Origin of the sequence: Celeribacter sp., from assembly GCF_048259695.1 — a bacterium.
Taxonomy (GTDB): Bacteria; Pseudomonadota; Alphaproteobacteria; order Rhodobacterales; family Rhodobacteraceae; genus Celeribacter.
This window is the reverse complement of record NZ_JBLXHL010000001.1, coordinates 678,723-721,522: the sequence shown is the minus strand read 5'-3', so window position 1 is coordinate 721,522 and position 42,800 is coordinate 678,723. Positions and strand designations below refer to the sequence as shown.

The window sequence follows — 42,800 nt, the reverse complement described above, 5'->3', positions numbered from 1 at the left end:
GGGCGTCATCCAGTCGAGCGTCTTGCCCATCTCGCCCCAAAACCCCACAGGATCAGACACAGACCGCGCGTACATCTCGTCATACGCCGCACGATCAATATGGGCAGACGCCGTAAATGCGGCCGTGGGGGGTGTCATGAGGGTCTCGTCGGACATTGGAAGCTCCCTGAATAGTCTCTCTGTAGGGTCCGCCGGTCACGGACCTCCTCCTGAGGCTAGGTTTAACGAAGTATTTGTCAAAAAGCGTCTAAGTTACTACTGACGCTACGTTTTTTTGTAAACAAATTCACCAAACGGGAGCGAGTTTTGTAAATTATTGCGAATATTCTGAAAACTTCGCGTGTTTGCAGATGGTTAGCGGAGGGCGAACCGCACCGGTTTGGCGGTGAAGGCCGGTGGCGGATATGGTGCAGGAATTATGTGGGCGCTAACACTGTCGGGGAGCGACAGTGGCAGGGTGCATGTTGTTACCTTTCGGGCGCGACTCACCCGGGCGGTGTCACAGCGGGATGTCCCAAATCCGGGCGGCGTTAAGGGCATAGAGGCGTGCGCGCTCATCTTCCGATGCGCCTGCGGTGAGGGCATGGGTGGTTTCGACCCACCGTTCGAGTGAGGCATTCAATGTGCATACGGGGCTATCGGAGCCCCAGACCACGCGGTCCCATCCAAAGGCCTCGATCACGTGCTCAACGTAGGGGCGCAATGTGTCGAGGGTCCAGTCGGGTGTGGCGTAAGCCGTGATCCCGGAAATTTTGGCGTTCACATGGGGGCGCTGCGCAAGGTCGCTGATCGCCACGGCCCAATCGTCATAGTGGTCCCCTGCGATGTCAGGCACGCCGCAATGGTCGAGGACAAATTCGGTGCTGTCGCAGGCATCGGCAAGTTCGATCGCGATGTCGAGTTGGCGGGCGAGTACACATATATCGAATGGCAGGCCCTGCTCCCCGAGTTTGCGGACATTGGCGCGAAAGGTCTCCGAGCGGGACAGGTCGTCGGGCATGACATGCAGCACGCGCCGCACGCCTTTCACAACGGTCAGGTCGAGTGCGTCAAGGAAGGCGTCAAAGCCTGCGTCCTCGGGGCGGGCGGATGAAATGGCGCCACGCATGAGGGTATCGTCCGTGTCCATGATCTCGCCGATCCATGCGGTTTCGCCCGCGATGTCGGCGGGATCTACGTCCACTTCCATATGGAGCGCCCCCGTGATCCCGAGGCGGGCGGCGGTCTGTGCATAATCCTCATAGCTCCAGTCAGCATTCAGGGCGGGGGCCTGTGCGAGCCAGGGGTAGGACAGGCGGCTGCGGTCAACGAGGTGAAGGTGCGTGTCGATGAGCATGTGAGGTTCCTTATCGGAGGACGGGTGTATGGGCAGTCTAGCGGAATTCTTTTTCGAGTTCACCTTGACTCACTTTCAGAGTCAAGTTTAGATATGAAACAGGCTTCCGAATATGAAATTTGCCAAATGGGAGGGCGAATGGGTTGGGAAGCGGGATCCAGCGTCGCAAATGCGGTGTTGTATAATTGGGAGGACTAAAATGAAATCTTTTGTAGGTGGTGTTTCTGCCGCTGCACTGATGCTCGGGGTCGCCGTTTCGGCGCAGGCCGGTGAGTTTGATGGTGTCACGATCGAAGCCAAGCTGATCGGTGGTCAGCAATACGAGGCGCTCTATGCGCGCATTCCCGAGTGGGAAGCGGCCACAGGGGCGACTGTCAAAATCATCTCGAAAAAGAACCACTTCGAGCTTGATAAAGAATTTAAATCCGACATCGCGGCGGGGACAACCGATTGGTGCGTGGGCTCCAACCACTCGTCTTTTGCCTCGCAGTATCCTGTCCTTTACACGGATCTGACAGGGCTGATCCCCGCCGAAACCGTGGCCGAGTTTGTTCAGGCCAATATCGCGGCGGCGACCCTTGAGGGGCGGCTTGTTATGTTGCCACGGGCGCAATTTGATGTCTCCGCGCTCTACTACCAAAAAGATCTCTATGAGGATGCCGACAAGGCCGCCGCATTCGAGGCGGAATATGGTTATGCTCTGGCTGTGCCTGAGACTTGGGAGCAGTTGAAAGATCAGGCGATCTTCTTCTCCGATCCCCCCAACTTCTATGGCACGCAATATGCGGGCAAAGACGAGGCCATCGTCGGTCGCTATTACGAGATGATCGTGGCGGATGGCGGCAAGCTGTTCAATGACGACTTCTCGCCTGCGTTCAACTCGGATGCCGGTAAAGAAGCGCTTCAGTGGTTTGTCGATCTCTATGAGGCCAGTGCGGTTCCTGCGGGGACCACGAACTATCTGTGGGACGATCTGGGTAACGGCTTTGCCTCCGGCACCATCGGCCTCAACCTCGACTGGCCCGGATGGGCGGGGTTCTTTAACGACCCTGAAGCGTCCAAGGTTGCGGGCAATGTCGGTGTCGCCCCTGCGCCCAAAGGCTCCGCGGGTGTTCGTACAGGGTGGTCCGGATTCCACGGGTTCTCCGTGACCGAAAGCTGTGCAACGAAAGAGGCCGCGGCATCTTTGGTGAACTTCCTGACCAACGAAGACAGCCAGAAACTTGAAAGTGCGGCCGGACCATTGCCGTCCCGTACCGCTGTTTGGGATTATGTCTCCGAGCAGGCGTCTGATGACCCCTATCGTTCGGAAGTTCTCGCCGCGTTCAAGGAAACGGCTGCGACCGCCTTTGCCGTGCCGCCGACCTCGCTTTGGATCGAGGCAACAAACCTCATTTATCCCGAGCTGCAGGCGGCCATTCTTGGCGATAAGACCGTGGACGAAGCTTTGGCAGATGCCGAAAGTGCCGTCGATGATCTGATGCGCGAAGAGGGCGTCTACTAAGCCTTTCGCACCTCTTGGTGGCGCGGCGGTCCCTCACCGCGCCACCCTTTTCTAGACGCGGCATGTCACATCGTGCCGATCCTCGGGATAACCCAATGAAACGTATGAAACTGCCCCCATGGCTGGCCCTGTTGATGCCAGCCATCATCATTCTATCCGCTGTCGTTCTGGTCCCTTTGGTGCTGTCGCTCTATTCGAGTTTCACCGCGTATAAATTGACCAAGCCCGAAACCCTGTATCGGTGGATCGGCACGTTCAACTATGAAAAAGCGGTTGGGGATGCAAAATTCTGGGCCGCGTTCGGGCGCACGGTCTTGCTGTTGACCCTCGCGCTGAACCTCGAAATGATGTTGGGGTTGGGCCTTGCGCTTATGGTGTCAAAGGTCACGCGCGGGCAACGGATGTTACGCACGGCGATGATGTTCCCAATGATGTTCTCGCCCATTCTCGTCGGGTTCCAGTTCAAGTTTATTTTCAATGATAACGTGGGTTTGGTGAATAATGCGCTGCAATCATTGGGGATTACGGAACGCGCAATCCCGTGGTTGGTCGATGGCAAGCTCGCCATGTTTTCCATCATTTTTGCGGAAGTCTGGACCGCCACCTCTGTCTTTGCGATCCTGATCCTTGCGGGGCTGTTTGCCATTCCGCAAGATCCGCTCGAGGCGGCGAAAGTCGACGGGTGTACGCCGTTCCAAACGTTCAAATACGTCACTTTGCCGTTCTTGATGCCGTTCATCTATATCGCCATGGCGATCCGCTCGCTCGATGTGGCGCGGGCCTATGACATTGTGCAGATCATGACCAACGGGGGACCTGCGCGACGCACGGAACTGATTTGGACCCTGATAGGACGAACGGGATATGTGGACGCCAAAATGGGCTACGCCAATGCCATGGGCTATATCTCGATCTTCCTCGCTATCTTCTTCACCGTCTACTTTTTCAAAAAACTGACCTCGGCGCGGGCCGAGCTTGGGATGGGGGTGTAAATCATGGCGAGCAATCTGACCCACCGCAATCGCAAGCGTGCGCTCAAGGCGCTGCATCTCTTTGGCCTGTTCATGGCGATGATGGTGCTGTGTGTGCCGGGCCTCTGGATCGTGCTGAACTCGTTTCGCCCGACTGTCGAGATCATGGCCAAACCGCCCGTCTGGATCCCCAATGAGTTGAACCTCGATCATTACCGCGCCATGTTTGGCGGCGCGGGTGAGGGCGGCGTGCCGGTGCTGACCTATTTCCGCAACTCCTTTGTGATCTCGGTGACTTCGACCGTCATCGCGATCCTTGTGGGGATGAGCGGCGGCTATGCCTTTGCCCGTTACAAGTTTAAATTCAAAGGTGCGATTTTTGTCGGCTTGATGGTGACGCGGGCGGTTCCCGGGGTTGCCCTGTCGCTGCCGTTGTTCATCATTTTCGCGCGGATCGGGATTATTGACACCCACTTTGGCATGATCCTTGCCTATGTCGCTATGAACGTGCCGTTCACGATCTGGCTGATTGACGGTTTCTTTCGCCAGGTGCCGCCCGAACTGGCCGAGGCCGCCGAGATTGACGGCTGTACGCGGTGGCAGGCATTCTGGCGGGTCGAGTTTCCCGTGGCCAAATCGGGAATTGCGTCGGCGGGTATCTTTGCCTTTTTGACCTCGTGGAACGAATACGCATTGGCCTCACAGCTCACGCGCTCCACCACGTCGAAAACCATGCCTGTTGGCCTTCTGGATTTCACATCCGAATTCACACTCAATTGGGGCGGCATGTGTGCGCTGGCGGTTTTGATGATCATTCCCGCGCTCATCCTCACGTTCCTCGTCCAAAAACACCTCATTGCCGGCCTCACTTTTGGCGGCGTGAAAGGATAATACTATGGCTCAAGTTCACCTGCGTGATGTGGTCAAAAAATATGGCAACCTCGAAGTTGTCCATTCCATCAATCTCGACATCGAGGATAACGAGTTCGTTGTTCTGGTTGGTCCGTCCGGCTGTGGTAAATCCACGACATTGCGGATGATTGCTGGGTTGGAGGACATTTCGGGCGGCGAAATCCTGATCGGGGATCAGGTGGTCAATGACCTGCCGCCGCGCGATCGCAATATCTCGATGGTGTTTCAGAACTACGCGCTCTACCCGCATATGACGGTCCGTGAGAACCTCGGTTTCTCGCTCAAGATTGCCAAGCGCCCACAGGCTGAAATCGATGTTGCGGTGGATGAGGCCGCGGAAATTTTGTCGCTCACGCCGTTGCTTGATCGCAAGCCCGGTGCGCTGTCGGGGGGGCAACGCCAACGGGTCGCGATGGGGCGCGCAATTGTGCGCCACCCTGAGGTCTTTCTGTTTGATGAACCGTTGTCGAATCTGGACGCCAAATTGCGCACCCAGATGCGGGTGGAGATCAAAAAGCTGCACCAGAAAGTGACATCGACCATCGTCTACGTGACCCATGATCAGGTCGAGGCGATGACGCTTGCCGACCGGATTGTCATCATGCGCGATGGCTATATCGAACAAATCGGCACGCCGTTGGATGTGTTTGAAAACCCGCGGAACACCTTTGTCGCGACCTTTATCGGGTCGCCGCCGATGAACCTGCTCGACGGTGTGGTGAAGGGCGGGAATGTCGTTTTGACGGATGGAACCACGTTGCCTATTCCGCCGCTTTATACCGCGTCGGAGGGCCAGGACGTGCAATTCGGAGTGCGCGCCGACAACATTATGCCCGTCGGTCACGCCCTGCCGCCGAGCGCGCATATGTGCGAGATGGAAATGGCCGTGAACCTCACGGAACCGCTTGGCACCGAGACGGTTTTGTATGCCGAACTCGCGGGCAAGGAAGTCCAGGCCAAGATGCTGAACCCGCGCCCTGTCGCGATGGGTGAGCGGATGATGTTCCAGATCACACTGGACAAATGTCACCTCTTTGACGCCGGCACGGGCGTTGCATTGAAAGGCTAGGTTATGGCGAAGATCACCCATGCGCGCGCTTTTATGGTGGACCTTGAACCCAAGGTTCTGCGCACCGACGCAATCCAGTCGTTCAAATCCCAGGAGACGATTTTTGTCGAGCTTCGGGACGGTGATGGCGCCCGTGGTATGGGCTATTCCTATACCATCGGGGATGGCGGTCCGTCCGTACTTGCACTGTTGCGTCACACGCTTTTGCCGCGTTTGATGGGGCAGGATGCCGACACCATCGAGGCCATTTGGCGCGACCTGTTGTTTTGCTCACATGCCACGGCTGTCGGCCCGATCATGTCGCTTGCACTGGCCGCGATCGACACAGCGCTTTGGGATATGCGCGGTGTCAGAACAGGGCTGCCGTTGCACCGGTTGGCGGGCGGGGCAAAGGCGTCTGTGCCGATGTACACGACCGAGGGCGGGTGGTTGCACATCTCGCCCGAAGCGCTCGCAGAGGATGCTCTTGCCGCCCGCGAACAGGGATTTAGGGGCTCGAAAGTCAAAATCGGAACCCCCACAGTTGCGGGTGATGCGGCGCGGCTCGGGGCGGTGCGTGATGCCCTTGGTCCCGAATACGAGATTATGACAGACGCCAATCAATCCCTGACCGCCGCCGAGGCGTTGCGCCGCGTGCCGATGTTGGAGGGGCTCGGGATCGCGTGGTTCGAGGAACCGTTGCTTTCTGACGATATTGCGGGTCATGCCCGTTTACAGGCGAGGTCCTGCGTGCCGGTGGCGGTGGGCGAAAGCCTGTATTCCGCAGGGCAGTTTGCGGACTACATCGCGCAGGGGGCGTGCGGGATTGTTCAGGCCGATGTGGCGCGGGTCGGTGGTATCACGCCGTGGCTCAAAATCGCGCATCTGGCCGAGGCACATAATATGGCGATTTGCCCGCACTTCCTGATGGAATTGCATGTCAGCCTTGTCTGTGCCGTGCCAAATGCGCCGTGGTTGGAATTCATCCCGCAGCTCGACGATGTGGCCGCTCCGATGGTGCGTGCGGGTGGCATGGCGATTGCGCCGACGGCGGCGGGGCTTGGCATTGATTGGGATCACGACAAGCTCGCGGCACTGACAAGTGCGGGTAGCGCGTTCGAGATCAAGGAGGGCTGACATGCAACGCCACGGACAGGTAATCGGCATCGGCGCAGAGGCGGTGGCCGAATACAAAAGGCTCCACGCGGATGTCTGGCCACAGGTGCTTGAAATGATCAGCGCCTGCAACATCCGCAATTATTCCATTTTTCTGCGTGAGCCGGAAAATGTGATGTTTGCCTATTTCGAATATGTCGGCACGGATTTTGCCGCAGATATGGCGAAAATGGCTGCCGATCCCGTGACACAGAAATGGTGGGATGTCTGTATGCCGCTCCAGCGCCCTTTGGAAACACGCGCCGAGGGTGAATGGTGGGCCGAGATGGAAGAGGTCTTTCACCATGACTGATCTTGCCGCCTTGCGTCAAACCGTCGAGATGCCCGATACGCCTGTTCCTGTTGTGATTTTCGGTGCGGGGTCGATTGTGAGCGATGCGCATCTACCCGCGTACCGCGATCTTGGTGTGCCGATTGCGGGGATTTATGATCCTGATTTTGCCAAAGCTGACGCCCTCGCGGCCGCGTGGGACACACAAGCCTTTGCAACGCTTGAGGCGGCGGTGGATGCAGGGCGCGTGATCTATGATCTGGCCGTTCCGCCCGTGGCCATTCCGGCGTTGCTTGAGGCGCTGCCCGATGGCGCGACTGCGATCATTCAAAAACCGCTGGGCTCGGATCTACAACAGGCGGATGCAATCATGCGGATATTGAACCGCAAGGGCATCCATGCCGCCGTGAATTTCCAGTTACGTTTTGCACCGATGAGCCTCGCGCTCAAGGATGCAATGGCGCAAGGGGTGCTTGGCGATCTGGTGGATTTCGACGCCACACTCGCGTTGGATACCCCGTGGCATCTTTGGGCGTTTCTGGCGGATTTGCCGCGGGTCGAGATTTTGTTGCATTCGATCCACTACCTTGATTTCGTGCGTGACATTCTGGGCAATCCGTCGGGCATTCATGCCAAAACGATGGGGCATCCGTCCTCAACGGTTTCCAATACCCGCACGTCGATGATGCTCGACTACGGCGACACTGTGCGCTGTGCCTTGTCGATCAACCACAATCACGGGTTCGGGCGCAAATTCCAGGCCTGCGAATTTCGCATCTGCGGCACCAAAGGCGCGGCCTATATGAAGCTCGGCGTGAATCTCGATTACCCCAATGGCGAGCCTGACGAGTTGTGGCTGAACACGGACGGGGCGTGGCGACAGGTGCCGCTTGTCGGTGATTGGTTCATCGCCGCGTTTCACGGACGGTTTGCACAGGTGCAGCGGTTCGCGGCGGGGCTTGATCCGGAATTGACCGGTTCGGCACGCGATGCGTGGCACACGATGGCGCTCGTTGAGGCCGCCTATGAAAGTTCACAAAACCCCATGCACGCGATCAAGGAGGCTCCTGATGCTTGAGCAGGTCAAATATTATGAAGACTACGAGATCGGCGAAGCCCGCGACACGGTAGGGCGCACGATCACCGAGACAGATTTCGTGGTTCACGCTGGCCATTCGGGCGACTTTTTTCCGCATCACCTTGATGAGGAATTTTGCAAGACGCTGCCGTTCGGCCAACGCATCGCGCACGGCACGATGGTGTTCACCATCGGCGTCGGATTGACCGCGACACTGATCAACCCCGTGGCCTTTTCCTATGGCTATGACCGCTTGCGATTTGTGAAGCCCGTGTTCATTGGCGACACGATCAAAAGCCGCGTTGAGATCACCGCCAAAGAGGTGATGGAAAAACGTCCCGGATATGGGCGCGTGATCGAACGGTTGACGGTGACAAAGCAAACGGGCGAGACGGCTTTGGTCGCGGACCACATTTACATGGTGGAGATGAAATCGTGACGGGACCGTTTCTTTTGCTCAATGAGCACGACAATGTTCTGGTGGCGCGTCAGGCCGCGCCGGAGGGGGCGTCGATCACGTTAGAGGCCGGTGAGGTTCAGCTCGCGCGGGCTATCCCTCTGGCGCACAAGGTCGCACGCCACGATATTGCGGAGGGTATGAAAATCCTGAAATACGGAATGCCGATCGGGATCGCGACCCGCAACATTGCGGCGGGCGAACACGTTCATATTCATAACATCCGTTCAGCCTATACGCCGACCCATGCGCTACAAGATGGCGATGGCGTGAGTGCGGGGGTGTCGCAATGACCGTGCCCGTTATCCACGGCTATCCCCGCGCCGACGGGCGCAAGGGCATCCGCAACACGGTCCTCGTGGCCTATCTCGTGGAGTGTGCGCATTTTGTGGCCTCCAAAGTGGTCGCGGGCTTTCCCGATGACGATGTGCAATTGATCGGGTTTCCGGGGTGTTTTCCCAATGAATACGCCGCGCAAATGATGGAAAAGCTGTGTGCCCATCCTAACGTTGGCGCGGTGCTGTTCGTGTCGTTGGGCTGTGAGAGCTTTGACAAGGTTCGCGCATCGGATGCGGTCGCGGCCTCGGGGCGACCCGTCAAAACACTGGTGATCCAAAAGGCGGGTGGAACCGCCTCGACCGTGGCGGCGGGGCGCGACTGGGTGCGCGGTGCCTTGGACACGGTGGGCCAAATCGAACGCGTTCCGATGGGCGTGGACGAATTGGTCATCGGCACGATCTGTGGTGGTTCTGACGGGACCTCGGGCATTTCGGGCAATCCCGCGGCGGGCAAGGCGTTCGATTTGCTTGTGGGCGAGGGGGCGGCCTGTATCTTCGAGGAAACGGGTGAGTTGATCGGCTGTGAGGACATCATGGCGGAGCGGGCCGTGACGCCCGAATTGGGTCAGGAATTGCGCGAAAGCGTTCAAAAGGCGGAGCGCTATTACGCCACGCTTGGCTATGGTTCATTTGCCGCCGGAAACGCCGCAGGCGGGTTGTCGACGATCGAGGAGAAGTCGCTCGGGGCCTATGTGAAATCGGGTGACAGTCCGATTGCGGGGTTGATTAAACCCGGTGATGTGCCGCCCACGGGCGGGCTGTATCTTATGGATGTGGTCCCGGACGGGGAGGTCCGGTTCGGCTTTCCCAATATTTCCGACAACGCCGAAATCGTCGAGATGATCGCAAGTGGTGCGCATTTGACGCTGTTCGTGACGGGGCGTGGCTCGGTCGTCGGGTCCGCCATTTCCCCGGTGATCAAGATTTGCGCAAACCCCGATACGTACCGCGCCCTTGCCGGAGACATGGATGTGAATGCGGGCGATATTATCGAGGGGCGGCGCACAATCGAACAGGTGGGCCGCGAAATTCGCGATCTGGTCATTTCGATTTCAAATGGTATACCATCCGCGTCGGAAGCACTCGGGCATCGCGAGTTCATTTTGACTTACAAGACTTTCGAGCCCATCGGTCCGGCCTGTTTGCCGAGCCGGATATGAGGAGGGAATAATGAAGAGACTGGCGAATAAAACCTGCGTCGTGACGGCGGCGGGGCAAGGGATCGGACGCGCCTCTGCGGAGCGATTGGCGTCCGAGGGCGCGCGGGTGATCGCGACCGACATCAACGAGACCGCATTGGCCGAACTGGCACAGGCCGACGGGATCGAGGCGCATTACCTCAACGTTCTGGATGGCGATGCAATCACCGCATTCGCGGCAAAGATCGGCACGGCGGACGTGTTGTTCAACTGCGCGGGCATCGTGCATGGCGGCACCATTCTCGAGGCGTCCGAGGACGATTGGGATCTGGCCTTTGACCTGAATGCCAAGGCACAGTTCCGGATGATTCGTGCGTTCTTGCCCGCGATGTTGGAACAGGGCAAAGGATCGATCATCAATATGTCCTCCGTCGCCGGCCCCGTTACCGGCCCGGTGAACCGTCTGATCTATTCGGCGTCAAAGGCGGCTGTTGCGGGCATGACCAAAGCCATCGCCAACGATTATGTGACCAAGGGCGTGCGCTGTAACGCCATCGCGCCCGGCACGGTTGATAGCCCCTCGTTGCACCAACGTCTGCGTGACACGGGTGACTATGAGGGGGCTATGGCTGCGTTTATTGCGCGTCAACCGATGGGACGCATCGGGCAACCCGAAGAAATCGCCGCCCTCGTGGCCTATCTCGCCGCTGACGAGAGCAGCTTCACCACGGGCCAAGTACATGTTATCGACGGCGGCTGGACCGCTTAAGTCGTCAAGGAAAAGGAAATAGGTATATGAAACTCGCACGTTATGGCGAACGCGGCGCAGAAAAGCCCGCATTGGTAGACAACGACGGCAATCTGCGCGACCTCTCGGCCCATGTGGCCGATATTGCGGGGGACGTCCTCGTCAACCTGTCGGCGCTCAAGGACATCGATCCGGCGTCCTTGCCCCTCGTTGAGGGCAATCCGCGTCTGGGCTCTTGTGTTGGCGGTACGCGCAAATTCATCTGCATCGGTTTGAACTATGCCGATCACGCGGCTGAATCGGGTCTCGAAGTTCCGCCAGAGCCCGTCATCTTTGCCAAATTCACCTCCGCGATCTGTGGTCCGAATGATCCGATCATCATCCCGCGCAATTCGGTTAAAACCGACTGGGAGGTCGAACTTGGTTTCGTGATTGGCAAGACCGCGAAATACGTGTCCGAAGAGGACGCTATGGATCACGTTGCCGGTTTTTGCCTGATCAACGATGTGTCCGAGCGCGAGTTTCAGGCGGAGCGGGCCGGCCAGTGGGTCAAAGGGAAGTCGTCGGACAACTTTGGCCCGACCGGTCCATGGCTTGTGACGCCTGACGAGGTTGGCGATTTTGACAATCTGGGCATGTGGCTTGAGGTCAATGGCGAGCGTGTGCAGGACGGGTCCTCGGCGACGATGGTCTACCGTGTGCCGTTCCTCGTCTCCTACCTGTCACAGTTCTTTACGCTTGAGCCGGGCGACATCGTGTCCACGGGAACCCCTCCCGGTGTGGGGCTCGGGTTCAAACCGCCCCGCTATTTGAAAGTGGGCGACAAGGTCGAGCTTGGCATTGAAAAGCTCGGGACACAGAGTCAGGTCTGCGTCGCAGATATCTAAGCCGTCAGGCCCGGACGAGAATTGGAAAAGCCCGTAGGAGACTGCGGGCTTTTTGTTTGGGGGCGGGGAGGCAGAGTGAGTGTGGCGTGCCTACCACCCATCTGCGAGCAAGGCGTTGGCATCGCCAAGCTCGGGGGCCGCCCGTGGTGACGCAGGGCGCGCGCCGTCAATGCGCAGCGGAAGTTTCGTTGTTTTCATCGCCACATCCCCGCGTGAAATATCCTGAACCATATCAAGCGTGTCCAACACGCCGCTTTGCACCACGCCATCCCAATCCATCACGGGGGCGGCCCAAATGTCGGCGGCGACGAATTTCGCCATCCATACGTCTGTGGGCGCAGTTGAAAGGCGTTGGGCCAATCCGGCCTTGATCGCATCGCGCTGTGTAAAGGCGTCGAGCGTGGCGGTGGCGGTGTCCAACCCTGTGATTTCGGCCAACAGGTCGAGTTTTCCCATAGCGATGGCCACATGCCCGTCTGCGGTCGCATAGACCCCGTAAGGGGCCGCGAGATAGGCGTGGGCGGGATTGTTGGCGGACCGTTTCGGGGTGCGCCCGCCGTCATTGAACCATGTTGTCAAAAGTTCGAACTGCAGATCGGCGAGAACCTCGATCAGGGATGTTTCGACCCGTCCGCCGATGCCCTGTGTCGCGCGGCGGTACAACAGTGCGAGGATGCCGTGGGTGAGCGAGGCGCCCGCCAGGACATCGGCAATGGGCAGGCCCATGGCCACGGGGCCATCGTCACAACCGCCCGAAAGCCACATGACACCGGAGCGGGCCTGAGCGAGCAAATCCTGACCGGGTAAATCGACCCACGGGCCGTTCGACCCATAGCCGGTAACCGTGCCGTAGACCACGGTGGGGTTGAGGGCCTTGACCGCCTCATACCCGAACCCCAAGCGGTCCATCACGCCGGGGCGAAAGTTTTGCAGCACCACATCGGCGTCTTTGATCAGCGCCCGCAAGGCGTCTTTGTCGCTCTCGGATTTGAGATCCACGGCCACCGAGCGTTTGTTGCGGTTGATGGCGTGGAAAATGGTGCTTTCACCCGCAATTTTGGTGTCGGTCAAATAGAGGTAGCGCGACAGGTCGCCCATGCCCGCACGCTCCACCTTGACCACATCCGCGCCAAGGTCGGCGAGTTTGAGGGCGCAATACGGCCCCGCCAGAAATTGCGAGAAATCGAGAACTTTGAGGCCTTTAAGGGGGAGGGCGTCGGTCATGTCGGAAAGCTTTCATCAAAGCGGGTTTGAAGGGCATCAAGCGCGGTATCGGGGGCTGTTTTTCCGGCGAGCGCATCGAGAAGGATAAGTGATCCGTCTTCTTGAAATCCCATGTATCCGGCGTGGCGCGGGCGCAGCCATGCGGCTTCATGGGTCATGCGGGTGTTGGCGTAGGCATTGCCGACGGCGGCATTCACATCCGTATCGCCCCACGCCACCGCATTGCCCGGCTGTCCGTTGTTTTGCGCATACAGGCCGCGTTGGACCGTATCGGAGGCGACCCACAGGGCGAACGCGCTGCACAGCTCAGGGTGCGCCGTGCGGGACGAAATGGCGATGCCTGTGCCCCCGAGGGCGGAGCCAAGCGGGCCGGAGCGGCCGAGGGTTGGCATGTCGTGAAAGGCGATCGGGTGGGTGCGGTATCCGTGCGCCGCGTAGGGGGCGTAGAGGTAGGTGAGCGGGCAAAGCGCAAAGCGGTTGCCCTCGGCCAAGGCGTCCAGTGCCGCGATGGGATCCATCTCCCGACACGCCGGATCGACCGCGTCATAGAGCGCCTGCATGGTCGCCAGTGCGGTGCGCCCCGCCGCGCGGTTGATCTGTGCGCCACGTGTTACGGGAAAGGATGCGCCGAGGTTGGCGGTGAGCGTGTAGAGCGCCATCAGAACGTGCGGTGGGCGCAGGGGCCAGACAACGCCGCCCGCCCGTGCGAGTTCAAGAACCTGCGCATAGGTTGTGAGCGGGCGCGGGATGAGGTCGGGGCGGATGGCCTGTACCTGACAGGCGGCATCAACGGGCAACGCCCATTGGTGGCCACCGTAGAAATAGCTGTGGAAACTCTTGCCGACGGTTTGCGCCTCAAGGCGTTTGAGCGCCTCGGGGTCGCCGTGCATGTCGATGGGCAGGAGACAGTCCTCATCGACGATGGCGCCGACGTGCGGGTGGTCGATGATCATCAGGTCATAGTCCCGCGCGAGGGTCTCGACCGGGGTGCTCTCGAACCCTTGCAGGGAGCGTTTGTCCCATGTGAGTTCAACATCCGGATGGCGTTGTGCAAAGGCCGCGCTGGCGGCAATCAACGGATCGTACCCGCGCGGGTCCGACCATGTCATTCCTCGAAGTGTTCGTTTTTCGACCATATTGTCCTCCCGCTTTTCAGGTAGGTTAGCGCAAGGTATTCACAAGTAAAAGAGTATTTTATATTTAAATTTGACTGTGCGTCCGACTTCCCGTGTTGCTACTGTTTTGCGGGTGAGGCATACATTCTATAGATAAAACACCGCCAAGGGCGCCCGAGGACACATGACGAGCAAGTTTGACGAGCAGAATGACGACGAGAAATACCGCGCCCCGGCTTTGTCAAAGGGCTTGGATATTCTCGAACTATTGGCCTCTGACGCCGAAGGGTTGTCACAGGTCGACATCGCCAAGCAACTCGGGCGAACCACGTCCGAGATTTTCCGGATGCTGATGGTCCTTGTCCAACGCGGCTATGTCGAGCAGCGCACGGAGGACGAGCGCTATTCGCTCACCACCAAAATGTTCGAAGTGGCCCACCGCCACCCGCCGATCAAACGTCTGACGTCCATTGCGGGCGAGGCGATGCAGCGGCTTGCCGATCAGGTCAACCAGTCGATGCATCTGAGCATTATCCATTCGGGGCGGGTGTTGGTCATCGCGCAGGTGGATTGCCCGGACAACAATGTCACGTCCGTGCGTCTGGGTGCGCATATTCCGCTCTATGATACGGCATCGGGGCGGGTGTTGGCCGCGTGGATGGACGGCGAGGCGCGGGACCGGTTGCTTGCGGAGGCGGGCTATGAACCGGTCGACAAATATGAGGCGTTTACCGCCGATCTGGCCCAAGTGCGCGACGCAGGGTTTTGCGAAAGCCCGTCGTTGACCATCGCGGGGGTCCACAATATTTCGGCGCCGGTGTTTGATTTCTCGGGTCATGTCGTGGCGGCCGTCACCATCCCGTTTATCCAACGGATTTCAGGCACGTCGATTATTTCGTCGCGCGATTGCTGCACGGCTCTGGTCGCCATGGCGAAAGATATTTCGCGGCAATTGGGTGCGGGCGCACGGTGACGGGGTATCATCGCGCAGCGGGATGCGCGGTGTGCCTGTCACAGGGAGAACCGACGTCACGGCGCATCAAGTGCCCCGACCAAACGCATCGGGTCGCGCATTTATTTGCCAAGGTGTTCGAAACGGATCGGGAGGTGAGGTTTTGGTGGAGCCTAGCGGGATCGAACCGCTGACCTCCTGCATGCCATGCAGGCGCTCTCCCAGCTGAGCTAAGGCCCCAAAAACCAAGTGGGTAACAACCTTTCGGGCTGTTGTGCGGGGGGCGTTGTCCGCCCGCCCGCGCTATCTATTTTGACTCGCAATCGAGTGCAAGTACAAAAATCACATAGACGAATTAATCGTCGTCGTCGGCAGCAACATCGGCGATTTCGTCGAGCGACACGTTGTCGTCTTCGTCGTCGTCCAACAGATCGTCATCGAGATCGATGTCGTCATCGTCGTCAACCAACAGATCATCTTCGTCGTCTTCGACGTCTTCCGGTGCGGGTTTCGTCTTTTCGACGGCAACGTGTGTTTTGTTGTTGGCGTCAAACGTCACGGTTTCACCCGTGTAGGGCGACACGATCGGGTCTTTGTTCAGGTCGTAAAACCGTTTACCCGTGGTCGGGCAGACGCGCTTTATACCCCATTCCTCGTTGGGCATTGCAATCCCTTTCGTAAAGTCATGTCCATTATTGGAGATTTCACGGGCCATGCCATATCACGGGCAGGGTGTCAAAGGCTTTTGGGTTGATTTTGCGTGAACGTGGTGGCTCTCGGGCGGCGCACAGGCTATGCCTGCAAGCCTCTGGGTCGATATTGCGGATCTCTCATGGCTGAATTCATTTTGGAGGGGGCGCCCCCCGTGCGGGTTGCTTTGCGCCGTTCGGCTCAGGCACGGCGGTTGTCGTTGCGCGTGTCGCGACTGGATGGGCGGGTGACGTTGACCATGCCGCGCCATGTTCCCGAACGCGAGGCGGTGGCCTTTGTGCGTGAAAAGGAAATGTGGCTGCGGCGGCAACTGGATTGTCAGACGCCTGTGCGCCGCCCTGCGTTCGGGGTGACAATTCCCGTTCTGGGCGATCCATTGGAGATTACCCGCGGCACAGGTCGCACGGCGCGCGTGGATGCGGGCTGCCTCGTGGTGCCCGGCGGTGAGGATATGCTGACGGCGCGGATCACGGCCTATCTCAAGCTACAGGCCCGCACCCGTTTGCGGGAGGCCTCGGACCATTACGCAAAGGCGCTTGGTGTCTCGTTCGGAAAGATCACCATTCGGGACACACGGTCGCGGTGGGGATCGTGTACCTCGGACGGCAACCTGATGTATTCGTGGCGGCTTGTGATGGCCCCTGAGGTGGTGTTGGACTATGTGGCGGCTCACGAGGTGGCGCATCTGTTGGAAATGAACCACAGCGCCGCCTATTGGGCCAACGTCGCCCGTGTGTGTCCTGACTATCGCCGTCACCGTGACTGGCTGCGCGTTCATGGCCAAGAGTTGCACGCATGGGATTTCTCGCGTTGACCGCCCCGTGGTTTGTGATCACAGTGCGCCTATGATTACGCCCATTCCACGCCCCTCGGATACAAGCACAGCCGCGCATGACCGCGTTTACCGCGCGTTGCGGACCAAGATCATGCATGGCGAGTTCAAACCCGGTGCGGCGCTGACCCTGCGCGGCATTGGCAAAATGTACGATGTCTCGATGACCCCCGCCCGTGAGGCCGTCCGCCGTTTGGTGGCGGATGGCGGGTTGCAGCTGTCGGCCTCGGGGCGCGTGAGCACCCCCGCGTTGACCAGTGAACGGATCGAGGAACTGGCCTCCATTCGCGCCCTGATCGAGCCGGAACTGGCCTCACGGGCTTTGCCCCGCGCCCATATGGCGCTCATTGAGCGGCTGCAAAGTGCCAATGCCGTGATCGCCGAGGCCGTGGCAAAACACGATGATGTAGGCTATCTGCGGGCCAATCTGGATTTTCACCGCACGCTCTATTTGCGCGCTCAGGCCCCTGCGATGTTGGCGCTGACCGAGACGGTGTGGCTACAACTCGGGCCGACCATGCGCGCCCTTTATGCGCGGCTCAACCGGACGGAAGTCCCGCATAACCACCGTTTGATCGTGGCGGCGCTCAAGGCGGGGGACGAGCCGGGTTTGCGGTTGGCGGTGCGCTCGGATGTCACCCAAGGCCTGCGGATGCTGACTGTGTAAGGAGAGGCCGGATGCCCCAACACCGCTTTTTAGAAATGACCGAACTCATGACGCCCGACATGGCGAATTTTTCGGGCAAGGTGCATGGCGGCGCGTTGCTCAAGCTGCTCGACCTTGTCGCGTTTTCATGCGCCTCGCGCTATTCGGGCGAATATGCGGTGACGCTTTCCGTCGATCAGGTGGTGTTCAAAGAGCCTATTCATGTGGGCGAACTGGTGCATTTTCGCGCGTCCGTGAACTTTGTTGGCCGCACCTCCATGGAGATCGGGATTCGGGTGGAGGCGGAGAACATCCGCACCCAGATCGTGCGCCACACCAATTCGTGTTATTTCACCATGGTGGCGGTTGATGATGCCGGAAAATCAGTCGAGGCCCCGCAGTTTCAACCCGAAACCACACTGGATCGCAAACGGTGGCGGGCCGCCGACATGCGCCGCACCCTGCGCCGTGAACACGCCGACCGGATGGCCGAAATTTCAAAGGCCGGGTAGGGCCGTCCCGCACGCGGCGCCATAAAAAAGGGCCGCCCGCAGGCCGCCCTTTGTTCGTTGTATCTCTTTGAAACTCAAGCGTGAATGGCGCCGTCGCCGCAGGCCAGTGCCGCCTCGCGCACCGCTTCCGAGAAGGTCGGGTGGGCGTGACAGGTCAGCGCGATATCTTGTGCCGAGCCGCCGTATTCCATCGTCACGCAGACCTCGTGGATCAGATCGCCCGCACCCGGTCCGATGATGTGACAGCCCAGAACGCGGTCGGTGTCTTTGTCGACGAGCATCTTCACAAAACCGTCGCCTTGCTGCACGGCTTTGGCGCGGGCGTTGGCCATAAAGGAGAATTTTCCGACCTTGTAGGCGCGGCCCTCTTCTTTGAGTTGCTGTTCGGTTTTGCCGACGGAGGCGACCTCGGGGGTGGTGTAGATCACGCCGGGGATCACGTCGTAATTGACGTGACCGTGTTTGCCCGCGAGGACCTCGGCGACGGCCATGCCTTCGTCTTCGGCTTTGTGGGCGAGCATCGGGCCGACAACGGCGTCACCGATGGCGTAGATGCCTTTGACGGAGGTGGCCCAATGGGCGTCGGTTTTGATCTGGCCGCGCTCGGTCATCTCGACGCCGAGGTCCGCGAGCCCGAGCCCGTCGGTGAAGGGTTTGCGGCCTGTGGCGACCAGAACGACATCGGTATCGATGGTGTGTTCCGAGTCGTCCTTGCGCAGTTTATAGGTCACTTTGGCCTTGGATTTCGCGGCGTCGACGGATTGGACGGCGGCGCCGAGGGTGAATTTAAGCCCCTGTTTTAACAGTATTTTTTGCAAGTTGCGTTGGACTTCTGCGTCCATGCCGGGGGTGATGGTGTCGAGGAATTCGACAACCGTCACCTCGGCGCCGAGACGGGCGTAGACGGAGCCAAGCTCCAGACCGATGACACCCGCGCCGATCACGACCATTTTCTTTGGTACTTTGGGCAGGTCGAGTGCGCCCGTGCTGTCGACCACCACGCCGCCGTCATTGTCGACCTCGACACCGGGCAGGGAGGTCGGGACGGAGCCAGAGGCGATGATGATATTCTTGGCCTCGTGGACATCATCGCCCACCTTGACCTGACCTGCCGCAGGGATGGAACCCCACCCCTTGAGCCAGTCGATCTTGTTCTTTTTAAAGAGAAATTCGATGCCGCCGGTGTTCTGGCTGATCGTCTCTTCCTTATAGGATTTCATCTGTGGCCAATCGACCGAGGGGCTTTTGCCCTTGAGGCCCATTTTGGTGAAATTGTGCTCGGCCTCATGCAGCATATGCGAGGCGTGCAGCAGGGCTTTGGACGGGATACAACCCACGTTGAGGCAGGTGCCACCAAGCGTTTCGCGGCCCTCGACCACGGCGGTTTTGAGACCCAGTTGGGCGCAGCGAATGGCGGAGACATAGCCGCCGGGGCCTGCACCGATGATGATTACGTCGTAGGAAGCCATGATCTTCTCCTTGGTCGATTTTCGCTGTCTGATCGCTGTCTGCGATGTGTCGGCTATCTGTATGTCATCTGTTTTTGTCGGGTATAGCAAGGCACCCGAGGTGAAAGGCGGGGCGGCTCAGAACAGAGCCGCGAGAAAGAGCGTGGCGACGGAGGCCATGGCAACGATCCAAACATAGGAGCGCCACGGTTTCCACCCAAGAGCGTAGGCAGGAATATAGACCAGTCGCGCCGCCAGATAGACCCAAGCGGCGGCAAGGGTCACGCCGCTTGTCTGGCCCGTGACGTGCAGGGCGAGCAGGGCGGCGGCAAAGAACGGAAACATCTGAACGTGGTTGTCATAGGCGCGCAACATCCGCGCGGTGGTGATGCGCATCTCGCGGCTTGGCGCACGGTCGCGGGGGGAGGTGGTGTAACCCGGCCCAAGATCGACATTGGCCATGTAAGAGGCCACCACGAATTGCGCGATGTGCATGAGGCCTACGAGGGCGAGGGGGATGAGGTCAGGGGTCATTTTATGATTGCTCTATATTGTCCCTCTTCGGAAATTCCGAAGTGAGATGCGCCAAGCCAACAAAAAAAATACACAACTAAAAAGGGAGGGAACAGCATTGTTGCGACGATTGCTAAACCTAAGAAGAGAAGCGGTTGCTTGATGAAGGTTGGTAGCAAGCCGAGCAACTGAAGTAGGTCTATGTGAAAGTTCCATACTGTTGCCGCTATAGTGAGGGCCGATGAAACGACCGCCCCGATTCCTTCCCCGAACCGTTCTGCCCCACCGCCTCCCTGTTCAGAGATCGGCGATGGGGAGTTGTTGGACAAGTCTTCAGCTTGATCGCTTTTTGTCGAGATTAGCCAGCCGATAAATGCGCCGAGTGGAACTAGAAAAACGGCTCCATTATATGCAGTGCCACCAGCGGCAATTCCGATCGAGAGACCGATAAACAGCCCAATGCCTGAGCCTGCAATAATGAGAGCCAATGGGCGACGCATCAAACGTACCTCTTACAGATCCATCAACAGACGACGGGGATCTTCCAGTGCTTCTTTGACGCGCACGAGGAAGGTTACGGCGCCTTTGCCGTCGACGATGCGGTGATCGTAGGACAGGGCGAGATACATCATCGGACGGATCACAACTTGACCGTTGATCGCCATCGGGCGGTCCTGGATTTTGTGCATGCCGAGGATGCCCGACTGTGGCGGGTTGAGGATGGGCGAGGACATCAGCGAGCCGTAGACACCACCGTTGGAGATGGTGAAGGTGCCGCCCTGCATTTCGGCCATCGACAGTTTGCCGTCACGCGCACGCGCCCCTTTTTCGGCAATCGCTTTCTCGATGTCGGCGAATGACATGGCGTCGGCGTTGCGGATCACGGGCACCACGAGGCCCTGCGGTGTGCCCGCAGCGATGCCCATGTGGACGAAGTTTTTGTAGACCACATCGGTGCCGTCGATCTCGGCGTTCACTTCGGGAACTTCGTTGAGCGCGTGGACACAGGCCTTGGTGAAGAAGGACATGAAGCCCAGTTTGACGCCGTGCTTTTTGAGAAAGAGGTCTTTGTATTCGTTGCGCAGGGCCATCACCTCGGTCATGTCGACCTCGTTGTAGGTGGTGAGCATCGCGGCGGTGTTCTGGCTCTCTTTGAGGCGGCGCGCGATGGTCTGGCGCAGTTTGGTCATTTTGACGCGCTCTTCGCGGGATGCGTCGTCGGGCGCAGAGGGCGCACGTTTCGCGGCGGCGGGTGCGGGGGCTGCCGCGGCGGGGGAATTGATCGCTTTCATCACATCTTCTTTCATGATGCGGCCGTCTTTGCCTGTGGCGGTCACAGACGCGGCGGAGATGCCTTTTTCCGCCATCAGTTTGTTGGCGGAGGGTGCGTTTTCGACGTCCTTGCCGCCCGATGAGGCGGGGGCAGGTGCGGCGGCTGCGGGGGCCGGTGCGGCGGCGCCTGTCCCCGAGGAGATCACGGCGAGTTTGGCGGTGGCGTCAACGGTGTCGCCCTCGTTTGCGACGATTTCGGTCAGCACGCCCGCGGCGGGGGACGGGACCTCGACCGACACTTTGTCGGTTTCAAGTTCGCACAGCATTTCGTCCTGAGCCACGGTATCGCCCACGGATTTGAACCATGTGGACACGGTGGCCTCGGTGACGGATTCGCCAAGGGTCGGCACCATCACGTCGACGGTGCTGCCGCCTTTTGCGGCTGCGGGGCTTTCGGTTTTGGCGGCGGGGGCGGGGGCCGCACCTGCGCCCTCGGAGAGGGTTGCAAGCAGGGCATCGACACCAACGGTGTCGCCCTCGGCGGCGATGATTTCGCCCAGTGTCCCCGCGGCGGGGGAGGGCACTTCGACGGTGACTTTGTCGGTTTCGAGCTCACAGAGCATTTCGTCGACAGCCACGGTATCGCCGGGCTTTTTGAACCATGTGGCAACGGTGGCCTCGGTGACGCTTTCGCCAAGGGTCGGGACGCGGACTTCTACGGACATTGGATTACCCTTCGATGTTGAGCGCGTCATTCACGAGCGCTGCTTGTTGTGCTTTGTGCTGGGATGCAAGACCCGTGGCGGGTGATGCGGAGGCGTTGCGGCCCGCGTAAACGGGGCGGGTGTGTTTGGCTTTGATGCGGGTGAGGACCCATTCGAGGTTCGGTTCGACAAAGGTCCATGCGCCCTGGTTCTTGGGCTCTTCTTGGCACCAGACGATCTCGGCGCCTTTGAAGCGCTCCAGTTCCTTGACCATGGAGAGGGCAGGGAAGGGATAGAACTGTTCGAGACGCATGATGTAAATGTCGTCCTGTCCGGCGGCATCGCGGGCCTCGAGCAGGTCATAGTAGACTTTGCCCGAGCAGATCACGACGCGTTTGATGTCTTTGTCGGACTTCAGCGTGATGTCGGATTTGCCGGTTCTGTGGTTGGCATCGGCATCATCCCACAACACGCGGTGGAACGACGATCCGGTGGTGAAATCGGCGGCCACGGAGGTTGCGAGTTTGTGGCGTAGCAGGGATTTCGGCGTCATCAGAACAAGCGGTTTGCGGTAAGAGCGGTGCAACTGGCGCCGCAGGATGTGGAAGTAGTTCGCAGGGGTCGTGCAGTTGGCGACGATCCAGTTGTCCTGACCACACATTTGCAAGAAGCGTTCAAGGCGGGCGGAGGAGTGCTCCGGCCCCTGGCCCTCGTAGCCGTGCGGCAGCAACATGACGAGACCCGACATGCGCAGCCATTTGCTTTCGCCCGATGAGATGAACTGGTCGAACATGATCTGTGCGCCGTTGGCGAAGTCGCCGAACTGGGCTTCCCACAGGGTCAGTGCGTTCGGTTCGGCAAGCGAGTAGCCGTATTCAAAGCCCAGAACCGCATACTCGGAGAGCATGGAATCGATGACTTCGTAGTTGGCTTGGCCTTCGCGGATGGAGTTGAGCGGGTAGTAGCGATCCTCGGACCCCTGGTCGATGAGACCCGAATGGCGCTGTGAGAAGGTGCCGCGTGTGCTGTCCTGACCGGCAAGACGCACGGGGTAGCCCTCGGTCAGGAGCGAGCCAAAGGCAATTGCCTCGCCGGTTGCCCAATCGAAGCCTTCGCCCGTTTCGAACATCTTTGCCTTGGCCTCGAGTTGACGGGCCACGGTTTTGTGGATGTTGAACTCGGCCGGATGGGTGGTCAGGCCACGGCCGACGTCGGCCATGGTGTCCGGGGAGATAGCGGTTTCGCCGCGCTGGTACTCTTCGCCCTCGGCGTTGAGGTGTTTCCAACGGCCATCAAGCCAGTCGGCCTTGTTCGGTTTGTAATCCTTGCCCGCCTCGAACTCTTCGTTCAGGTGGGACTGGAACGCCGCTTTCATATCCTCGATCTCGCCCTCGGGAATGAGGCCGTCCTGAACGAGGCGTTCGGTGTACAGTTGCAGCGTGGTTTTGTGACGCTTGATGCGGTTGTACATCGCGGGGTTGGTGAACATCGGCTCGTCGCCTTCGTTGTGACCGAACCGGCGGTAACAGAAGATGTCGATCACCACGTCCTTGTGGAATTTCTGGCGGAACTCGGTGGCCACTTTGGCGGCGTGGACCACGGCCTCGGGATCGTCGCCGTTGACGTGGAAAATCGGGGCCTCGACCACAAGCGCGTTGTCCGTCGGATAGGGTGAGGAGCGCGAGAAGTGCGGCGCGGTGGTAAAGCCGATCTGGTTGTTCACCACGATGTGGATCGTCCCGCCGGTGCGGTGGCCGCGCAGACCCGAGAGGCCGAAACATTCGGCCACAACGCCCTGACCGGCAAAGGCCGCGTCACCGTGCAACAGGATCGGAATGACCGAGGTGCGCAAGGGATCGTTGTTCTGGTCGGTCTTGGCGCGGCACTTGCCGAGCACAACGGGGTTCACCGCCTCAAGGTGCGAGGGGTTGGCGGTCAGCGACAGGTGGACCTTGTTCCCGTCGAATTCGCGGTCGGACGAGGCCCCGAGGTGATATTTCACATCGCCGGACCCGTCGACATCCTCGGGTTTGAACGACCCGCCCTGAAATTCGTTGAAAATCGCGCGGTAGGGTTTGCTCATCACGTTGGCCAGAACGGACAGGCGGCCACGGTGGGGCATGCCGATCACGATCTCTTGTGCGCCGAGGTTGCCGCCGCGTTTGATGATCTGTTCCATCGCGGGGATGAGGCTTTCGCCGCCATCAAGGCCGAAACGCTTGGTCCCCATGTATTTGACGTGCAGGAATTTCTCAAAACCCTCGGCCTCGACCAGTTTGTTGAGGATGGCTTTGCGGCCCTCGCGGGTGAAGGCGATTTCCTTGCCGTAGCCCTCGATGCGCTCTTTGAGCCATCCGGCCTCTTCGGGGTTGGAGATATGCATGTATTGCAGTGCGAAGGTGCCGCAATAGGTGCGTTTGACGATTTCGAGAATGGTGCGCATGGAGGCGGTTTGCAGGCCAAGCACCTGATCGAGGAAAATCGGACGATCCATGTCGGCATCGGTGAAGCCGTAGGATTTCGGGTCCAGTTCGGGGTGCGGCGTGCTTTCGCGCATACCGAGCGGGTCGAGGTCTGCGACGAGGTGGCCACGGATCCGGTAGGCGCGGATGATCATCAACGCGCGCACACTGTCCAGAACGGCGCGTTTTACGGCATCCTCGGAGATATCGACGTTCTTTTCGGCGGCTTTTGCCTTGATCTTTTGTTCGACCACGGCGGGTTCGGTCCATTGACCGTCAAGGGCGGCCGTCAGGTCGTCGTTGGGAACGGGGGGCCAGTCGGCACGCGCCCATGAGGGACCGGCGGCCTCTGCCTGCACATCGCCCGCGGCATCTCCGAGTGCGTCGAAGAACTCCGCCCAGGAGGCATCCACGGATGCGGGGTCCTGGGTGTATTGCGCGTAAACCTGTTCGAGGTATTCCGCGTTATGGCCCTGCATGAAAGAGGACGCGTGGAAGGTATCGTTCGGGCTTTGGTCGTTCATCGGTGTGACCTTTCTGGGGCGCTGTTGCGCAGGGTTGTTGGTGCTGTTTTGGCGCGCATCGCCTTACGTGCGTACGCCTGCGCCCCGTTTTGTCGGGGCGCAGGCATGAAAGAGCGGGGTGGCGTGACAGACACCCCGTACGGTTTAGCCGTTCTTGATGGCTTCCATCACAGCTTCGCCAAGGGTGGCGGGGCTGTCGGCCACAACGATACCTGCGGATTTCATCGCTTCGATCTTGCTTTCCGCATCGCCTTTGCCGCCTGCGACGATGGCGCCTGCGTGGCCCATGCGACGGCCGGGAGGGGCGGTGCGACCGGCGATGAAGCCGGCGGTGGGTTTCCAACGGCCCTTTTTGCGCTGCTCGGCGAGGAATGCCGCGGCTTCCTCTTCGGCGGAGCCGCCGATTTCACCGATCATGATGATCGAGTGGGTTTCGGGATCGTCGAGGAACATGTCGAGCACGTCGATGTGTTCGGTGCCTTTGATCGGGTCGCCGCCGATGCCCACAGCCGTGGATTGGCCGAGGCCGAGATCGGAGGTCTGTTTCACGGCTTCATAGGTCAGCGTGCCGGAGCGGGACACAACGCCCACGGAGCCACGGCGATGGATGTGGCCGGGCATGATGCCGATCTTGCACGCATCGGGTGTGATGACACCGGGGCAGTTCGGGCCGATGAGGCGCGATTTGCTATCTTCGAGGGCGCGTTTCACCTTCATCATGTCGAGCACGGGAATGCCCTCGGTGATGCAGATGATCAGTTCCATTTCGGCGTCGATCGCCTCAAGGATGGAATCGGCGGCAAAGGGGGGCGGCACGTAGATCACCGACGCGTTTGCCTCGGTGACGTGTTTCGCCTCATGCACGGAGTTGAACACAGGCAGGTCAAGGTGGGTCGATCCACCTTTGCCGGGGGTCACGCCGCCAACCATTTTGGTGCCGTAGGCGATGGCCTGTTCGGAGTGGAAGGTGCCCTGCGAGCCGGTGAAGCCCTGACAGATGACTTTGGTGTTTTCGTCTACGAGAATTGCCATGTCTGTTAGCCCTTCACTGCTTTAACGATTTTCTGGGCGCCGTCTTTGAGGTCGTCGGCGGCGATCACGTCAACGTCGGAGTTGTTGATGATCTCTTTGCCAAGCTCCACGTTGGTGCCTTCGAGGCGGACAACGAGCGGCACCTTGAGGCCCACTTCTTTCACCGCGGCGATCACGCCCTCGGCGATGACGTCACAGCGCATGATGCCACCAAAGATGTTCACGAGGATGCCTTTGACGTTGGGGTCAGAGGTGATGATCTTGAACGCTTCGGTCACTTTTTCTTTGGTCGCGCCACCCCCCACGTCGAGGAAGTTGGCAGGCTCTGCGCCGTATAGTTTGATGATGTCCATTGTGGCCATCGCCAGACCCGCGCCGTTCACCATGCAACCGATTTCGCCGTCGAGGGCGATGTAGTTGAGGTCGTGTTGGGAGGCCGCCAACTCTTTGGGGTCTTCTTCGGTCTCGTCGCGCAGACCCACGATGTCGGCGTGGCGGTACAGCGCGTTGCCGTCAAAGCCCGCTTTGCAGTCGAGACATTTCAAATCGCCCGCCGGTGTCACGATCAGCGGGTTGATTTCGAGCATCTCCATGTCTTTTTCGATGAACAGGCGGTACAGGTTGGCGAGCAACTGTGCGCATTGTTTGATCTGCTTGCCCTCGAGGCCAAGCGAGAAGGCGACGCGACGACCGTGGTAGCCCTGGAAACCCGTGGCGGGATCAATGGAGAAGGACAGGATCTTTTCGGGGGTGTTCTCGGCCACTTCCTCGATGTCCATGCCACCTTCGGTGGAGGCCACGATGGAGACGCGCGATGTCTGGCGATCCACGAGAAGGGCGAGGTAGAGTTCGCGTTCGATGTCGGAGCCGTCTTCGATGTAGACGCGGTTGACCTGTTTGCCTGCGGGGCCGGTCTGGTGCGTGACCAGAGTGTGGCCGAGCATACGATTGGCTTCCTGTGCGGCTTCTTCCACGGATTTGGCAAGGCGGACACCGCCCTTTTCACCGGCGTTGGCCTCTTTGAAAGAGCCCTTGCCGCGGCCACCTGCGTGGATTTGCGCTTTGACAACCCACAGCGGGCCGTCAAGCTCACCTGCGGCCGCTTTCGCGTCGTTTGCGTTCAAAACAACGCGCCCATCGGAGACGGGGGCGCCATATTCCTTGAGGAGGCACTTGGCCTGATACTCGTGGATATTCATAGAACTGTCCTATCCTTTTTCGGTTACCCGAGGACATGACACACACGAATAGTCTTAAGAAACGGTTTTTTGTTGTGTTAGCGGTAAAATAGCCATGTTTCGCCATTTTGTGATCACAGTCGTAAAAAGTGTGATCACAAATAGGATTTGGCGGCTTTGCCCGAATCAAACGCCCGCGCACAGGGCCTTTGCACAAAGGGGGCGTGCCGGTCGGAGCGGATGTCAGGGGCGACCTCCGGCCCGTTTGATGCGAGGCTCAATGCGAAAAAGGCCCGCGCGGTGTGCGCAGGCCCTTTCCAATTCGATCTGTTGCCAAGGGCGCCTGACTTAGGACAGGTTGCCGTCGATGGCTTTGCACGCCTCAACGAGACCTTTGACGGCCTCAACGGATTTGTCGAACATGGCCTGCTCTTCTTTGGACAGTTTGATGTCCACGACTTTTTCGATGCCGTTCGCGCCGATGATGGTCGGCACGCCAACGTAGAAACCGTCGAGACCCAGTTCGCCGTCGCAATAGGCGGCGCAGGGCAGGAGGCGGCGTTGGTCCTTGAGGAAGGCTTCGGCCATCTCGATGGCTGATGTCGCGGGCGCGTAGAAGGCGGAGCCGGTTTTCAGCAGGCCAACGATTTCGGCACCGCCATCACGGGTGCGCTGAATGATCGCGTCCAGTTTTTCCTGTGTGGTCCAACCCATCTCGACCAGATCGGGGAGCGGGATGCCGCCCACGGTGGAGTAGCGTGTGGAGGGGACCATGGTGTCGCCGTGGCCGCCCAGAACAAAGGCGGTGACGTCTTTCATGGAGACATCGAACTCAACCGAGAGGAAGTGACGGAAGCGCGCGGAATCGAGCACACCCGCCATGCCGACCACTTTGTTCGTGGGCAGGCCGGAGTACTGTTGCAGCGCCCAAACCATCGCGTCGAGCGGGTTGGTGATGCAGATCACGAAGGCGTTCGGAGCATGCTCTTTGATGCCTTCGCCGACGGATTTCATAACTTTGAGGTTGATGCCAAGCAGGTCGTCGCGCGACATGCCGGGTTTGCGCGGAACACCGGCGGTGACGATACAGACGTCTGCGCCCGCGATGTCGGCGTAATCGGTGGTGCCTTTGAGTTTGGCGTCGAAGCCTTCGGAGGGACCGGACTCTGCGATGTCGAGGGCTTTGCCTTGCGGGGTGCCTTCTGCGATGTCGAACAGGACGACGTCGCCGAGTTCTTTGATTGCTGCGAGGTGGGCGAGTGTGCCGCCGATTTGACCTGCGCCGATAAGGGCAATCTTGGGTCTGGCCATTTTCATAACTCCAGTTTGTTGGACGAAATCACGATGAAATCGGGCGCATGGGTAGCCCGTCCGCCGCATTCGCGCAAGCCCGCTGCGCTGCAGAACACATCTGTGGGGGCTAGCGTTAGCGGTAACTTGCCCTTATTCATCAAGAAAAGCCGCCCCTTGAAAAATTTGGACACCCTCATGTTATTTGATGCACATTTTTTCGCCTTTGCCATTCCGGCGGTTATTTTTGCGGGGATGTCCAAGGGGGGATTTGGGTCGGCGGCGGCCTTTGCGGCCACGCCGTTTCTGGCGTTGATTCTCACGCCGGGTCAGGCGGTGGGGCTGATGTTGCCGCTGTTGATGATCATGGATGTGACGGCCATCCGGGTGTTCTGGCGCAAATGGGACTGGCCCGTGGCGCGTCAACTGATCATTGGTGCGGTTCCCGGGATTGCGCTTGGGGGCGTGCTTTACGGGATTGCCTCGCCCGATGTGTTCCGTTTTCTGATCGGTGTCGTGGCGATCGGGTTCGTGATCTATCAGGGCGCCAAGGCCAAGGGGTGGATCCCGCAGCCAAAGGTCAGAATGGGCGCCAAGGGCGGGTTGTTCTGGGGCGCAGTGACGGGGTTCACCTCGTTCATCTCCCACGCGGGCGGGCCACCCGCCGCCGTGTATCTGCTCAGCCAGAAGATGGACAAGACCACCTATCAGGCGACGAGCGTGATCGTGTTCTGGGCGGTGAACCTGCTCAAGTTCATTCCCTATTTCATGGTCGGGATTTTTAGCGCCGACACGTTCAAAGCGGATGCGATGTTGTTCCCCTTTGCCATCTTGGGCGTGTTGGCCGGCGCCTATTTGCACCACAAGATGTCGGACAGGCTGTTCTTTGCTCTGGCCTATATTTTCCTTGTGGTTACGGGCTCCAAGCTGATTTTTGACGCCCTGACGTAACGCGCGGGCTTAGGCGTCTTCGCCTTTGGCCACGGCGGCCTCGGCCAGTGTTTCGAACGCACGTCCCGAGGCCACGAGGCAGGATTGCCCGTTGGGTTGGGTGACGAGGATCGTCCATGTGCCGGTTTCATTCGAGGCGTAGACCTCGAACACGCCACTGTTGGGGGCAAGCCCGATGGATTGGCGGCTTTCGCCGTATTTATCCTGAAGGCGGGTGATGATCTGGTCCCGGGCGGCGCAGGCCGATTGCGCGAACGCGGGGGCGGTGGTCATCACGAGGGCCGCGAGGGCGGCAGGCAGGGCGCGGTTGAAAGCGTGTGTCATATGTCGTCCTTTCTGACATCGGGGGTGTCCCGTGTTGTGTCAGCCGAACCGTTTGGGCCATTGCCCGATATGTTCCACGCTTTGCGCAGCTTTGCGTTCCTCCCGCTGGTCGGCGGTCATCCGAAAGCCTGCCCGAGGGGTGTCAAAAACAGGTTAACGCAGCGAGGCGTTGCGTGGGGTCGGCGTGGGGTCGGCGGAAAAATGTTGGCAAAACGGGGTGGTTGAGGTGGCGACGGGCGTGATTTTTCTGCATTGCGGCAAATTTGACCTTGCATAATGGTGCGCATCTGTGGCCTCTTGCGCAACAATATTGCTCACCAAAAGAATCCCGAAGGAAGAATCATGACGCAGGCCCGCCCCTATCGTTCCGCTCTTTATATCCCCGGCTCGAAAGAGCGCGCTTTGGAGAAGGCCAAGGGGCTCGCCTGTGACGCGATTTTGTTTGACCTCGAGGATGCGGTGGCGCCCGAGGAAAAGGTCAACGCCCGCGCCTTGCTCGTGGAGACGCTCAAGGCGGGCGGCTATGGCAATCGGGCAAAGATTGTCCGTGTGAACGGGTTTGACACGCCTTGGGGCCGCGATGATGTGGCGGCCTTCGCGGGTGCGGATATCGACGGCATCCTGCTGCCAAAGGTCGAGAGCGCGGCGATGGTCGAGGATCTGGCACAGGCCATTCCCGATGTGCCGCTGTGGGCCATGATGGAGACGCCGCTTGGCATGATCAACGCGGCCGGGATCGCCGCCCACCCGCGTATGGCGGGGTTTGTGATGGGCACCAATGATCTGGCGAAAGAGCTGAACACGCGTTTTCGCACCGACCGCCTGCCGATGATGGGCGGGCTGCACCTGTGCCTGATCGCCGCGCGGGCCTACGGGCTTGTGGCGCTCGACGGTGTTTATAATGCGTTCAAGGATGAGGCGGGGCTCAAAGCCGAATGCGATCAGGGCCGCGACATGGGCTTTGACGGCAAGACCCTGATCCACCCGGCGCAACTTGATATCGCCAATGCCGCCTTTGCGCCCTCCGAGGCGGAAGTGGACCTCGCACGGCGCCAGATCGCGGCCTTCGAGGAGGCCGAGGCGAAAGGCGAAGGCGTGGCGGTTGTGGATGGTAAAATCGTTGAAAACCTGCATATCGTGACGGCACGGGCAACGCTTGCCAAACACGAAGCCATTCAATCCGTCGGGTAACGGCCCGCACGAGAGCAGGGAGTATATTATGGGTCTACTTATTCTGGGGGTGCTGCTGTGGAGCGGCGCCCATTTGTTCAAACGCCTCGCACCCGATGCGCGGGCCAATATGGGCGCAAAGGGCCGCGGGCCGATTGCGATTGTCCTGATTGTATCCGTGGTTCTGATGGTGGTGGGCTATCGCTCTGCGCAGACATACGATCTGTATTCGACGCCCGATTTTTTCCGCCATATCAACAACCTGTTGATGCTTGTCGCGGTGGGCCTGTTCGGTTTGGGCAATTCCAAAAGCCGCCTGCGGGCCAAGATGCGTCACCCGATGTTGACGGGCATGTTGGTCTGGGCCGTGGCGCACCTGTTGGTGAACACGGACGTGGCGAGCCTTGTTCTGTTCGGCGGCATGTTGGTGTGGTCGCTGTGGGAGATGACCGTGATCAACAAGCAGGACCCCGGGTTCACGCCCTATCGTGGTGGCTCGAAAGCGGGCGATATCCGTTTGGTCATCATCACACTCGTGGTCTACCTCGCCATTGGTGGTCTGCATATGTGGATCGGCCCGTCGCCGTTCCCGATGGGAGGCTAGGATGCGGGCGTACCGTTTGCTGACCGAGGATGACACATCGGCGTTTTGTCACAAGGTGACGGACGCCTTGAACAAGGGGTGGGAGCTGCACGGCTCCCCCGCCTACGCCTATGACGAAAGCACGGGGCGCATGCGCTGTGCGCAGGCGGTCACAAAGGAGGCAGAGGGGGTGTATTCTCCCGACGTGAAACTGGGTCAGCTTTAGGCCCCCTGATCGGGCGGGATGCGCAGGCCCACGCGCGATCTCCGCCCGACAGCCATTGAAAAGAGTAGAGAGATGAAGACCAATTCAGGACGATTTTTCGAAGACTACGCCATCGGTCAGGTGATCGAGCACGCCGTGCCGCGCACGGTGTCGGGGGGCGAGCGGGCGCTGTATCACGCGCTTTATCCCGCCCGTCACGCGCTCGCGTCCTCTGACGTTTTTGCGGCGCAATGTGGTCTGGAAAAATCGCCGCTGGATGATCTGATCACGTTCCATGTGGTGTTCGGCAAAACCGTCCCTGATGTGTCGCTCAATGCGGTGGCCAATCTCGGCTATGCCGAAGCGCGGTGGCTGAGCCCCGTGTTTGAGGGCGACACGTTGCGCTCTGTGTCCGAGGTGATCGGTCTCAAGCAGAACTCGAACGGACAGTCGGGTGTGGTCTGGGTCCGCACCACGGGGTTCAATCAGCGCAATGAGGCGGTTCTTGAATACGTGCGTTGGGTGATGGTGCGCAAATGCGATCTCGACGCGCCCGCGCCCGAAACGGTGATCCCCGATTTGAAGCCGGTTCTGCATCCCGAGGATCTGGTGATCCCTGAGGGGCTGAACTTCACCGGCTACAATTTCACCCTCGCCGGAGAGCCGCACCGGTTCGGCGATTACGAGGTGGGCGAAAAGATCGACCATGTGGATGGTGTGACCATCGAGGAGGCCGAACACATGGTGGCCACGCGCCTGTGGCAAAACACGGCCAAGGTGCATTTCGACGCGACCAACCGCGCCGATGGCAAGCGGCTGATCTATGGGGGTCATGTGATCTCCATGGCGCGGGCGTTGTCGTTCAACGGTTTGGCCAACGCGCAGATGATCGTGGGGCTGAACGGTGGCGCACATGCCAACCCGTGCTTTGCGGGCGATACGGTGCGGGCCTATTCCGAGGTGCTCGACAAGGCAGAGACGGCGACATCGGGTGTCGGCGCGGTGCGGTTGCGCTTGGTGGCCTACAAACACGGCGCGCCCGAGTTTGCGCTCAAAACGGACACGGGCAAATATCACCCCGATGTCTTGCTTGATCTTGATTACTGGGCCTTGATGCCGCTCTGATTGCGGCTGAGGCGCGCCCCCTTAACGATATCATGCCGTGATGCGCCGTTACTGTGGTGCGCTGTTTCGGGCCTTTGCGGTCTGTTGCCTGCGTGAAACGGACGAATTTGCGCGGGCGGTGCGCCGCATCGCGCACGGGGCCGTGGGGATCGGGCGCAACCTGTCGCTGTTGCCGTTTCGGGGGTGGTTTCGACGCGGTGCGACCCGCATCCTGCGGCGTGAAACCGGCGGGCGGTTGACGGCGGCAGGGGCGGCGCGCGGGTGCGGGCGCGCTCTAATCCTGACGGTTTCACACAGGTTTTCCGTATGATTTCAAACGCAAGGCTGCGGCTGTAAATTTGTGATCACAGCAGATTATTTGTGATCACACTTTATATTTTTCGCGGTCTGCGGGCCATTTTTCGCCCGATGTTAGCGCACTCAGGTGGTGACTTGGGCTGAAAAACGCGCAATAGATGGTGCAACCTATGACCGCATCAATCGTGAAAGGACAGTGCCATGGCTGATGCTAAAGGCGACAATCGCCCGCTATCGCCCTTTATGTTCGGACAGTACTATCGACTTCAAATGACCGCGCTCTCGTCGATCATGGTCAGGATTACGGGCAACGCCCTTATCCTTGCCACGGTGTTGATCGTGTGGTGGCTTCTGGCCGCCGCGACCTCCTCGTCCTACTTTGAGGTCGTGGACGGGTTGATCACCTGCTGGCTCGGCGATCTGATCATGTTCTTCTCGGCCTGGGCGCTCTGGTATCACCTGCTTGGCGGTCTGCGTCACCTGATCTGGGACTTCGGCTACTGCCTTGAAGTCGCGATCTCCGAGAAAATGGGATATGGCATGTTTATCGGCGCCACCGTCCTCACCATCTTCACCGCAATCGTGGTTTAAGGAGGCTCCAATGTCGTTTCTCACCGACCGTAAAAAAGCACAGGGCCTTGGTGCCGCCGGACATGGCGCGGACCACCACTGGTTCATGATCGTCTCCTCCATCGGCCTGCTGATCCTTGTGCCGCTGTTCATCTTCACCGTCGGGTCCGCCATCGGTGGAAGCTACGACGATGTGGTCGCGTATTATGCGCGCCCCTTCCCCTCAATCGTTGCGGGTCTGACCCTTGTTGTGGGTCTGGTGCATTTCATGCGCGGCGCACAGGTGTTGGTCGAGGACTACGTGGGCGGGCTGAAACGCAAGCTCACCATCATCGCGGTGAACATGTTCTCTTATGCGCTGATGGCCACCGGCCTGTTCGCGCTCGTCAAACTCGCGCTGTAAGGAATAAAATCAATGGCAGCTGCATACGAATACGAAACACATGAATATGATGTCGTCGTGGTTGGCGCGGGCGGCTCCGGCCTTCGTGCCACATTGGGCATGGCCGAACAGGGGTTGCGCACCGCGTGTGTGACCAAAGTGTTCCCGACCCGCTCCCACACCGTGGCCGCACAGGGCGGTATCGCCGCCTCGCTCGGCAACATGGGGCCGGATAGTTGGCAATGGCACATGTACGACACCGTCAAGGGCTCCGACTGGCTCGGGGATACCGATGCGATGGAATACCTCGCCCGCGAAGCGCCCAAGGCCGTGTACGAGCTTGAACATTACGGTGTGCCGTTTTCGCGCACCGAAGAGGGCAAGATCTACCAACGTCCCTTTGGCGGTCACACCACCGAATTCGGCGAAGGCCCCCCCGTACAGCGCACCTGTGCCGCCGCCGACCGCACCGGTCACGCGATCCTGCACACGCTTTACGGTCAGTCGCTCAAAAACAACGCCGAGTTCTACGTCGAATATTTCGCCATCGACCTGATCATGTCCGATGACGGCGTGTGTCAGGGCGTTGTGTGTTGGAAACTCGACGACGGCACGATGCACGTGTTCAAGGCAAAGATGGTCGTTCTGGCCACGGGCGGCTATGGCCGTGCGTTCTTCTCCGCCACGTCTGCGCACACCTGTACGGGTGATGGCGGCGGCATGGTGGCGCGTGCGGGTCTGGCGCTTCAGGATATGGAGTTTGTCCAGTTCCACCCGACGGGAATCTACGGCTCCGGCTGTCTGATCACCGAGGGCGCACGTGGCGAGGGGGGGTATCTGACCAACTCCGAAGGCGAGCGGTTCATGGAGCGCTATGCGCCGACCTACAAAGATCTCGCACCGCGTGACTATGTGTCCCGCTCGATGACGATGGAAATCCGCGAGGGCCGCGGTGTGGGCGCCGAGGGCGATCACATCCACCTCAACCTGAGCCACCTTCCCGCCGAAGCACTGGCCGAGCGCCTCCCCGGCATCTCCGAGTCCGCGAAGATTTTCGCCGGCGTGGACGTGACCAAAGAGCCGATCCCTGTGCTGCCGACCGTGCACTATAACATGGGCGGTATTCCAACCAACTATCACGGCGAAGTTCTGAACCCGACCGACAAGGATCCGCTTGCCGTTGTGCCGGGTCTGATGGCTGTGGGCGAAGCGGGCTGTGCCTCTGTGCATGGGGCCAACCGTTTGGGGTCCAACTCGCTGATCGACCTTGTGGTCTTTGGCCGTGCCGCCGCGATCCGCGCGGGCCAGATCGTTAAGGCCGATGCGCCGAACGCCGAACCGAACCAGGCGTCTCTGGATGCCGCGTTCGCCCGCTTCGACGGGTTGCGTCATGCCAATGGCGGGGTGCCAACGGCCGAGCTGCGTCTCGAGATGCAAAAAACCATGCAGTCCGACGCGGCCGTGTTCCGCACGGATAAGTCGCTCAAAGAGGGCGTCGAGAAAATGACCGCCGTGGCCGCCAAGATGGGCGACCTCAAGGTCACCGACCGCTCGCTCGTGTGGAACTCCGACCTGATGGAGACGCTTGAGCTTGCCAACCTGATGCCCAACGCCTTGGCCACGATCCACGGTGCGGAGGCCCGCAAGGAATCCCGCGGTGCGCACGCGCATGAGGATTACCCTGATCGCGACGACAAAAAGTGGCGCGTCCACACCGTGTCGCGCGTTGACGGGACCACGGTCAAACTGTCCTATCGTGACGTAATCAAAAAGGGCCTGACCACCGAGAAAGAGGGCGGTATCAGCACCAAAACCATCGCGCCCAAAGCGAGGACGTTCTGATGCTGCGAGTGGCCGCGTTGGTCGGACTGACGGGCGTTTTCCTGTCGGGTTGTACCGTTGGCTCCCTTGTTCCGCTGCCGACAACGGCACAGGCGTGCAAGGCCGAGTTCGACGCGTCAATGGTCCGCGCGCGGTCATCGCAAACCTATTCCCAACCCAGTGGCGCGTCCTTTATCGGCGCGTCGATTGGTCGGGGCCTTGGCAAGGGCATAATCGAGAGCCGCTATCAGGCCTGTCTCGCACAGGTCGGCAATGGTGGCATCGCGTCCCAAAGCTATTCGGCCACGCAGGGCTCCTCCCGTGTGGTTGCGTCCCAAACACCGGGCAGTGAAAAAGCGATGCAGGCCTGTGTCGAGGCGGCGGGGATCGTGAACAGCTACGAGATGCTGCCGCCTGCGGCGGCGGGGGCGGGTTATTCGGTTCTGGCCGGACAAAATGTGAGCCAGAGCCAAGCGGCTGCGATCAATAGCTGTATCGCCAAGGGCGCTCCGGTGAAACGTGTCGACGCTGTTTATCAGGACCGCGAAGATTACGCCCCCGAATTGTCGAGCGATTATAGCGGCGATTTCTCTTATGACTGTGGCTCCTCCGTCTTTGTTGGCGGATCGGGCTATTGCATTAAGGGGAATTGAGCATGGCGCGGGCAAAACAGAAACGGGCCCTGGCCTCGCTCTGGATGGGGCCTGCGCTGAGCTATCTTGAGGTTGTGTGCCTGAAATCCATGTTGGCGCAGGGGCATCGCGTGGTGCTGTATTCGTATCAGGATGTGGCCAATGTCCCCGAGGGCGTCGAGCAATGTGACGCGCGCGACATCTTTGATCCGGGGTGCATTTACGTCCACGAGCGCACCAATACGCCGGCCATTCACGCCGATTTTTTCCGCTTGGAAATGCTGCGCAAGACGGATCACATTTGGGTCGATACCGACGTGTATCTGGTCAAGCCGATCCCGCTGCATCTGCCCTATATTTTCGCGTGGGAAAAGAACGGCAGCATCGGCAATTCGGTGTTGGCCCTGCCCAAAGCGTCCAGGGCGCTTGATGTATTGAGCACCGTGATCGACGAGGCGATGGCCACGGTCGAACGGATCGAGATGCCGGATGTCCCTCATGCGTTCGGCACGGGCTACGGCGCGGTGGCGCTTAAAATGTTTATCGCGACGATGGGACCGGTGGCCCTGACGGCGGCGCTCAACGAGACGATGGAAATCCATTATGCGCTGCCCAAGGCTACGTTTTATCCCATCGACATCGGCAAGGTGCAGCTCTTTGTGAAACGCCCCGCTGTTGTCAAAGAAAAGATCACCGCCGATGTGATCGGGGTGCATATGTGGTCATGGCGGTTGGACAATGCGCTTGCCCGCCGCGACGAGGCGCACATCGAGAAAAGCTATATTGGTCACATCTGCCGTGCGCATGGTGTGGACCGCACCGAGACACCGCTGACGCTCGCCGCAGATACGATGGCGGCACAGTAATATGAACACCAAACACAAACCTTCCGTCCGCACAGTGCGGCGCTAAAAAAGGGATAAGGCAATGGTACAATTAACCCTTCCCAAAAACTCGAAAATCGTGACGGGTAAAACGTGGCCGAAGCCCGAGGGCGCGACCAACGTTCGCAAGTTCCAGATTTACCGCTACAATCCGGATGAGGAAAAGAACCCCTCGGTCGACACCTATTTCCTCGACATGGACAAATGTGGTCCGATGGTTCTCGATGCGCTTATCAAGATCAAGAACGAGATCGATCCGACGCTGACCTTTCGCCGGTCGTGCCGCGAGGGCATTTGTGGCTCTTGTGCGATGAACATCGACGGGATCAACACGCTTGCCTGTATCTACGGTCTGGACGAGATCAAAGCGGATGTGAAAATCTACCCGCTGCCGCATATGTCGGTGGTCAAGGATTTGATCCCTGATCTCACCCATTTCTATGCGCAGCACGCGTCGATCATGCCGTGGCTTGAAACAAAGACCAACCGCCCCGCGAAAGAGTGGCGCCAGTCGATCGAGGATCGCAAGAAACTCGACGGTCTCTATGAGTGTGTGATGTGTGCGTCATGTACCACGTCATGCCCGTCCTATTGGTGGAATGGTGATAAGTACCTCGGACCTGCCGCGTTGCTGCATGCCTACCGTTGGATCATCGACAGCCGCGATGAGGCCACGGGGGAGCGCCTTAACGAGCTTGAGGATCCGTTCAAGCTGTATCGTTGTCACACGATTATGAACTGTGCGAAAACCTGTCCAAAGGGTCTCAACCCGGCCAAGGCCATCGCGGAGATCAAGAAACTGATGTTGACGCGCGTTCACTAAACGCTGCGATATGTGCGATGTGAAAAGACCCCGCTGACGGCGGGGTCTTTTTCGTTTAGGGCTGCGTCATGGTTATTCTTGCACTTCTTTTTATTGGTGTTTTGTACACCGCCATGTGGTTTGCCCGCACGGAGCGCTCGAAAGAGTGCCGGTGGCGCCAAGAGCGCAAGGACGAGGCGGGCGTGGCGTGGCGCTGTGCCGTGTGTGGCGCACGGGCGCAGACGGTAAAAGACGAGCCAACGTTCTGTGGGGCCAAGCGCGATTAGACCCGGGTGCCATACCGCGAGCGCATGGCGACTATGCGCAAAGGCAGGATTGTGCAGGTGCAGCATCGGCGTAGATTGCACCCCACGGGGGAGCAGATGATCGGAGTAAATGATGACTGTGCAATCGACCGAAGATTTTTCCACTGCAACGCCTGTTCTGGCATGGCACGAATATTATGCACCTGACCGCAAATCCGTCCCGCAAGAGGCCGTGATTGACGCCCCCGCCGCCTCGGCAGAACTTGTTCAGATGTACGAATACTACGCGGCCTGAAGACGGCCTGACGCAGATATGAAAGCCCCGCCATGATGGTGGGGCTTCGTGCGTTTCAGGCCTGCTGCGGGTGTCAGGCGTAGTGTTCAACGCCCTGACGTTGATCCATGGAATAGCGATCTCCATAGGCCCACCCTGCGGGTAAGACCGTCTCGATTTCGGCAATGTCCGCGGGCGATAGCGACAGGGTTGCGGCATGTCGCCAGTCGCGCACATGTGCGCCTGTCCGCGAACCGGGGATCGGGATCAGGTGGTCGCCCCGGTTGAGAACCCACGCAAGCGCGAGTGCGGATGTTGGCAGCCCCTTGGATGCGGCCAGTGCGCGAAACGCCCGCACGCGCTCCATATTATCGGACCAGTTCGGCGGATTGAAACGCGGGTTGGCTTTGCGAAAGTCGTGGTTTTCAAAGGCAGGTGGATCAAGGTCCACATCGGATAAAACGCCCCGCGCCAACGGCGAAAACGGCACAAAGGCAATGCCAAGTGCAGCGCAGGTGCCAAGAACCCCGAGTTCGGGTTGGCGGGTCCAGAGCGAATACTCGTTTTGCACCGCCATGACGGGTGTCACGGCGTGGGCGCGTCTAATCGTGGTGGGCGATACCTCTGACAGGCCCCACCCGCCGATGAGGCCCTCGTCGATGAGTTTGCCCATGGTTTCGGCCACCACCTCGATCTCCGTGTCGGGATCGCGGCGGTGAATGTAATAGAGCTCCACGTGGTCACGGTTGAGACGGTTCAGAGAGGCGTCGAGTTCGCCGCGGATGTAGCTTTCGGAATTGTCAAAACGGCGGGGTGGTCCGGGGATGATCCCCGCCTTGGTGGCCAGAAATACGTCCTTGGAGGCTTGCGGATTGTCGGCAAAAAACTGTCCGATCAGGTTTTCGGAACGCCCCATGCCGTAGATGTTGGAGGTGTCCCAAAAATTAATGCCGACCTCTATCACATCGGCCATGGTTTGCAGGGATACGGCGTCATCTGCGGCGCCGAAAAAGCCCGCAAATGACATGGCGCCAAACCCGATGGCGGACACATTATGTGTGCCAATTTTGCGTTTGGGCATTCCCCGCATTAAAACGCGGCCTCCAGAGCGATTTCGACCATATCGCCAAAGCTCTTTTCGCGCTGGTCGGAGGGAAGGGATTCGTGCGTCAGCAGGTGGTCGGACACGGTCATCACACCCAAGGCACGCACGCCGTGTCGGGCGGCGACGGTGTAAAGCTCGGCGGCTTCCATCTCGACCCCCAGAATGCCGTGGCGGATCATGGCCTCGTCAAGGTCGGGGCGCTCGGCATAGAACACGTCGGACGAGTAGATGTTGCCAACATGGACGCCGACATCACGCCCGCGCGCGGAGGCAACGGCCTTTTCCAAAAGTCCGTAGTCTGCGCAGGGCGCGTAGTTGATTTCCTTGAGGAAGCCCACGGAGGGGGTTGAACCCATGGTTGTGGCGGTCATGGCGATGATGACGTCACGCACCTTGATATAGTCCTGCATCGCGCCACAAGAGCCAATGCGGATCAGGGTCTTGGCCCCGTATTCGGTGATCAGCTCGTTGGCGTAGATGGAGATTGAGGGCATGCCCATGCCCGAGCCGTGGATCGTGATGGGGTTGCCTTTGTAGGTTCCGGTAAAGCCGAACATGCCACGCACTTCGTTGATCAGGCGCGGATTGTCGAGAAAGGTTTCGGCGGCCCATTTGGCGCGGTAGGGATCACCCGGCATCAGGACGGTTTCGGCAATGTCGCCTTTGGCGGCGGAAATGTGTGGCGTCGGCATTTAGGTGGCTCCTGCGGTTGGACGTGTTAGGTATGAGTAAGCCAGAGGGAGCGCGAAATGTATAGATTGACGTTGGTGTTATCGGGGTTTGTGATGTTGCCGATACAGGGGGTGGCACAAGACAGGGATGAAGTTGCCTTTGTCAAAGCACTCTTTGCGCAGCTACAGCCGGTCTCGATCGACAAAAACCGCGAATACTGTGGCTATATCGGCTTTGACGGGGGTGGCGTGCTTGCCGCCTCCAAGCCCGGAAAGGGCCGCGCGGGCAGTTGTGTGCCGAATGATCCCGTCGAGTTGGACACGGTTCTTGCGTCCTATCACACCCACGGGGCCTATTCGCCCGACTATTATAACGAGGTGCCTTCGGGGGAGGATATGGAGGGCGACGAGGCCGAGGGGATCGACGGCTGGGTCGCCACCCCCGGTGGGCGGCTTTGGTATATCGATACTCAGGACATGGTGGCCGCACAGGTTTGCGGGCTTGGCTGTGTCGCTTCGGATCCCGATTTCGTGGCCGGCGATATGGGACCAATCGAAGTCAGTTATAGCTATGATGAATTGGTCCGATCCCTTGATGCCCTCGACGCACAGTAACGACCTGAAAAAGGGCGCCACGTGTGGGCGCCCTTCGTTCGGGTGGAGCGGCGTTTGCGGGGTTACGGGGCGGGGGTTTGCGCCGGCTCGATGAGGGCCACAATGTCGAACATGATGCGGTTCAACTCGAAATCCTTGGGCGTATAGACCCGTGCGACGCCCATATCGCGCAGCGATTTTGCGTCCTCCTCGGGGATGATGCCGCCAACGACAACGGGCGTTTGGCCCAGTCCCGCATCACGCATCCGGTCCATCAGTTCCGCGATAAGTGGCAAATGCGACCCCGACAGGATCGACAGGCCGACCACATCCGCACCGTCGCGTTTGGCCGCGTCGACGATTTCGGTCGGGGTGAGGCGAATGCCCTCGTATTCGATATCCATGCCGACATCACGGGCGCGGGCGGCAATTTGTTCCGCTCCGTTGGAGTGACCGTCGAGACCGGGTTTCCCGACGAGGAACTTTGGCTTGCGCCCCAACAGGGCGGCAACGCGGGCGACTTCGGCGCGGATGTCGTCAAGGCCTTCGGTGCGGTTGGACGGGTTGGCCGAGACGCCCGTGGGACCGCGATACTGACCAAAGACCGAGCGGACAACATCGCCCCATTCGCCCGTGGTTGCCCCTGCTTTGGCGGCGTCGATGGACGCGGGCATGACGTTTGTGTTTGATTTGCACGCGGCGCGCAGGTTGGCGAGGGCGGTTTGAACGGCCGCCTCATCGCGTTGGGCGCGCCATGCCTCAAGGCGTCCGATTTGGTCGGCCTCGGCGGCGGGGTCGGATTTCATAATAGAGCCGTCTCCCGCAGTGAGGGGGGAGGGCTCGCCCACGGTCCAACGGTTGACGCCGACCACAACGGTTTCGCCACCTTCGATCTTGGTAATGCGTTCCGCGTTGGCCTCGACCAGTCGCGATTTCATGTATTCGATGGCCTCAATCGCGCCGCCCATCCCGTCGAGGGTGGCAAGCTCGGCGCGCGCGCCCTCTTTGAGGGCAGCCACTTTGCGGTCCACGGCGGGGTTTTGGTCGAACAGGTCGTCGTATTCGAGCAGGTCGGTTTCATAGGCGAGGATTTGCTGCATCCGCAGTGACCATTGTTGGTCGAACGGGCGCGGCAGGCCAAGTGCCTCGTTCCATGCGGGCAATTGCACGGCACGGGCGCGGGCGTTTTTCGAGAGCGTCACCGCGAGCATTTCGATCAGGATGCGGTAGACGTTGTTTTCGGGCTGCTGTTCGGTCAGGCCAAGCGAGTTGACCTGAACCCCGTAGCGGAAGCGGCGGAATTTGGCCTCTTCGACGCCGTAGCGCGCGCGGGTGATTTCATCCCACAACTCGACAAAGGCGCGCATTTTGCACATCTCGGTCACAAACCGGATGCCCGCATTCACAAAGAACGAGATACGGCCCACCATGGCGGGAAAGGCCGCGGTCGGTACTTTTTCTTTGAGATCGTCAAGCACGGCAATGGCGGTGGCCAATGCGAATGCCAGTTCTTGCTCGGGTGTCGCTCCGGCCTCTTGCAGGTGGTAGGAACACACGTTCATCGGGTTCCATTTCGGCAGGTGTTCGCGGGTGTAGGCGGCGACATCGGTGATCATGCGCAGGGACGGTTTGGGCGGGCAGACATAGGTGCCGCGTGACAGGTATTCCTTGATAATGTCGTTTTGCACCGTGCCTTGTAGCTTGGTGATGTCCGCGCCCTGTTCCTCGGCGGCGGCGATATAGAGGGCGAGCAGCCACGGTGCTGTCGCGTTGATCGTCATCGAGGTGTTCATTTTCTCAAGCGGGATATTGTCGAACAGCATCCGCATGTCGCCCAAATGGGAGACAGGCACGCCAACCTTGC

The 42,800-nt window shown here is 59.6% G+C and carries 48 protein-coding genes and 1 tRNA gene (1 of these 49 only partly in view); 31 read left to right on the top strand and 18 right to left on the bottom strand.

The window, feature by feature from the left end; translation table 11 throughout:
• A partial coding sequence (locus ACN0Q0_RS03475) for an acetyl-coenzyme A synthetase N-terminal domain-containing protein (RefSeq protein ID WP_417241978.1) occupies positions 1 to 75 on the bottom strand: 75 nt, incomplete at its 3' end.
• Between the two features lie 424 nt (positions 76 to 499).
• Positions 500 to 1,336, bottom strand: a complete 837-nt coding sequence (locus ACN0Q0_RS03470; RefSeq protein WP_417241955.1) for an amidohydrolase family protein — start codon at positions 1,334 to 1,336, stop codon at positions 500 to 502.
• 199 nt (positions 1,337 to 1,535) lie between these two features.
• Between ACN0Q0_RS03470 and ACN0Q0_RS03465 the strand changes: the two genes are divergently transcribed.
• From ACN0Q0_RS03465 to ACN0Q0_RS03410, 12 genes are all read left to right on the top strand, one after another.
• Positions 1,536 to 2,840 (top strand): sugar ABC transporter substrate-binding protein, encoded by a 1,305-nt coding sequence (locus ACN0Q0_RS03465; protein WP_417241954.1) that lies wholly within the window; start codon positions 1,536 to 1,538, stop codon positions 2,838 to 2,840.
• A 95-nt stretch (positions 2,841 to 2,935) separates the two neighbouring features.
• Entirely contained in the window at positions 2,936 to 3,832 is an 897-nt protein-coding gene (locus ACN0Q0_RS03460) for a carbohydrate ABC transporter permease (RefSeq protein ID WP_417241953.1), read from the top strand.
• A gap of 3 nt (positions 3,833 to 3,835) precedes the next feature.
• The gene (locus tag ACN0Q0_RS03455) at positions 3,836 to 4,702 is read left to right on the top strand and encodes a carbohydrate ABC transporter permease (RefSeq protein WP_417241952.1); all 867 of its coding nucleotides are present in this window, start codon (positions 3,836 to 3,838) and stop codon (positions 4,700 to 4,702) included.
• A 4-nt stretch (positions 4,703 to 4,706) separates the two neighbouring features.
• Positions 4,707 to 5,792 (top strand): ABC transporter ATP-binding protein, encoded by a 1,086-nt coding sequence (locus ACN0Q0_RS03450; protein WP_417241951.1) that lies wholly within the window; start codon positions 4,707 to 4,709, stop codon positions 5,790 to 5,792.
• Between the two features lie 3 nt (positions 5,793 to 5,795).
• Positions 5,796 to 6,908, top strand: a complete 1,113-nt coding sequence (locus tag ACN0Q0_RS03445) for a mandelate racemase/muconate lactonizing enzyme family protein (protein ID WP_417241950.1) — start codon at positions 5,796 to 5,798, stop codon at positions 6,906 to 6,908.
• A 1-nt stretch (position 6,909) separates the two neighbouring features.
• Complete coding sequence (locus ACN0Q0_RS03440; protein ID WP_417241949.1) at positions 6,910 to 7,239, top strand: L-rhamnose mutarotase; 330 nt, start codon at positions 6,910 to 6,912, stop codon at positions 7,237 to 7,239.
• Positions 7,232 to 8,296, top strand: coding sequence for a Gfo/Idh/MocA family protein (locus ACN0Q0_RS03435; RefSeq protein ID WP_417241948.1), 1,065 nt, complete (start codon positions 7,232 to 7,234; stop codon positions 8,294 to 8,296). The genes ACN0Q0_RS03440 and ACN0Q0_RS03435 overlap by 8 nt, the downstream gene beginning before the upstream one ends.
• Positions 8,289 to 8,735 carry a MaoC family dehydratase gene (locus ACN0Q0_RS03430; protein WP_417241947.1) on the top strand — a complete coding sequence of 149 codons (447 nt, stop codon included), beginning with the start codon at positions 8,289 to 8,291 and terminating at the stop codon, positions 8,733 to 8,735. The genes ACN0Q0_RS03435 and ACN0Q0_RS03430 overlap by 8 nt, the downstream gene beginning before the upstream one ends.
• Positions 8,732 to 9,046 carry a UxaA family hydrolase gene (locus ACN0Q0_RS03425; protein WP_417241946.1) on the top strand — a complete coding sequence of 105 codons (315 nt, stop codon included), beginning with the start codon at positions 8,732 to 8,734 and terminating at the stop codon, positions 9,044 to 9,046. The genes ACN0Q0_RS03430 and ACN0Q0_RS03425 overlap by 4 nt, the downstream gene beginning before the upstream one ends.
• Complete coding sequence (locus ACN0Q0_RS03420; protein WP_417241945.1) at positions 9,043 to 10,251, top strand: UxaA family hydrolase; 1,209 nt, start codon at positions 9,043 to 9,045, stop codon at positions 10,249 to 10,251. The genes ACN0Q0_RS03425 and ACN0Q0_RS03420 overlap by 4 nt, the downstream gene beginning before the upstream one ends.
• A 10-nt stretch (positions 10,252 to 10,261) precedes the next feature.
• Entirely contained in the window at positions 10,262 to 10,999 is a 738-nt protein-coding gene (locus ACN0Q0_RS03415) for an SDR family oxidoreductase (RefSeq protein ID WP_417241944.1), read from the top strand.
• Between the two features lie 26 nt (positions 11,000 to 11,025).
• Positions 11,026 to 11,865 carry a fumarylacetoacetate hydrolase family protein gene (locus ACN0Q0_RS03410; protein ID WP_417241943.1) on the top strand — a complete coding sequence of 280 codons (840 nt, stop codon included), beginning with the start codon at positions 11,026 to 11,028 and terminating at the stop codon, positions 11,863 to 11,865.
• Between the two features lie 90 nt (positions 11,866 to 11,955).
• Here ACN0Q0_RS03410 and ACN0Q0_RS03405 read toward each other — a convergent pair whose 3' ends face one another.
• Complete coding sequence (locus ACN0Q0_RS03405) at positions 11,956 to 13,089, bottom strand: CaiB/BaiF CoA transferase family protein (RefSeq protein ID WP_417241942.1); 1,134 nt, start codon at positions 13,087 to 13,089, stop codon at positions 11,956 to 11,958.
• Positions 13,086 to 14,225, bottom strand: a complete 1,140-nt coding sequence (locus ACN0Q0_RS03400; RefSeq protein WP_417241941.1) for a carbohydrate ABC transporter substrate-binding protein — start codon at positions 14,223 to 14,225, stop codon at positions 13,086 to 13,088. The genes ACN0Q0_RS03405 and ACN0Q0_RS03400 overlap by 4 nt, the downstream gene beginning before the upstream one ends.
• Positions 14,226 to 14,388: 163 nt before the next feature.
• Here ACN0Q0_RS03400 and ACN0Q0_RS03395 point away from each other — a divergent pair, with 163 nt between their 5' ends.
• Entirely contained in the window at positions 14,389 to 15,177 is a 789-nt protein-coding gene (locus ACN0Q0_RS03395; RefSeq protein ID WP_417241940.1) for an IclR family transcriptional regulator, read from the top strand.
• Positions 15,178 to 15,320: 143 nt separating this feature from the next.
• On the opposite strand, the gene ACN0Q0_RS03390 is transcribed toward ACN0Q0_RS03395, so the two are convergent.
• Together ACN0Q0_RS03390 and ACN0Q0_RS03385 are read right to left on the bottom strand one after the other, a co-directional pair.
• Positions 15,321 to 15,396 (bottom strand) — tRNA-Ala (locus ACN0Q0_RS03390).
• A gap of 115 nt (positions 15,397 to 15,511) precedes the next feature.
• Positions 15,512 to 15,820: a TIGR02300 family protein gene (locus ACN0Q0_RS03385; RefSeq protein ID WP_417241939.1), complete on the bottom strand. Its 309-nt coding sequence runs from the start codon at positions 15,818 to 15,820 to the stop codon at positions 15,512 to 15,514.
• Between the two features lie 168 nt (positions 15,821 to 15,988).
• On the opposite strand from ACN0Q0_RS03385, the gene ACN0Q0_RS03380 reads away from it, so the two are divergent.
• Genes ACN0Q0_RS03380 through ACN0Q0_RS03370 form a run of 3 tightly spaced genes read left to right on the top strand, consistent with a single transcriptional unit; the run spans position 15,989 to position 17,857 of the window.
• Positions 15,989 to 16,681, top strand: a complete 693-nt coding sequence (locus tag ACN0Q0_RS03380; protein WP_417241938.1) for a M48 family metallopeptidase — start codon at positions 15,989 to 15,991, stop codon at positions 16,679 to 16,681.
• A 31-nt stretch (positions 16,682 to 16,712) separates the two neighbouring features.
• Entirely contained in the window at positions 16,713 to 17,366 is a 654-nt protein-coding gene (locus tag ACN0Q0_RS03375; protein WP_417241937.1) for a GntR family transcriptional regulator, read from the top strand.
• Between the two features lie 11 nt (positions 17,367 to 17,377).
• Positions 17,378 to 17,857 (top strand): acyl-CoA thioesterase, encoded by a 480-nt coding sequence (locus ACN0Q0_RS03370; RefSeq protein WP_417241936.1) that lies wholly within the window; start codon positions 17,378 to 17,380, stop codon positions 17,855 to 17,857.
• 74 nt (positions 17,858 to 17,931) lie between these two features.
• Here the strand turns inward: ACN0Q0_RS03370 and lpdA are convergent, their stop codons facing one another.
• The 8 genes from lpdA to mdh all read right to left on the bottom strand — a co-directional run bounded on the left by lpdA (position 17,932) and on the right by mdh (position 28,301).
• A complete protein-coding gene (gene lpdA, locus ACN0Q0_RS03365) occupies positions 17,932 to 19,326 on the bottom strand; it encodes a dihydrolipoyl dehydrogenase (protein WP_417241935.1) in 1,395 nt (464 codons plus the stop codon).
• A gap of 117 nt (positions 19,327 to 19,443) precedes the next feature.
• Positions 19,444 to 19,839, bottom strand: a complete 396-nt coding sequence (locus tag ACN0Q0_RS03360; protein WP_417241934.1) for an MAPEG family protein — start codon at positions 19,837 to 19,839, stop codon at positions 19,444 to 19,446.
• Positions 19,836 to 20,318, bottom strand: coding sequence for a hypothetical protein (locus ACN0Q0_RS03355; RefSeq protein WP_417241933.1), 483 nt, complete (start codon positions 20,316 to 20,318; stop codon positions 19,836 to 19,838). Before ACN0Q0_RS03355 ends, ACN0Q0_RS03360 begins: the two co-directional genes overlap by 4 nt.
• Positions 20,319 to 20,330: 12 nt before the next feature.
• Entirely contained in the window at positions 20,331 to 21,815 is a 1,485-nt protein-coding gene (gene odhB, locus ACN0Q0_RS03350) for a 2-oxoglutarate dehydrogenase complex dihydrolipoyllysine-residue succinyltransferase (RefSeq protein ID WP_417241932.1), read from the bottom strand.
• Positions 21,816 to 21,819: 4 nt separating this feature from the next.
• Complete coding sequence (locus tag ACN0Q0_RS03345; RefSeq protein WP_417241931.1) at positions 21,820 to 24,780, bottom strand: 2-oxoglutarate dehydrogenase E1 component; 2,961 nt, start codon at positions 24,778 to 24,780, stop codon at positions 21,820 to 21,822.
• A 144-nt stretch (positions 24,781 to 24,924) separates the two neighbouring features.
• Positions 24,925 to 25,812 (bottom strand): succinate--CoA ligase subunit alpha, encoded by an 888-nt coding sequence (sucD, locus tag ACN0Q0_RS03340; RefSeq protein WP_417241930.1) that lies wholly within the window; start codon positions 25,810 to 25,812, stop codon positions 24,925 to 24,927.
• Between the two features lie 5 nt (positions 25,813 to 25,817).
• A complete protein-coding gene (gene sucC, locus ACN0Q0_RS03335) occupies positions 25,818 to 27,011 on the bottom strand; it encodes an ADP-forming succinate--CoA ligase subunit beta (protein WP_417241929.1) in 1,194 nt (397 codons plus the stop codon).
• Positions 27,012 to 27,338: 327 nt separating this feature from the next.
• Positions 27,339 to 28,301, bottom strand: coding sequence for a malate dehydrogenase (gene mdh / locus ACN0Q0_RS03330; RefSeq protein WP_417241928.1), 963 nt, complete (start codon positions 28,299 to 28,301; stop codon positions 27,339 to 27,341).
• 177 nt (positions 28,302 to 28,478) lie between these two features.
• Here mdh and ACN0Q0_RS03325 point away from each other — a divergent pair, with 177 nt between their 5' ends.
• Positions 28,479 to 29,231: a sulfite exporter TauE/SafE family protein gene (locus tag ACN0Q0_RS03325; protein ID WP_417241927.1), complete on the top strand. Its 753-nt coding sequence runs from the start codon at positions 28,479 to 28,481 to the stop codon at positions 29,229 to 29,231.
• Positions 29,232 to 29,240: 9 nt separating this feature from the next.
• On the opposite strand, the gene ACN0Q0_RS03320 is transcribed toward ACN0Q0_RS03325, so the two are convergent.
• A complete protein-coding gene (locus ACN0Q0_RS03320; protein WP_417241926.1) occupies positions 29,241 to 29,555 on the bottom strand; it encodes a hypothetical protein in 315 nt (104 codons plus the stop codon).
• Between the two features lie 339 nt (positions 29,556 to 29,894).
• Here ACN0Q0_RS03320 and ACN0Q0_RS03315 point away from each other — a divergent pair, with 339 nt between their 5' ends.
• From ACN0Q0_RS03315 to ACN0Q0_RS03255, 13 genes are all read left to right on the top strand, one after another.
• Positions 29,895 to 30,746 (top strand): HpcH/HpaI aldolase/citrate lyase family protein, encoded by an 852-nt coding sequence (locus ACN0Q0_RS03315; protein ID WP_417241977.1) that lies wholly within the window; start codon positions 29,895 to 29,897, stop codon positions 30,744 to 30,746.
• A gap of 28 nt (positions 30,747 to 30,774) precedes the next feature.
• On the top strand, positions 30,775 to 31,329 hold the full coding sequence (locus ACN0Q0_RS03310; RefSeq protein ID WP_417241925.1) for an NnrU family protein: 555 nt from the start codon (positions 30,775 to 30,777) through the stop codon (positions 31,327 to 31,329).
• A gap of 1 nt (position 31,330) precedes the next feature.
• Positions 31,331 to 31,534 (top strand): DUF1737 domain-containing protein, encoded by a 204-nt coding sequence (locus ACN0Q0_RS03305; RefSeq protein ID WP_417241924.1) that lies wholly within the window; start codon positions 31,331 to 31,333, stop codon positions 31,532 to 31,534.
• A 72-nt stretch (positions 31,535 to 31,606) separates the two neighbouring features.
• Positions 31,607 to 32,638, top strand: coding sequence for a MaoC family dehydratase (locus tag ACN0Q0_RS03300; RefSeq protein ID WP_417241923.1), 1,032 nt, complete (start codon positions 31,607 to 31,609; stop codon positions 32,636 to 32,638).
• Between the two features lie 37 nt (positions 32,639 to 32,675).
• On the top strand, positions 32,676 to 32,948 hold the full coding sequence (locus ACN0Q0_RS03295) for a hypothetical protein (protein WP_417241922.1): 273 nt from the start codon (positions 32,676 to 32,678) through the stop codon (positions 32,946 to 32,948).
• 188 nt (positions 32,949 to 33,136) lie between these two features.
• Complete coding sequence (sdhC, locus tag ACN0Q0_RS03290; protein ID WP_417241921.1) at positions 33,137 to 33,526, top strand: succinate dehydrogenase, cytochrome b556 subunit; 390 nt, start codon at positions 33,137 to 33,139, stop codon at positions 33,524 to 33,526.
• A gap of 10 nt (positions 33,527 to 33,536) precedes the next feature.
• Positions 33,537 to 33,908: a succinate dehydrogenase, hydrophobic membrane anchor protein gene (locus ACN0Q0_RS03285; protein ID WP_417241920.1), complete on the top strand. Its 372-nt coding sequence runs from the start codon at positions 33,537 to 33,539 to the stop codon at positions 33,906 to 33,908.
• Positions 33,909 to 33,920: 12 nt separating this feature from the next.
• On the top strand, positions 33,921 to 35,729 hold the full coding sequence (gene sdhA / locus ACN0Q0_RS03280) for a succinate dehydrogenase flavoprotein subunit (protein WP_417241919.1): 1,809 nt from the start codon (positions 33,921 to 33,923) through the stop codon (positions 35,727 to 35,729).
• Positions 35,729 to 36,361, top strand: coding sequence for a hypothetical protein (locus ACN0Q0_RS03275; RefSeq protein ID WP_417241918.1), 633 nt, complete (start codon positions 35,729 to 35,731; stop codon positions 36,359 to 36,361). Before sdhA ends, ACN0Q0_RS03275 begins: the two co-directional genes overlap by 1 nt.
• A 2-nt stretch (positions 36,362 to 36,363) precedes the next feature.
• Positions 36,364 to 37,206, top strand: a complete 843-nt coding sequence (locus tag ACN0Q0_RS03270) for a hypothetical protein (protein WP_417241917.1) — start codon at positions 36,364 to 36,366, stop codon at positions 37,204 to 37,206.
• Positions 37,207 to 37,267: 61 nt separating this feature from the next.
• Positions 37,268 to 38,047 carry a succinate dehydrogenase iron-sulfur subunit gene (locus ACN0Q0_RS03265; RefSeq protein WP_417241916.1) on the top strand — a complete coding sequence of 260 codons (780 nt, stop codon included), beginning with the start codon at positions 37,268 to 37,270 and terminating at the stop codon, positions 38,045 to 38,047.
• A 68-nt stretch (positions 38,048 to 38,115) separates the two neighbouring features.
• Entirely contained in the window at positions 38,116 to 38,313 is a 198-nt protein-coding gene (locus ACN0Q0_RS03260) for a hypothetical protein (RefSeq protein WP_417241915.1), read from the top strand.
• A gap of 109 nt (positions 38,314 to 38,422) precedes the next feature.
• Complete coding sequence (locus tag ACN0Q0_RS03255) at positions 38,423 to 38,587, top strand: hypothetical protein (RefSeq protein ID WP_417241914.1); 165 nt, start codon at positions 38,423 to 38,425, stop codon at positions 38,585 to 38,587.
• A gap of 73 nt (positions 38,588 to 38,660) precedes the next feature.
• Here ACN0Q0_RS03255 and ACN0Q0_RS03250 read toward each other — a convergent pair whose 3' ends face one another.
• Together ACN0Q0_RS03250 and deoD are read right to left on the bottom strand one after the other, a co-directional pair.
• A complete protein-coding gene (locus ACN0Q0_RS03250) occupies positions 38,661 to 39,647 on the bottom strand; it encodes an aldo/keto reductase (RefSeq protein WP_417241913.1) in 987 nt (328 codons plus the stop codon).
• Positions 39,648 to 39,655: 8 nt separating this feature from the next.
• The gene (deoD, locus tag ACN0Q0_RS03245; RefSeq protein ID WP_417241912.1) at positions 39,656 to 40,363 is read right to left on the bottom strand and encodes a purine-nucleoside phosphorylase; all 708 of its coding nucleotides are present in this window, start codon (positions 40,361 to 40,363) and stop codon (positions 39,656 to 39,658) included.
• A 57-nt stretch (positions 40,364 to 40,420) separates the two neighbouring features.
• On the opposite strand from deoD, the gene ACN0Q0_RS03240 reads away from it, so the two are divergent.
• Positions 40,421 to 40,957 (top strand): DUF4329 domain-containing protein, encoded by a 537-nt coding sequence (locus tag ACN0Q0_RS03240; protein ID WP_417241911.1) that lies wholly within the window; start codon positions 40,421 to 40,423, stop codon positions 40,955 to 40,957.
• 62 nt (positions 40,958 to 41,019) lie between these two features.
• Here ACN0Q0_RS03240 and ACN0Q0_RS03235 read toward each other — a convergent pair whose 3' ends face one another.
• A protein-coding gene (locus ACN0Q0_RS03235; RefSeq protein ID WP_417241910.1) for a methylmalonyl-CoA mutase family protein crosses the window boundary here: on the bottom strand, positions 41,020 to 42,800 show its 3' portion. The gene runs 286 nt beyond the window's last position; the window shows 1,781 of its 2,067 coding nt (coding positions 287-2,067); the start codon falls outside the window, past its right edge; its stop codon occupies positions 41,020 to 41,022.

Bases quoted from the DNA above. Each gene is read 5' to 3' on its own strand.
- ACN0Q0_RS03440 (WP_417241949.1), top strand. From the start codon at position 6,910: ATGCAACGCCACGGACAGGTAATCGGCATCGGCGCAGAGGCGGTGGCC.
- ACN0Q0_RS03305 (WP_417241924.1), top strand. From the start codon at position 31,331: ATGCGGGCGTACCGTTTGCTGACCGAGGATGACACATCGGCGTTTTGT.
- ACN0Q0_RS03375 (WP_417241937.1), top strand. From the start codon at position 16,713: ATGATTACGCCCATTCCACGCCCCTCGGATACAAGCACAGCCGCGCAT.
- ACN0Q0_RS03250 (WP_417241913.1), bottom strand. From the start codon at position 39,647: ATGCCCAAACGCAAAATTGGCACACATAATGTGTCCGCCATCGGGTTT.
- ACN0Q0_RS03385 (WP_417241939.1), bottom strand. From the start codon at position 15,820: ATGCCCAACGAGGAATGGGGTATAAAGCGCGTCTGCCCGACCACGGGT.
- ACN0Q0_RS03345 (WP_417241931.1), bottom strand. From the start codon at position 24,780: ATGAACGACCAAAGCCCGAACGATACCTTCCACGCGTCCTCTTTCATG.
- ACN0Q0_RS03270 (WP_417241917.1), top strand. From the start codon at position 36,364: ATGGCGCGGGCAAAACAGAAACGGGCCCTGGCCTCGCTCTGGATGGGG.
- ACN0Q0_RS03275 (WP_417241918.1), top strand. From the start codon at position 35,729: ATGCTGCGAGTGGCCGCGTTGGTCGGACTGACGGGCGTTTTCCTGTCG.
- ACN0Q0_RS03320 (WP_417241926.1), bottom strand. From the start codon at position 29,555: ATGACACACGCTTTCAACCGCGCCCTGCCTGCCGCCCTCGCGGCCCTC.
- ACN0Q0_RS03415 (WP_417241944.1), top strand. From the start codon at position 10,262: ATGAAGAGACTGGCGAATAAAACCTGCGTCGTGACGGCGGCGGGGCAA.
- lpdA (WP_417241935.1), bottom strand. From the start codon at position 19,326: ATGGCTTCCTACGACGTAATCATCATCGGTGCAGGCCCCGGCGGCTAT.
- deoD (WP_417241912.1), bottom strand. From the start codon at position 40,363: ATGCCGACGCCACACATTTCCGCCGCCAAAGGCGACATTGCCGAAACC.
- ACN0Q0_RS03470 (WP_417241955.1), bottom strand. From the start codon at position 1,336: ATGCTCATCGACACGCACCTTCACCTCGTTGACCGCAGCCGCCTGTCC.
- ACN0Q0_RS03420 (WP_417241945.1), top strand. From the start codon at position 9,043: ATGACCGTGCCCGTTATCCACGGCTATCCCCGCGCCGACGGGCGCAAG.
- sucC (WP_417241929.1), bottom strand. From the start codon at position 27,011: ATGAATATCCACGAGTATCAGGCCAAGTGCCTCCTCAAGGAATATGGC.
- ACN0Q0_RS03370 (WP_417241936.1), top strand. From the start codon at position 17,378: ATGCCCCAACACCGCTTTTTAGAAATGACCGAACTCATGACGCCCGAC.
- sdhA (WP_417241919.1), top strand. From the start codon at position 33,921: ATGGCAGCTGCATACGAATACGAAACACATGAATATGATGTCGTCGTG.
- ACN0Q0_RS03380 (WP_417241938.1), top strand. From the start codon at position 15,989: ATGGCTGAATTCATTTTGGAGGGGGCGCCCCCCGTGCGGGTTGCTTTG.
- ACN0Q0_RS03285 (WP_417241920.1), top strand. From the start codon at position 33,537: ATGTCGTTTCTCACCGACCGTAAAAAAGCACAGGGCCTTGGTGCCGCC.
- odhB (WP_417241932.1), bottom strand. From the start codon at position 21,815: ATGTCCGTAGAAGTCCGCGTCCCGACCCTTGGCGAAAGCGTCACCGAG.
- ACN0Q0_RS03450 (WP_417241951.1), top strand. From the start codon at position 4,707: ATGGCTCAAGTTCACCTGCGTGATGTGGTCAAAAAATATGGCAACCTC.
- ACN0Q0_RS03310 (WP_417241925.1), top strand. From the start codon at position 30,775: ATGGGTCTACTTATTCTGGGGGTGCTGCTGTGGAGCGGCGCCCATTTG.
- sdhC (WP_417241921.1), top strand. From the start codon at position 33,137: ATGGCTGATGCTAAAGGCGACAATCGCCCGCTATCGCCCTTTATGTTC.
- ACN0Q0_RS03455 (WP_417241952.1), top strand. From the start codon at position 3,836: ATGGCGAGCAATCTGACCCACCGCAATCGCAAGCGTGCGCTCAAGGCG.
- mdh (WP_417241928.1), bottom strand. From the start codon at position 28,301: ATGGCCAGACCCAAGATTGCCCTTATCGGCGCAGGTCAAATCGGCGGC.
- ACN0Q0_RS03460 (WP_417241953.1), top strand. From the start codon at position 2,936: ATGAAACGTATGAAACTGCCCCCATGGCTGGCCCTGTTGATGCCAGCC.
- ACN0Q0_RS03265 (WP_417241916.1), top strand. From the start codon at position 37,268: ATGGTACAATTAACCCTTCCCAAAAACTCGAAAATCGTGACGGGTAAA.
- ACN0Q0_RS03260 (WP_417241915.1), top strand. From the start codon at position 38,116: ATGGTTATTCTTGCACTTCTTTTTATTGGTGTTTTGTACACCGCCATG.
- ACN0Q0_RS03300 (WP_417241923.1), top strand. From the start codon at position 31,607: ATGAAGACCAATTCAGGACGATTTTTCGAAGACTACGCCATCGGTCAG.
- ACN0Q0_RS03355 (WP_417241933.1), bottom strand. From the start codon at position 20,318: ATGCGTCGCCCATTGGCTCTCATTATTGCAGGCTCAGGCATTGGGCTG.
- ACN0Q0_RS03325 (WP_417241927.1), top strand. From the start codon at position 28,479: ATGTTATTTGATGCACATTTTTTCGCCTTTGCCATTCCGGCGGTTATT.
- ACN0Q0_RS03400 (WP_417241941.1), bottom strand. From the start codon at position 14,225: ATGGTCGAAAAACGAACACTTCGAGGAATGACATGGTCGGACCCGCGC.
- ACN0Q0_RS03405 (WP_417241942.1), bottom strand. From the start codon at position 13,089: ATGACCGACGCCCTCCCCCTTAAAGGCCTCAAAGTTCTCGATTTCTCG.
- ACN0Q0_RS03360 (WP_417241934.1), bottom strand. From the start codon at position 19,839: ATGACCCCTGACCTCATCCCCCTCGCCCTCGTAGGCCTCATGCACATC.
- ACN0Q0_RS03410 (WP_417241943.1), top strand. From the start codon at position 11,026: ATGAAACTCGCACGTTATGGCGAACGCGGCGCAGAAAAGCCCGCATTG.
- ACN0Q0_RS03395 (WP_417241940.1), top strand. From the start codon at position 14,389: ATGACGAGCAAGTTTGACGAGCAGAATGACGACGAGAAATACCGCGCC.
- sucD (WP_417241930.1), bottom strand. From the start codon at position 25,812: ATGGCAATTCTCGTAGACGAAAACACCAAAGTCATCTGTCAGGGCTTC.
- ACN0Q0_RS03465 (WP_417241954.1), top strand. From the start codon at position 1,536: ATGAAATCTTTTGTAGGTGGTGTTTCTGCCGCTGCACTGATGCTCGGG.
- ACN0Q0_RS03255 (WP_417241914.1), top strand. From the start codon at position 38,423: ATGATGACTGTGCAATCGACCGAAGATTTTTCCACTGCAACGCCTGTT.
- ACN0Q0_RS03430 (WP_417241947.1), top strand. From the start codon at position 8,289: ATGCTTGAGCAGGTCAAATATTATGAAGACTACGAGATCGGCGAAGCC.
- ACN0Q0_RS03445 (WP_417241950.1), top strand. From the start codon at position 5,796: ATGGCGAAGATCACCCATGCGCGCGCTTTTATGGTGGACCTTGAACCC.
- ACN0Q0_RS03240 (WP_417241911.1), top strand. From the start codon at position 40,421: ATGTATAGATTGACGTTGGTGTTATCGGGGTTTGTGATGTTGCCGATA.
- ACN0Q0_RS03435 (WP_417241948.1), top strand. From the start codon at position 7,232: ATGACTGATCTTGCCGCCTTGCGTCAAACCGTCGAGATGCCCGATACG.